The sequence below is a fragment of the Alcanivorax borkumensis SK2 genome (genome assembly GCF_000009365.1).
Classification (GTDB): Bacteria; Pseudomonadota; Gammaproteobacteria; order Pseudomonadales; family Alcanivoracaceae; genus Alcanivorax; species Alcanivorax borkumensis.
The window spans coordinates 464,358-522,028 of sequence record NC_008260.1 but is presented as its reverse complement, the minus strand read 5'-3'; the positions used below and the strand labels follow the sequence as shown (position 1 = coordinate 522,028).

The window sequence follows — 57,671 nt, the reverse complement described above, 5'->3', positions numbered from 1 at the left end:
GCCCCTCTTCCACATCCACGTGAATGGTATCGCCCTGAACGTACTCGCCTTTCAGCAGCGATTGAGCCAGCGGATTTTCCAACTGCTGCTGGATAGCCCGCTTAAGCGGACGAGCCCCGTAGACGGGATCAAAACCGGCATCCACCAGCTGATCAAGCGCCGCATCACTCAGCTCCAGGCTCATTTCCCGCTCCGCCAATCGCTTGCGCAAGAAACCCAACTGAATGGACGCAATGCCCTTGAGCTGATCTTTGGCCAGCGGATGGAACACCACGGTTTCATCTACTCGGTTGAGGAACTCCGGGCGGAAGTGGTTACCTACCACCTCCATCACCGCCGATTTCATCGTTTCATAATCACTAGCAGATTCGGCATCAGAACCTGCCAGCTTCTGAATCAGATCAGAACCCAGGTTGGATGTCATCACCACCACAGTATTGCGGAAGTCCACGGTACGGCCTTGGCCATCCGTCAGGCGACCATCATCGAGCACCTGCAACAGAATGTTGAACACATCCGGGTGGGCTTTTTCCACCTCGTCCAGCAACACCACCGAGTAAGGTTTACGTCGCACTAACTCGGTGAGGTAGCCGCCTTCCTCATAACCCACATAGCCCGGAGGGGCACCGACCAGCCGAGCCACGGAATGTTTTTCCATAAACTCAGACATGTCGATGCGAACCATGGCCTCTTCGGTGTCGAACAGGAAGTTGGCCAGCGCCTTACAAAGTTCCGTTTTACCCACCCCGGTGGGGCCCAGAAACAGGAAGCTGCCGTTGGGTCGATTCGGATCTGACAACCCTGCCCGGGAGCGGCGTACCGCATTAGCCACCGCCTCAACAGCCTCATTCTGGCCGACCACCCGATCATGCAAGGCATCTTCCATACGCAGCAACTTGTCTTTCTCACCTTCCAACATTTTCGATACAGGAATGCCGGTCCACTTGGCCACCACCTCAGCAATTTCCTCGTCGGTGACCTTGTTACGCAGCAGCTGCGTCTCAGTTTGGGCTTGTTCTTCCCGGTCCTGGGCATCCTGAACTTTCTTTTCCAGTTCCGGAATTTCGCCGTACTGCAGTTCGGACATACGGCTCAGGTCGCCGGCGCGACGGGCCTGCTCCAGCTCCACACGAGCCTGCTCCAGCTCCGCCTTATATTCGGCTGCGCCCTGCAACGCGGCTTTCTCCGCCTGCCAAATTTCCTCTAGATCCGCGTACTCTTTTTCCAGCTCATCAATCTCATCTTCCAGCTTTTCCAGCCGCTTGCGGCTGGCATCATCGTCTTCCTTGCGCAGCGCTTCACGCTCCATTTTCAGCTGGATCAAACGGCGATCTAGGCGGTCCATTTCCTCCGGCATAGAGTCGATTTCCATACGGATACGGCTGCCGGCCTCGTCGATCAGATCAATGGCCTTATCCGGCAGTTGTCGATCGGTAATGTAGCGATGACTCAAGCGAGCAGCGGCAATGATGGCGCCATCGGTGATGTCCACGCCATGGTGAACTTCGTAACGCTCTTTCAAGCCCCGCAGAATGGCAATGGTGTCTTCCACCGTGGGCTCATCCACCAGCACTTTCTGAAAACGACGCTCCAGCGCGGCATCTTTCTCAATGTACTGCCGGTATTCGTCCAGCGTGGTAGCACCCACACAGTGCAGCTCACCCCGAGCCAGTGCCGGCTTGAGCATATTGCCCGCATCCATGGACCCTTCACCCTTGCCGGCGCCGACCATGGTATGCAGCTCATCAATGAAAAGAATGATGCGCCCTTCCTGCTTAGCCAACTCGTTGAGTACCGCTTTCAAGCGCTCTTCGAACTCTCCTCGATATTTAGCACCCGCGATCAGCGCGGCCATATCCAGCGAGAGCACTTGCTTGTCCTTCAAGCCTTCAGGGACTTCGCCATTCACAATACGCTGAGCAAGGCCTTCGACAATGGCGGTCTTGCCCACCCCGGGCTCACCGATCAATACCGGGTTGTTCTTGGTGCGACGCTGCAAGACCTGAATAGTACGGCGAATTTCGTCGTCCCGGCCGATCACCGGGTCAAGCTTGCCGGATTCCGCTCGCTCGGTCAGGTTCACGGTGTACTTATCTAGCGCTTCACGTTTGTCTTCCGCGTTGGGATCGTTCACCGTTTCGCCCCCTCGTACTTCAGCAATTTTTTCAGCCAGCACCTTACGAGTGACGCCGGCATTCTTAAACAGCTTACCCAGCTCACCGCTATCGTCACAGGCCGCCAGCAACACCACTTCCGTAGAAAGATACTGGTCACCGCGCTGCTGAGCTTCCCGGTCGGCAATATTCAGCATCCGCCCGGTGGCTTGTCCCATCTGCACATCACCATTGAAGTTAGTCACCGTGGGCAGCTTGTCCACAGCCATGTTCAGGGCGGTAATCACATCGGCAACGTTGGCGCCTGCTTTTTCCAACAACGGCCGAGCGGCGCCTCCCTGCTGCTGCATCAACGCCAACATCAGATGAACTGGCTCAATGGTGCTATTACCCTGCCCCACGGCCAAGGATTGCGCGTCTGACAGCGCTTCCTGCAGGCGGGCAGTGAGTTTATCCATTCGCATTGTATCGCTCTCCTATCCGGTCGTGATCCACACAACGCCTCCCTGTCGGCAAGGCCAATGTGATCACCGGTTATCTATCAACTGAATCATAGATGGGTCCGATTGGGCCAGCTTCAAGGTTAATTGTTTTTTGGAAATAGCGAATTGATACCGCGCAATAACAAGCATGACCATAGCCTTAAAGCAAAGAGGCCGCGCCCAATCCTGGATCGCAGCCTCTTTGTTTTTGGATAAAAGAAAAAACAGCCCATATAGCGGAGTCCACTCACCCTCCCCGCTTAACAATCCCTGTTTTCATCCATCAAGCCAGATCAGTGAGGCGAACCGACCCGTTTGGCCTTCCTTACGATAGGAGTAAAAGCGGGACAAATCACAGGCCGTGCAAAGATCTCCACCATGAACATCGTCGATGCCCAACAGGGCCAGCTCAATAATGGCAGCGTGGGCCACAGAAAACCGCCAATGATTAGGGGTAGCATCTTTCTTGAAGGCAGGCTCAAAAGCCGGGCGACCCATGGTGAAAGCGCGATACACGTCATCCCCCACCTGATAACACTGCCCACAAATGGCCGGCCCTAGCCAAGCACTCACTGGCTCACCGCTGGGAGCAATACGAGCGACCCCTTCGGCGATAATGCCCGCTTGCAAGCCGCGCCAACCGGCATGCACCGCCGCCACCGCCGTGCCATCCTTGCGAGCGAGCAACACGGGCAAACAATCAGCCGTCAGCACGACACAAGGCCAACGCTGCTGATCGGTCCAAACACCGTCTGCCTCATTATTCTGCTCATCTGCCCGCATCACCCGTTTGCCATGGACCTGCCACAACCAGGCCGCAGGATGATCCGCCTGTAATTGTTTCTCCACATGGTGGCGCGCCCGCTCCACTCGCTCAGGCTGGTCACCACAATTCAGCCCCAAATTTAAACCGTTCCAAGGTTTAGGGGAGAGATCGCCAGCCCGGGTGGTCACACATACCCGCACTGCCGGGTGTGGATTCCAATCCGGGCACAACCACTCACTCTTGTCCGGTAGTGACATTTCCGGCTCCTTGATCATGAAGGGGCGCAGGCCCCCTTCCCCCGCTCATATTGAACAACACGCCTGATTGAGGCTAAGCGGGGGGTGACCTATTCGTCTTTGATGTCATTTTCCAACGCGACAATCAGGCTAGTCATATCCGCCGGCAATTCAGCTTGAAACTCACAATACTCTCCCCTAGCCGGGTGGATCAGCCCCAATTTCCGGGCATGTAGCGCTTGGCGGGGAAATTTATGCAGCGCCTGACGCAACGCTTCGGTGGCACCGGCTGGCTGCTTGAGGCGACCTCCGTAGAGCGGATCACCCACCAGCGGATAGTTGCGATGGGCCATATGAACGCGAATTTGATGGGTACGACCGGTTTCCAGTTGCACCTGAATCCGGGTGTGAGCCCGGTAACGATCAAGCACCCGGTAGTGAGTCACCGCATTTTTTCCGCCGGTTTTCACTACCGCCTGCTTCTTACGGTCCACCGGATGACGCCCCATGGGCGCATCCACCTTGCCACCGCCAGTCATCACCCCCACCGCAATGGCCTCGTATTGCCGAAACAGACTTTTATCTTGTAGTTGCGCCACCAGGCTCTGATGAGCTTCTAGAGAACGGGCCACCACCATTAACCCGGTAGTATCACGGTCCAAACGGTGAACAATACCCGCACGGGGCAGGCTGTTAAGGCGTTCGTCCAAGTGAAGCAACCCGTTAAGCAATGTGCCATCTGCGTGGCCTGCGGCCGGGTGAACCACTAGCCCGGTGGGCTTGTTAATCACGATCAGGTCGTCATCCTGATAGACCACATCCAGATCGATGGACTGAGGCTGATCATCCAATTCAGGCTCAATTTCCACCTCCAGAGTCAGCGATTCATTACCGGTCAGCTTCTCTTTGGGCTTGGTCTGGGCACCGTTGACCGTCAACACACCATTCTTGATCCAAGTCTGCAGGCGCGAGCGAGAAAAGCCCTCGAACAGCTCCGCCGCTACCTGATCTACCCGCTGCCCGGCGTGCTCCGGCTTCACCTGTTCGGTGCGCTGAATTTTTTCGCCGCCAAGATGTCCCATATAAAAGGTTCCTCAACCTGTGCTTAAATACCCAATTCGCGAATTGTAACCCGTTCAACGAGGAAAGAATGCCACGACTTTTATGGCCACTATTGTGTCTACTGATTCTGGCCGGCTGTGCCGCTAACCCTGAAGATCGCCCGGAGCTCACCGAGGCCGATCAATATCGGGAAGCCCGCGAGTCCATTGAATCGAAAAACTATCTGACGGCCATCGACCAGCTCAAAGAGCTGGAGGCGCGTTTTCCGTATGGAGATTATGCCGAACAGTCCGCACTGGACCTGATTTACGCCCAGTACAAATCTGTGGACTACCCAGCCACAGTGGTAGCGGCACAGCGTTTCATGCGCAACCATCCCGCCCATCCGCGCATGGATTATGCGCTCTACATGCGCGGGCTGGCCAACTTCAATATGGAGAAGGGCCTGTTTGACAATATGGTTGCCTCCGACCGCTCCAGCAAGGATATGGCTGCCGCAAAAGACGCCTTCCGCGACTTCGAGCGCTTGGTCAGCCGCTTTCCGGACAGCGAGTACGCCCCTGACGCTCGCGCCCGCATGGTACATATCCGCAATCAACTCGCCCGGCAGGAACTCCACGTGGCACGCTATTACGCGCGGCGCGGCGCCATCGTCGCCTCTCTTAACCGAGCGCAGTATGTGGTAAAACACTATCAGCATACCCCAGCCGTGGAAGAAAGCTTGGCCATTATGGTGAAAGGCTACCAACGGCTAGAGCTCCCCAAGCAGGCTGAAAAAAGCCGCGCGGTGCTGGCCCTGAACTGGCCCAACAGCACCTTTCTAGATGACGACAAACACGTAGACCTGGCTTGGTGGCCAGATGAGGATAACGGCTTACTCAGTTTGCTGACATTCGATTTGTTATAACATGCTGCACGCAAACAGAACGCCCGACGCCTAACGAAGAAAGCCCGCAATAGCGGGCTTTTGGGTGTTTACCTAGTAGCAAACATCTTGCGCCACAGCCACTTAATCTCCCGGCCGCCAACCGTTGGTTATTGGATAGCGCCGGTCCTTGCCGAAAGCCCGGCGGCTAACGCGCGGCCCCACGGCAGCCTGGCGACGCTTATACTCGTTGCGGTCCGTGAGTTTCACCACCCGATACACTGTTTCTCGATCAAAACCATCACGAATCACCGCTTCGGCGCTCATGTCCTGCTCCACGTAACGCTCCAGAATCGCGTCCAGCTCGTCGTAATCAGGCAGAGAATCACTGTCCACTTGGTCTGGAGCCAACTCTGCGGATGGAGGGCGCGTAATCACCCTGTCGGGAATAATTTCCGCCCCAGCCTGTTGGTTGCGCCAACGACACAGGTTAAACACTGACGTCTTGAAGACATCCTTGAGCACCGAGAAGCCTCCCGCCATATCGCCATACAGCGTGGCATACCCCACCGCCATTTCGCTCTTGTTACCCGTGGTCAACACGACTGAACCGTTCTTGTTGGAAAGCGCCATCAACAGCACCCCGCGACAGCGAGCCTGGAGGTTTTCTTCGGTTGTGTCCCGGGAGGTGCCTGCAAACGGCTCCCTGAGAATATCCATAAACCCATTAAACGCTGCCTCGATCGGCAATACCCGGTAATGGACGCGCAGGGTTCGAGCCTGTTTTTCTGCGTCTTCCAGACTCATGGCAGAGGTATACTGAAATGGCATCATCACCGCCTCCACCCGTTCCGGGCCAAGGGCATCCACCGCCACCGCCAGGGTCAGAGCAGAATCAATCCCCCCGGACAGTCCCAATAGAGCGCCCTTGAAACCGTTTTTGTTCACATAATCACGGGTTGCCAATACCAAAGCCTGGTACATACCCGCCTGCGGCCCTGGCAGCGGCAACACCTCACCACGGGGCTCACAGTGCCCGCCCTGGCATTGCACATCCACCGGCACCAGTGCTTCGGTAAAACTAGCAGCTTGCACACAGCGATTACCCTGGCTATCGCAGACAAATGAGGCCCCATCAAAAACCAGCTCATCCTGGCCACCCACAAGATTGCAATACAACACCGGCAAGCCAGTCTCCCGGCAACGGGCTTGTACCTGGTCGAAACGTTCGTCTGCCTTGTTGATGCGATAAGGAGAGGCATTCAAATTCAGAATCAGATCGGTGCCTGCCTTCTGTAACTGGGCCGCTGGGCCAGCGTGCCAAATGTCTTCACAAATGGTAATACCCAGCGTCCAGCCATCAATATCAAAGGTGCAAGCATCCTTGCCCGGCTGAAAATAACGTTTTTCATCAAACACCCGGTAATTGGGCAAGTGTTGCTTGAAATACTCATGACGGGGACCAGTCTCACCCGGGAACATCACCCCCGCCGCATTACGACGATGCCCGTTGCGTACCGCCGGATAGCCCAGCACTACGGGCACCGAAATCGCCGCACCGATATCTGCGAGGGCCGCATCGACCCGACTGTTCAGACTCGGGCGCAGCAGAAGATCTTCTGGCGGGTAGCCGGTAAGCATTAGTTCCGGGAACAGCACCAAATCTGCCCCTAATAATCGACGAGCTTCGTCTGACGCGGCAATAACGCGCTGGGCGTTGCCTTCGATATCGCCCACCAGCGCATTCTGCTGGGCCATAATAATTCGCATGATCAACCGGCCTTTCCTCAAGTGAGCGCTGATTGTACTCTTTAGCTGGCGATCGATGAATGCGCTAGAAACACGTAACCCGACCGCACCTGACAAAAACAGCAAACAATAAAGGGGGCTCCATGGGGCTAATTCGCCTGATTATTATCGCCGCGCTGATTTATCTAGCCTGGCGGGTTATGAAACAACTGCTGGCCCAGGCCCGGCCCACAGCGCCCGACAATAGCACCAGTAACCCGCAGATCATGGTGAAATGCGCACAATGTGGCGTTCATGTTCCAGCCCCCGACGCTTTTAGTCATGGCGGGCTGCATTTCTGCAGCCAAGAACATCAGCGCCAATATCTGGAACAGCATGATCGCTAGCCAAGGCTGGACACCGGCACGCATCTATAATGTTTACCGCATTGCCATAGCTTGCGTGCTGCTATTACTACACTACGGGTCAGATAAGGCTCTGCTCGGCACCCATTTCCCCGCCCTCTTCGAAACAACCCTTTTTGTCTACTTGGGCCTGACGCTGGCCTCCGCCACCCTGGACAATAACCGGCATAGACGAGCATTTCCTGCCTGGGCACAACCGGCCGCGCTCATCAGTGACCTCGGGATGCTAACACTGGTAGTGCATTCCAATGGCGGACTAGAAGGCGGTCTTGCGGTGCTTTTGTTGGTGACCGTTGCGGCTGGCAACATTCTTTTACGCGGTCGACAAGGCTTTCTTATCGCGGCACTGGCAACCCTGTCCGCCATGTTCGAGCAGTTCTATTTTTCCATCCATACACAGCACTCATCCCCGTTCGTGCTGACTGAATCGAGCCTGCTCGGCATTGCCTTCTTCATGGTATCGCTGATTATTCAGCAAATCGCGCATCGCCTAGAACAAAGCGAAAAAGTCACGCGGCAGCAACAGGTTGCTATTGAACGACTGGAAGCACTGAACCAACAAATTGTGCAACGTATGCGCACAGGCGTTTTGGTGTTCGACGACGGTTTTCAAGTTCTCATGTCCAACCAGTCCGCCAACAATCTGTTCGACAGCCCGATGCTAGGCAAGCACCTACCCGACGCATTAGCCTCCCGTTTTCATCGTTGGCAAGATAATCCCCTTCTGCCTTTACCTACCCTGCGCGTCTCGGAGCAGTCTCCCGTGCTGAGCCCACGGTTCGCACAGCTGGATACCGGACATGAAAACCTGACACTGCTTTTTCTAGAGAACACCGCACAAATCGCACAGGAAGCCCAGCAAATGAACCTAGCTTCTCTCGGGCGCCTATCTGCCACCCTAGCCCATGAAATCCGCAATCCTCTCAGTGCCATTAATCATGCCTCCGATCTCTTGCTTGATGGAGACCCAAGCCAGGAAGACCAGCACCTATTACAAATAATCCGCAACCATGTAACTCGGGTGAACGGCATTATTCATGATGTACTAGACCTTTCACGCAGACCGAAAGGGCAAGCTGAACGATTCATTCTGCCAACACTAATTCAGGAAGTAACTGAGCAATGGAAAATCAAAAACACCACCGGACGAATTGCTCTTCATTGCCAACCGGATATGGAAGTGCGCTTTGATCGCAGTCAGCTGATCCAGGTGCTGGATAACCTGATCGGCAATGCACTGCGCCATGGCGGCGATTTCTGCGAGGTGAGTCTGCATTGTGGCCACCATGATCGTACCGGTCTTCCTTGGCTAAGAGTTCAAGATAACGGCCAGGGTATCAGCTTTGAGGCCAGGGATTATCTCTTCGAGCCCTTTTACACCACCGCCAAAGACGGCAATGGCCTTGGCCTTTATCTGTGCCGCGAACTGTGCCATGCCAACCAAGCCACACTAGACCTGGAGGAAAGCTCGAAAGGAGCCAGCTTTGTGATAACCTTTGCTCACCCGCACCGACAATTTCAATAACAGAATCGCTTATGAGTGCAGAAGCCCCCCACGTATTGGTTGTTGACGATGAAGCTGACCTGCGCGAACTGCTGGTCATCACGCTCGGCCGCATGAAACTTCAGGCCACCGCCGCCGACTCTCTGTCCACTGCCAAACAGCGCCTTAAAGAGGCACACTACGATCTCTGCCTGACAGATATGAACCTGGGGGATGGTACCGGCCTAGAGCTTCTCCAATTCATTTCACAATATTGTCCGACTATGCCCACTGCCGTAATAACCGCCTACGGCAGCATGAAAACCGCCACCGATGCGATGAAATATGGCGCCTATGATTTTATTGCCAAGCCTGTCGCTCTTGACCGATTAAGGCAGTTAATTGAAGACGGGCTGGGCATCAACGAAGTCGAAGAACACCATGAAGAAGAAGATAATCTGATTGGTGACGCGCCCAGCATGGTCGCGCTAAAAAGCCAGGTTCGAAAGTTGGCGCGCAGCCAAGCGCCTATTTATATAAGTGGCGAATCAGGAAGCGGTAAAGAGCGTATCGCACGATTAATTCACACGTTAGGACCGCGCCGGGAAAAACCGTTTGTGGCAGTAAACTGCGGCGCCATACCGTCTGAACTAATGGAAAGTGAATTTTTTGGCCATCGCAAAGGCGCATTTACCGGCGCGGTGGAAGACCGAAAGGGACTGTTCCGCGAAGCTGATGGCGGCACCTTATTTCTCGATGAAGTGGCCGACCTTCCCTTACATATGCAGGTCAAACTGCTACGAGCCATTCAGGAAAAATCCGTTCGACCGGTAGGCGAAGCCAAGGAATTCCAAGTCAATCTACGGATTCTCTGCGCCACCCACAAGAACCTGGAAGACGAAATGGAAGAGGGGCGTTTTCGTCAGGATCTTTTCTATCGGCTTAATGTTATCGAGGCTCACGTTCCGCCGTTACGCGAGCGACGTGAAGATATTCCAAAGCTGGTTCGGCATATTCTCGACCGGCTCAGCCAAGCCTGGGAAATTCCGCCGCCCAGCGTTAGCTCTGACGCGGTGAATGCCATTGGCAACTACGCGTTTCCCGGCAATGTCAGGGAGTTGGAAAACACCCTGGAGCGGGCGCTAACATTGTGTGACGGCAACACTATTCTCCCCGAACACCTGCGCCTACCATCAAACCGTTCTGGGCTGGCCTCAAACCGTTCTAGCACTTCAACCTCGCCCCCCCCCATAAGACCCAGCGAACAGTCCCTGGAAGAGTTTCTTCAGGAAATCGAAAAACAGGAAATACTCAAGGCTCTGGATACAACTCACTGGAATCGTACCGCCGCCGCAAAAAAACTCGGCATGACCTTCCGCTCTTTGCGCTACCGATTGAAAAAGCTGGAGCTGGACCGTGATGACGACGAAACAGACGATAACGAATAAGGCTCGGGATCAACAAAGGTTTGCTCGCCAGTAATCAACTGGGCGAGCAACTCCGCACTGGCCGGCGCCGCCACCAGCCCGTTTCGATAATGGCCAACAGCCGCAAACACCCCATTGGTTCCTGGTACCGAACCAATAAACGGAATATCACGCTCACAGCCCGGTCGCACCCCTGCCCAATGAAAGGCTGGCGAACAGGATGCCAGCTCCGGCCATAATCTCGCCGCCAACCGCTCTAACTGATAACGCCCAGCTACGGTAGGGTATGTCGTATTATCGCCTCGCCTCAGCGTTGACCCCACCAGCACGGAGCCATCGTGCCGCGGAATCAGATATCCTCGCTCAGTCAACATAACCGCAGGCACCTGACCGGGCTGCATGTGATACAGCAACATCTCACCTTTTGCAGGAAAAAGCGGCAGTGTAACCCCCATGGAGAGCAAAAGGCCTGGGGCTGCATGCCCAGCACTGATCACAACGGCATCGCTGTGCCAGCGTCGTCCATCAGCAGCCCCAACTTCCCCACCCAGATTCAACGGCCGAACATGGCGAATAATGGCCGACTCAAAGCGCACGCCCAACCGCAGCAAATACGCACGCAACACTCTTAGTACACCCGGATTACGAATATTACCCAGTGACGGAAACAACAGCCCTCCGCCAGCAGCAGATTCTTCCATTTGCTCATGGGCCAAGACCGCTTGTACTGGAATATGCCAGCGTTGTGCCCATTCAAATGCTAGAGCAGCATCCTCTTCTGCCGTTTCAACCCACAAACCACCGCCATGCAACAGTGAGCCACAACCAGGTATACCTGCCGAATCACACTCTTCCAAAACTTTCTGATAACGGGAAAACGCATTTACCGACAAGAGCGTCATAGCATCGCAATAACGCCAAGCATATAAAGGGGAAAGAATGCCGCCACCGGCCCAAGAGGCCGGCGGATATTTATCTGGGGCATCAATGATCGTCACTTTCCTGCCTCGCTTTGTAAGCTCAAGCGCACAAAAAAGACCGATAATTCCACCACCTACAACGAGCACATCAGACATGGCAATATGAGGAAACAGCAGACATTAAGGATGGCAACAATAGCATAACCACCCAGCGCATTCTCCCGTAGGCTTTTATGCATTGCTATGGGAGCCCTAAAGATGGCCCGCCACTATCAACGCCCACAACAATACGGTTTAACGCTGATTGAAATATTGACAAGCATCACTATCATCGGTGTTCTTTCTGTCTGTGCTTCCTATGCGTGGAATGACATCATTCCTCGCTATCAAGTTCGCACAGCCACCATGACATTGCACAGCCTGATAAGACAGGCTCGTGCCGGGGCGATTACCGATGGTAACCGCATGATCTGCGATGGACAAAACGGTTGTAATAAATTCGAGGAAACACAACAAGTTTGGATGGGGTTCGATCGAAACAACGATGGAAATCTGAACGCATCCGAAATCATTGAGCACTACCAGCTCCCAGGGCAAACACGCCTAATCTGGAAACGTTTCAAAGGTAATGCGTTGGTCTTTCACAACAAGGGCAACAGCCATTTCCAAAATGGCAGCTTTTATCTATGCAACCCTGTCGCGGCAAGAAGAATTACCATGAACTGGATTGGCCGCCCTAGAGTGGAGACGGCCAAACCGGAAGACTGCGATTAATGTTCTTTCCAAGAATCGTCCGTGCCAATAGTGCAGCCAGAAACCTTCATACATGTCTGCCCTTCACTATTGATCTTCAACACTTCGGTGCCCGTCATTACGCCCGTTTTCGGCGTCACTGTAATTTCATACTGCTGACTCCCCGTTCCCGTCACGGAGATTGCAGTAGTGAAATAGTCACTATTGGCAAGCACTGGCGATAGAACTGCCAGCTTAGTGTTGGCACCTTTGTAGGAAAAGTTCTTTGCTCGGTACCGCTCAAGTGCACCAGCCAAGGCCATCATCTCACCCTGCGCTTCCGCCTGGCGAGTATCCTGCACATAACGGGTATAACTGGGGTAAGCAATAGAGGCGAGAATCGCCACTATCACCACCACAATCATCAGCTCAATCAGGGTAAAGCCTTGCTGATCACGGCCTTTACACACCGATTTTCCAGACATCATACACAACCTCGTCACTCGCTTAAGGCGCCTTAAATTCATTCGCTTTGGTTTTATCCATCTGATACCAGCGACGTTTTCTTAAGTGCGTATAACCCAAGTCTTCAGCACCAATTACTTCAGTACCCACGACCACATACACATTACCTTCACCATCGGTTACTAGTACTGGCGATGGGGGAGGAGTGGTTTGCTCAAGCTCTTCACTACGACTCGTTGGAACGTTACCGTCATTATTAAAACTGGCCGGCTCTGCCGTTTCAATATTTACCGTGTGTAAAAAAGACTTCCCAAAACTCACAGAACAAGCACTATCATCATCGCCAACGGCCTTCTCTGGTTTATACGTAGTGAAGCGTAAAATATTTTTGAAAACAACCGGCGAAGCCAATGATTTCTCACCCTTCTCAAGCAAGTAATACCACCCCATATCACTTTCTTCCGGCGTACCTGTAGCCACATCAGTAAGCTGCGACAGCATCACATCATCTGGCGCATCCATTGACGTTGATAAGGCGGTCTTGTCCTTTATAACAAAAATGCCATCACTGATATTTTCATCAAGAGGGTGAGAGCGATACCCTGTAGCAACAGCAACATACAAAGTATTCACACCGTTATCATTTAAATAAACAACCGAAGGTGCTTCATAAATACGGCGATTATCTGAGACACTAGAACCACTAACCCTTGCCAAGCGGTGCACTTTCATTTTCTTTCCTCCGGTCTGATCAATATCAACCCGGAATACTTGACCTCCCAGATCACCGAAATATAGATAATCTGCTATTCCATCAAACTCTTTATCAACAACAGCAATACTGCTCGGGATAGACCACTTCATACTCGCAACATTCGTACTGGCACCAGTATCACTGGCCGACCAGATTAATTCTCCTGTGCGGGCATCAACAATGTAGATCGCGTTACCCATCGAATCGCCGTTACCTCTGCTCTTCCCCTGCTTCTTATCATGAGCAGCAGAGTCATACCCTCCACCAAAAACCAGTACAGGCACATTCTCGCCCCCCACAGGAATCTGGGTAAGCGTTGGTGTTGACCACGTTTGCCCTAAATTGGAAAAGTCACCACTACCACCTTTAATCTGCCACATCATCGAAGGGCTACTAATATTACCGACATCCACTGCATAGTAGTCTCGCCCTCCCCGGCGCATTCCACCGTAGAGGAACACATCCGAAGGCTTGGCATCGACGGTATCACCCGGACGACGCCAAGCCACCCAGCTCCCGTCTAGCCCATAGCTTTGTCGTATATTTCTATCCTTAAGCGCTAAGCGTTCCGTTGTGTATTCATTCGCCCTAGAAAAAAATTCGTAAGGCATAAAAGCAAACTTTTCCTCCCCGTTTTTAGCATCGACGGCATGAAGCATGCCGCCATTGTTTGAAACGAAAACAATATTATTGTCACTATCACCTCCATAGTTGACCATTACCGGAACACTATGGAGCGGATCACCCCACATCACCTTCATTTCATCGAGAAGGTTTTCAAGCTCATCATCGTCAGCACCTGAATTGAGGCCAAAGCTTTCCTTTGTTAGATTATTGTTTGCTATATTTTCCCAGTCGATCTTACGGGTATCGCCTCCAGCAGTAGTATAGAAAAGTCGTCGCGACGAAACCTCCTCTCGAGCCCCGCCGATTTTAGCGTCATAGCCATCAACTTCATCACTCCAGAAACTCTGAGAAAACTCCTTAAAGAAACCGGTATCTTGGTCAACTGCTGGTCCGTTCTTACCCTTAATAACACCATCTTCAAGCTGGTAACGTTTCAAATTTCCTTGCCAATAACTATTTTCACTCGGCTCAAATACGGAATAATAGAGTTGATCTAGATGCTGAAATCGGTCCATCTGGTTAATTGCAACACCTGGAGCCGCAATAGAGCGAGATTCTTTTTCGATCAGATCAAAAATATCAAGGAACGCACTAGCAAGTGACTCCGCATCAGAGGCGGTATAGGTGCCATCAGCCCCATCGGAGGACACTGTTTCCATATCTGCTCGATTGTCCTCCATGTGCAAGCCTACGTTGTAGGTCTTTATTTCGAAATCGCGATCAAGATAATCAGAGATAGCACGCTGACAATCATAGGATGAACCGCCGCCACAGGGGAGATTCACATCATTAGCCTCTCCGTCTGTAAACAGAACAATATGATTACTCTCACATTCATTGGCAGTGTTTCTTGGTGAAACATAGTTGCCATTATCCACGATCTTTTTTTCGTCAACACAGATCTCTGTGGTTTCACACTCCTGCTCTTGGCCCACTATCTGATAGCGCTGGTAAACGTATTCTTGACAAAACACAAGCCACCGACTCACGCACTCCCGGCGACATGTAGACGAACTAGTATTACATGAATCGTTAGCCGGCAAATCCATCCACCCATAGACATTAACATTACTGCATGTCTGATTTTCTTCGTATTCGAGGCAAACTTCACTAGTGTTGTCATCATTAGAACTATCGCCGTAGGAAGTATAGCTTTGAGGGGAACTTCCAATCATGTAACGCCCCATCTCCCAGTAGGCTTCAGCGGTAGGCGTACTACCGTAAGGGGCTCCATCGCTAGGACCGCTTGGAGAGCCCCCTGCAGAATTCAGGGAAGAAACCGTATCCTTGAAGACTCTTTTAGTTTTTTCATCAATATCGGTTACCGGCAGAAGAACATGAGCTCCGCAAGTATTACGCCCGCTATTACAGTTATAGCCGGCATTAAATCGACCCAGTCCCATCTTTACATCTCCAGGAACGGAGTCGATCAATACATGCATTGCATCTTCCAGCATGTTGATGCGTCGCTCTTCAACATCACTGCACCAAGCAACATTGGCCTCGCTATTTTTACAAAAACGCATACTGCCAGAGGTATCCAAAAGAACCATTACATTGGCAGAAGGCTTATTCTCGCTCCCACCTGCAGCAGCCTGAGAATAATAAATCTCAGTGTCATCTGCATGAATTGCAACAGGAGCCATAAACACCATAAGCACCAGTAGATAAACCTTTTTTGAATAGCTCATTGTCCCCTCCTATTCAATTTCGGATCCTGGTTTTATACCCCGCTTCAAGGCCTCCTGAAGGTGGTGATTATCCAGGTTAAAACTACTCATTTCGCTCTCGCCTAACATCGCGATCTTATAATCTACAAAAATAGCCCCTCCACCCGTGGTGCTAATTTGCGATCCAGGCACAGGGTCATAGCCATTCAATTTTGAAAACGACTGAGCAACAATCAGCCCCCTAGAATCCAAGGCATCACCTTGACTGCAGGCCCCTTCTTTTGTGGTGTCTTCCTCCGTTACACAGCGGATGAGTAACTCGCCACCCGCCAACTTCGTATAGAGATCCGCACCCGACATGTTATTCAGTTCTTTATATGCTTCCGCCAAGGTGGTTTCTGCAGCCTCAAAAGTCATTGCATCTGCCTGGGTCCCCGTTGCAACCTTTGCTGAAAATACACTGGATTTCATAGCCGACACACCAAGTAAGGACACCACCACTAGAATCAACAGCGCAACGACCAGGGCTGCCCCCTGCTGACGTTTCCAGATAATCATATTGGTAGTCATACGGCATCCCACTTGTAATTACGCATTTTGACCGTCGACATAAAAATACGGCGAATAGAGCGATCTTCCGGTTCGCTCACTGTCTTAGTCAGCACATAGAACTTTCGGCTCCCATCACTTTGCGGTAAAGAGTTACTTTCTTCTTTAAGTAGGAGAGAAAAGCGAACAGCAACAACCGGAAAGCTGCCCTGATTCCCAGCTTCAACATAACGACTTACATTAGCGTAACCATCCTGATTCTCATCAATACCGTAGAGCAACTCAAAGGCCTCCACGCCATCTAATAGCACGACCCCATTGCCGCCAGTCAAGTTACCTTTACAGATAAGCTTCCCATCATTATTCACGAAGTAGGTATTCACTACTTCACTCAATATCGTTACTGCTGAACCTTCACAATCGGACATTCCATGGTAAGCCAACGTCAACCGATCATAATCGTTACCGTTTGCCGAGCCAGGAACGGTCCCTACCGTGGCGAAGCGAATCCCTTTCTCATCAGTTAACGCCGTAACACCGTCCATTTCCAAACCGGCTCTTCGCAAATCCTCCCTAAGATAACGAACGAAAAGCTGGCCATCTTCCTGGACCCGAGACAACGTTTGCTGCAAAGCAAAGGATTGTTGATTTGCAAGAAAAAGCTGCAAGGCCGCACCGGTGATAAGCAAACCGAGAAGCATCGCCACCATTAATTCGACAAGACTAAAACCTTTGCTTTTTTTCATCGCGCTACCTCCAGCACCACGCAAGAAGTACCTATACCTGTGTTAACGCCATCATTCGTCATGCAGTCATTAGGCTCATCATCGTTCCAGCTAACAACCACACAACTAATCCCGGTAGCATGCTGACATTCGTCAACCGCAATCATTCCCGCAGGCAACTGATTCGCCGCCTGCCACGCAAGCATGCTGATATCCCACGAGGCAAGATCATTCGCATTACAGGAGCTGGTAATACAATCATTCAGCACATCCGGCTTTTCCCCAGGGGGCGTACTCTCATCTGGCCATTGATCTACATCAGTGTAAGAAGCCATTGCGGTTTCATTGGCAAGAAAACGCTCAAGAGCATCCTGTCCGAGTAAAGTGGCTTGTGCTCGGTTGTTAGCATCCTCCGAGGCTTTCAGCGCGGTAAGCTGCATTCCCGCATAGCCAAGCACTCCAATTGCTAGCACTAACAAGGCAATCATCACCTCGATAAGCCCCACACCACGTTGTTGTTTTCCCGTGATCATCATCAGCTACAGCTCTTCACTTCGTTGGTGACCTTGCCAAAGGGCGAAACAGTAATTGCTCTTCCTTCCTCTGCACTACGGTCATCGCATAAAGAAAATTTAGCCTCACCCGCGTTCGACAAACCATTACTACGAAATTCAATTTTGCTCAGCCCGGTCTCGGAAATAATTTTACTGCTGCCTGTCGGCAAGAACTCCTGGTCATCCTCTGTGAGAACCGATGCGGGGTAATCAATTACCCAGCCCCCCCCCCAGTCCGAGCCTGAAATCGGCTTAAGCGTTACAGTTACTCTCAAATTGATCGCCTGAATGCGGGCAGTATTAATCGCAGTAATAAAGTCAGCCGCCGTAGAGCGCAGAGCGTTTCTTTTCTGGAAGTCATTAAACGCTGGTACGGCAACCACCAAAAGAATGCCCGCCACAGCAATCCCGATCATCAATTCGATGATGGTAAAGCCTGTCTGGGCGTGGCTTTTTGATGCTGTTTTCATCCCTGCCCCGGTCTATTGATCTTATTCGGACTATCACGATAGCAAGACCCGATCTGCCTTCAATTGAATGAAGACCAGTGGCCCCTTGCTGCCACTGAACGGTATAAGCCGCTGAAAAACAATGACTTTTGGCACTTTTCGCGTGAAAAACATCACACTTCAAGCGTAGACTGAAGCAAATTTTTGCTTATTGCTTATATTGAAGCGCTAAGAGATAAAGCCGAGGAGTTAACGGTACTAAAGGCAGGACAAGCGCTACGGGCGTAGCGCCTTGGGCATGGAGAAGCGGATATTTTCTTCGCGGCCGGGGATTTCTTCGGCATCCTCACCGCCTAGGTTTTTCAGGGTAGCGATAACCTGTTGTACTAGATCTTCAGGCGCACTAGCTCCGGCGGTGACGCCGACGGCGGCTTTGCCTTTCAGCCAGCTCGCTTCAATTTGGGACGGCTCATCAATCAGATAAGCCTCCGCACCACAGCGCTCGGCCAGCTCACGCAGGCGGTTGGAATTAGAGCTATTCACCGAACCAACCACCAACACCAGGCCGCATTCCAGCGCCAACTGCCGCACGGCATCCTGCCGGTTCGTCGTTGCGTAACAAATATCTTCGCGTTTGGGGCCGATAATGGCCGGGAACCGCTGGCGCAGAGCATCAATGACCCGGGCAGTATCGTCCACACTCAGTGTGGTTTGGGTCACGAAAGCCAATTTGCTTTCATCTCGCACCGTCAGGGCCACCACATCAGCTTCGTCTTCCACCAGATAGATATCACCGCCATAGGATTTATCATACTGCCCCATGGTGCCTTCCACTTCTGGGTGACCGGCATGGCCTATCAGGATGCTTTCGCGTCCCTCGCGGGCATAACGGATGACTTCCATATGCACCTTAGTGACCAGAGGGCAAGTGGCATCGAAAACCTGCAGCTGACGACGCTTGGCCTCTTCCTGCACCGCTTTGGAGACACCGTGGGCACTGAAAATGACAATGGCATCGTCCGGCACTTCGTGCAGCTCTTCCACGAACACAGCGCCGCGCTGGCGTAAATCCTCCACCACATAGCGGTTATGCACCACTTCGTGACGAACATGGATCGGCGGCCCAAACACTTCCAAGGCGCGATTGACGATGTCGATGGCACGATCCACGCCAGCACAGAAACCGCGGGGATTAGCGAGACGAATTTGCATAATTCAACTGATGGTTGACTGTGGATAATGGGCAGCGGAAAACCAGAATCATTCCGCCGGCCCGTTGTTTGTCCGCCTAACCATGAACGTTCCTCTTTTCACCGCCGGCTGTCCACCGGCAACGGTCAATTGAGCGTCACAGGCTGCTCGGGAGCATGGCGTTCAATACTAATGATTTCCACCTCGAAGGTGAGATCGCGGCCTGCCAAAGGGTGATTGAAATCCACCGTGACCCACTCCTCATCGACCTTACCGATGACGCCTGGCAATTCAGCGCCGCCCGCATCGGCAAAACTCAGCACCATACCCGGCTCAAGAGAGTCGTGCTCGGCAAAGGTGTCACGGGTGAAATGTTGCACATTCTGCTCGTTGTACTCACCGAAGGCCTTGGCCGCCTCAAGAAAAACACTGCGGCGATCGCCAGCTTTAAGCCCACGAATGGCATTTTCAAAACCCGGCAGCAGAGATTCATCTCCCCATACAAAAGAAGCAGGCTCGCCATCAAAGGTAGAATCCAGATCCGTGCCATCCATCAGACGCACGGCAAAATGCAGCGTAATCCGGGTTTCCGGGCCTACGCGAAGCAACTCACTCATTATTTTTACGCTCTCTTTTCGCTGACAGCAGCATTTCCAGCAGGATCAATGCGGCCCCAAGGGTAATGGCGGTGTCGGCAATATTGAAAGCGGGAAAATGATAATCGCCCCAGTAGAAGTCTAGAAAGTCGACCACATGCCCCAACACCAACCGATCGTAAAAATTGCCCAACGCACCGGCCAGAATCAGCGACAGCGCCACCCCTTGCAGCTTTTCCGCAGCCGTAAGCCGGGCCAGCCAGATCAAAATCATCACCGAGGCGCCCACCGCTATGGCAGTAAAGAACCAGCGCTGCCAGCCGCCTGCATCGGCCAGAAAGCTGAATGCGGCGCCGCTGTTATAGGCCAGGGTTAAATTAAAATGCGGAAACACTTCCAGCCGCTCATACAGGGTAAACACCGCCACCACTTCATGCTTGGTCCACTGATCCAGCACGATAATCAGCGTCGTCAGCCACAACCAGGACAGCTGACCGGGTAGCCATTTCTTGGCACTGCCTGGCATCTGGCGCCCGACGTCCGACTTGTGATCAGGCATAGTGTCGAACCTCGCCGTCACCCTCTACATTGGTAATGCAGCGCCCGCACAACTCAGGGTGCTCAGCGTGGCTCCCCACATCCGGCTGGTGATGCCAACAACGGGCGCACTTGGCGTGATCCGAAGCCAACACCTGCACTTTCAATCCCGCTACAGACGTGTCTTCCAGCTCCGCCGGTGCCTCTGCCAATGGCTTGAGTACTGCCGCGGAGGTAATAGTGACAAAGCGCAGCTCATCGCCAAGACGCTGCAACAATGCGTTCTGCTCCGCATCAACAAACAACACCACTTCGGCGCTCAGGCTACCCTTGATCAACTTGGCGGCACGGGCCCCTTCAATGGCCTTGTTCACCGCCTGCTTGGCGTCCTGCACTTTGTCCCAGAACGCCCGACCCATATCGGCATTGTCGGCCAGCGCAAACAGGCCGTCGTACCACTCTGCCAGGAATACGGAATCCAGCCGCTCACCGGGCAGGTTCTCGTAGATTTCCTCAGCAGTGAAGCTGAGCACCGGCGCCATCCAGCGCACCAGCGCTTGAGCAATATGGTACAAGGCGGTCTGGCAGGAACGCCGCGCCACGGAATCCGCTTGGGTGGTGTATTGGCGATCCTTGATGATATCCAGGTAAAAACCGCCCAGGTCCAGTGCGCAGAAGTTATGCAGCTTCTGATAGACCTGATGGAAATGATAACCGTCGTACAGGTCCTGAATCTCAGCCTGCACTTGCAGTGCACGATCCACAATATAGCGGTCCAGCGCCAGCATTTGTTCTGGCTGCAGAGCATCCGTAGCGGGCTCGAAACCACTCAGGTTGGACAACAGGAAACGGCTGGTATTACGAATACGGCGATAGCTGTCGCCCATTTGCTTGAGAATATCCTTGGAAACGGACATCTCACCACGGTAGTCAGTGGCGCACACCCAAAGACGCAGAATATCCGCACCCAGGTCGTTCCAGACTTCCTGTGGCGCGATCACGTTGCCGACGGACTTGGACATCTTGCGGCCGTGCTCGTCCACGGTAAAACCATGGGTCAACACCGTACTATAAGGAGCGGCATCACGAATCGCCAAGCTGGTTAGCAAAGACGACTGAAACCAGCCGCGATGCTGATCCGAACCTTCCAGATACAGGTCCGCCGGGGCGCGCAGCTGTTCACGCTGATCCAACACGCAATAATGAGTCACACCAGAATCGAACCATACGTCCAGCGTATCGGTGACCTTGCTGTACTGATCCGCTTCATCACCCAACAGCTCCGCCGGGTCCAGATCAAACCAGGCATCAACCCCCGCCTTCTCCACCCGCTGCGCTACCTGTTCGATCAAGGCAGGGGTTTGTGGATGCAGTTCGCTGGTTTCCTTATTCACGAACAAAGCAATAGGCACACCCCAGGTCCGCTGACGGGAAATACACCAGTCTGGACGATCGGTTAGCATGCCTTCGATACGCGCCTTACCCCACTCAGGCAGCCACTGCACCTTATCAATTTCCTGGCGAGCACGGGGCAACAGCCCCGCTTGATCCATGGATACAAACCACTGGGCTGTCGCCCTGAAAATGAGCGGTGTTTTATGGCGCCAGCAATGCGGGTAGCTGTGTTCAATTTTGGCCAGCTTGACCAAGTTACCGCTGTCTTTCAGGGCCTCAATCACCGGCTCGTTGGCCTTGCTCACATGCAGGCCACCTACCACGGGCAGGTCCTCACGGAACAGGCCGTTATCCAGCACCGGGCTAATCGGGTCTAGATCGTATTGCTTACCCACCATAAAATCGTCGACACCATGGCCCGGCGCCGTATGCACCAAGCCGGTACCGGCATCGGTGGTCACATGTTCACCGAATACCACCGGTACCTGCGCCTCGAGAAACGGGTGCTGCAGGGCCAGCATTTCCAGCTTGCTACCGGCAACCGCCGCCGAACGGGTTACATTCTCCAACCCCCAGCGCGTTACCAAATCATCCGCCAGCGCCTCGGCCACCAACAGTTCACGGGCCACACCGGACAACTCGCCAGACAACAACACATAATCCAGCTCAGGATGCACCGCCACCGCCCGGTTGGCCGGCAAAGTCCAGGGAGTCGTGGTCCAGATCACCAACGCCGGGGCGCTGGCCTCAATGCCCGAACGGGCAACAAAGTCCGCCACATCCACCACCGGAAACGCCACATCAATGGCCGGGGAGATTTTGTCCTCGTATTCAACTTCGGCTTCCGCCAGCGCAGAGCCGCAATCCAGACACCAGTGCACGGGTTTGAAGCCCTGCTGCAGGTGACCGTTATCCACAATCTTGCCCAGCGAGCGAATAATGTTCGCCTCGAAAGTAAAGTCCATGGTCAAGTAGGGGTTATCCCAGTCACCCAACACGCCCAGGCGCATAAAGTCAGACTTCTGCCCCGCCACCTGTTTGCTAGCGTATTCACGGCATTTCTTGCGGAAAGTCCCTGCATCGACTTTATGCCCGGCCTTACCCACCTTTTTTTCTACCATTAGCTCAATGGGCAGACCATGGCAGTCCCAACCGGGTACATAGGGGGCATCGAAACCCGCCAACGTACGAGACTTGACGATCATATCCTTGAGAATCTTGTTTACCGCATGGCCGATATGAATATCGCCATTGGCGTAAGGAGGGCCGTCATGAAGAATAAACTTGGGTCGGCCGGCAAACGCCTCACGAATCTTTTGGTACAGCTGCTTCTGCTGCCACTCTTTGAGCCGCGCAGGTTCACGCTGGGACAGGCCCGCTTTCATCGGAAAGCCGGTTTGGGGAAGGTTTAGCGTTGCCTTGTAGTCCGTCATGATTCCGCTTATTACACCGTAGGCATATCAAAAAAGGCCCGGACCGCGTTTATGTCCTGCCGGATGGCAGTTTTCAACAAGTCCAGATCCGCGAATTTTTCTTCCGGGCGCACATAATGGCGGAAGGCCACTGTCAGGTGCGCGCCGTACAGGCTATCTTGATGCGAGCACTGAGCATCGCCTGAGCTACCCGCCGGATCACCGTAATCCAGCAGATATACTTCCAAACGATTCTCCGTGCCATTCACCGTGGGACGGGTGCCCATATTGGCGGCCCCGGGCTGGTCGGTAAGCCCTGCGCCAGTAACCGCCACCGCAAAAACACCATGCAAGGGGGACTGTAAACGTTTTAACGCCAGATTCACCGTGGGCAGCCCCAAGGTCCGGCCAATTTTGTCGCCATGGCGTACCCGGCCACTAATAGCAAAAGGTCGCCCCAGCAAGCGCTCCGCTAACGCGAAGTCACCCTCCCTTAGCGCTGCTCGCACCCGGGTGCTGGACACCCGATCACCTTCAATTTCACAGGTGGCGGTATCGGTCACCGCAAAATCAAACTGTTTTCCGGCCTGCTGCAAATAGGAAAAATCACCATCTCGGCCACAACCAAAACGAAAATCATCCCCCACCACCAGATACTCCACCCCCAAACCATCTACTAATAAGCCCTTCACAAAGGCTTGCGCCGTCAGAGAGCGAAAACGCTCATCAAAGCGCAGACACAGCACCTGATCCACACCGGCCTCGCGCAGGGCGATCAACTTGTCGCGCAGCGACATCAGCCGCGGCGGCGCTGTCTGGGGGGAAAAAAACTCCTGGGGTTGCGGCTCGAATAACATCACGGTGGCTTTCAGGCCACGGCCACGGGCCTCTGCGATAACCTGATCCAGAATGCGCTGATGGCCCTGATGCACCCCATCGAAATTGCCGATGGTAGCCACACAGCCGCGATGCGTATCGCGCAGATTGTGAATGCCGCGAATCAGTCGCATCTCACCCTCATATCAAAAGACGCCCGATTATACAGAGTTGGGCAGGCCCACGACACACGCCCGAGCGCCACAATGCGAAATCACTAACGGCGCAAGTGCCGCACCCGCAAACCTAACACCACCAGTGACGACAAATAAATGGCCACGCCCGCAGCCACTATCAATGACAGCCAGCCGACTCGAGGCCACACTCCGGGCTCATTCCAGGCTGTGGTCTGCAGTGACAGCCAGTAACAAGCCGCCACCATGGACGCCCCGGCCAACAACATCCGCAACCATTGCAACCCCCAACCTGACAACGGCTGGTACACCCCACTACGGCGCAGGCCCAAATATAACAAACCAGCATTCAGCCAAGCCGATAACGCCATGGCCGAGGCCAAGCCAACATGACGCCACTCCCACACCAACAAGGCGCCCAACAGCATGTTAGCCAGCATGGCCAACACCCCGATGCGCACCGGGGTGCGTGTATCTTGGCGCGCATAGAACCCTGGCGCCAAAACCTTGATCAACATGGCGGCGAGCAAACCCGCGCTATACGCACGAAGCGATGCGGCGGTTTTCGTCACATCAAACGCCGAAAACTCACCGTATTGAAACAGGGTAGATAACAATGGCTCGGCCAAAGCAAACAACGCCAAAGCCGCAGGCAAGCCAACCAGCAACACCATCCGAATGGCCCAGTCCAAGGTCCTCGAGAACGCCTCAGCAGAGGCATCCGCATGTTTACTGGATAAGCTGGGCAGAATTACCGTACCAATGGCCACCGCAAAAATCCCTAAAGGCAATTCAATCAAGCGATCCGTGTAGTACAGCCAGGTCACCGATCCCGTTTCCAACATAGAGGCCAGAATCGTATTGACCAAAGAATTAAGCTGATAAACCGATGCCCCGAACAGGGCCGGCGCCATCAGCCTCATGATCTTACGGACACCGGGGTCACTCCAGCCCATGCGCGGGATCGGCATTAGGTTCAGCCGAGCCAAAAATGGCAATTGGAACAAAAGCTGGGCTATCCCGGCAATCAACACTCCCCAAGCCAGCGCCACCGCCATGCGCTCCTCGGCAAAATGTGGCGCCAGAAACAGGGCACAACCGATCAGGCTCAGATTGAGCAACACCGGCGTAAACGCCGGCACCGCAAAACGGTTCCAGCTATTGAGAATGCCACCGGCAAAGGCGGTAAGCGCAATGAAGAACAGGTAAGGAAAGGTGAGGCGCAACATCTCAACCGTCAGCGCCCGTTTTGCCGGATCATCCCCAAAACCCGGGGCGAATATCCAAATAATTCCCGGTGCCGCCAGCACCCCGACCAGGGTTACTAACATCAAAGTGCCGCCTAACGTGCCCGCCACTCGATCTACCAGCAACTTGGTCGCCGCCATACTACCCTTGCTGCGATATTCACTAAGCACAGGCACAAAGGCCTGATTAAAGGCCCCTTCGGCAAACAATCGACGCAGAAAATTAGGAATTTTCAATGCCACAAAAAAAGCATCCGCACCGGCGGAGGCGCCAAGCATTCTGGCGATAACCACATCACGCACCAACCCCAGCACCCGCGACAGCATAGTCATGGTCGCCACCACGGCGGTGGAGGCCAGCAAACCTGCCTTTTTCGGGGGTTGTTCGGGGATATCGGTCATTGTCGCTCCAAGAAACCGGTGAAGGTTAACGAAAGGCCACCCAAACCGCCAGAGAGCCACGTGCCAATCATCATTTCAACAGGCATTCACCATTGACACAGGCCGCCTTGATCGGCATAGTTGCGCGTCTTTAGACCGTGACCCGTGTATTTTTTAGCCACGATGTGGCTTCCGATACCCAGGTCAGCCCTTAGGGGCCAGTGTCACAAACCGAATTTGACCTCGAATTTTAGATAGGAGCAGGACCTTGGCTAACTCACCGCAAGCACGCAAGCGTGCGCGTCAGGCGGAAAATCGCCGTCAGCACAACGCAGCGATGCGCTCCATGGTGCGCACATACCTGAAGAAGGTGAACGCGGCTATTGCGTCCGGCGACCAAGGCAGCGCTCAGGAAGCTTACAACCAAGCGGTGTCTGTGCTGGACAAAGCCACCCGCAAGGGCAAGTTTCACCCAAACAAGGCCGCTCGCCACAAGAGTCGCCTGAACACCAAGATCAAGGCAATGGCAGCCTAAGCCTAAGCCAAAGCCTCTTGGTGTACATAAAAAAACCGGCCCTAAGCCGGTTTTTTTATGTCTGACACTTAAGGGCACCAGACGGCAAAGATTCCAGCTAGCCCCCACATCAAGCGCCCGAAACCCGGCTCCCGGCCTCCATCAACACCAGGTTATCCCGGTGGATCAGCTCTTCCTCGTTCATGAAACCCAGCACACCGGCGATTTCAGCACTTTTCTTACGACAAATCCGGCGCGCATCTGCCGCATCATAATTCACCAGGCCACAGCCAACCCGCTCGCCACGCTCATCTTCACAGGCCACCATTTCGCCACGGGAAAACTGGCCAAACACATCCACCACTCCTACCGGCAACAGGCTAGAGCCACCTTCACGCAAACGCACCACCGCCCCAGCATCCAGCACCAACCGCCCACGCATCTGCAAATGCCCTGCCAACCATTGCTTGCGTGCATTCATTGGCGTGGTATCCGGCAACAGCGTAGTCCCCGGCCCCTGTCCGTCAGCAAGCTCAATCAACACCTCCGGACTACGCCCTGACGCAATCGTTGTAATAGCACCAGAACGGGCCGCCAGCTTTCCAGCTCGTACCTTGGTGGCCATACCTCCGCGCCCCAACAAACCGCCGCCGCCAGCCACACGGACAATGGCCGGGTCCGAGGCACGCGCTTCGCGAATCAGATTAGCATCAGCATTGCTACGCGGGTCTGCATCGAACAACCCCTCCTGATCCGTCAGGATCAACAGCCGATCAGCCTCTACAAGATTGGCCACCAACGCCGCCAACGTGTCGTTATCGCCAAAGCGAATTTCATCGGTAACCACGGTATCGTTTTCGTTTACCACCGGCACCACACCAAAGCCCAGCAAGGTTAGCAGCGTGGAGCGCGCATTGAGATAGCGCTTACGGTCAGAAAGGTCATCATGGGTAAGTAGCACCTGGGCGGTATGCAGCTGGTGCTGCTGAAAACGGGTCTCCCAGGCCTGCACCAGCCCCATCTGCCCTACCGCAGCGGCAGCCTGCAACTCATGCACTGAATCCGGGCGAGCGGACCAACCCAGGCGGGTCATGCCTTCGGCCACTGCCCCGGATGAGACGATCACCACCTCAATGCCCCGCTCACGCAGAGCGACCATGCGATCCACCCAGGTTTGCATGAGCGCACAATCCAAGCCCTTGCCGTCATTGGTCAGCAAGGCACTGCCTATCTTGATTACCCAACGCTGGCGATCCGCCACGCTCACTCCTTATTACCTGAGACAAACATCCGACATTGATTCATTCACGCGCACCAGAACAAGTCCACTAGGGCTCGTAGACAACCTCCACATCATGATCATCATCGTCGTCATTTTGGCGAGCCTGCCGCGCCTCAGCCTTGAGCTCCTGAACCCGCTCCCGCGCCTCCTCTTCCAGGCGGGCTCGCAGGTCCTGCTGGGCGGCAGCATAGGCAGGATCTTCTCGCTCCAGCAGGCGACGGTCCTCAATGGCATTCATTAAAGCGTAAACCAAATCTTCACAGCCGACGCCCGCCGCAGCAGACACCTTGAACACCGGCCCCTGCCAGCCCAACTCATCGACAATAGCATCTACTTGAGCTTGAGCCTCATCATCGGCCAGCAAGTCAATTTTGTTAAACACCAGCCACCGCTCCTGCTCCGCAAGAGCCGGGGAAAAGCGATCCAGCTCATCGGCAATGGCATCAATATGATTGGCGGGGCTAGAGCCATCCATTGGCGCCAAATCCACCACATGGAGCAGCAAGCGGGTACGGGCCAAATGCTTAAGAAAGCGAATCCCCAAGCCGGCTCCCTCAGCCGCCCCCTCAATCAGACCCGGGATATCCGCCACTACAAAACTGCGATAGCGATCGGCTTTCACCACACCAAGATTGGGAATCAACGTTGTAAACGGGTAATCCGCCACTTTTGGCTTGGCCGCAGAAATGGCGCGAATCAAGGTGCTCTTGCCCGCATTGGGCATACCCAACAGCCCCACATCCGCCAACACCTTCAACTCCAGCCGCAAACGTCGGGATTCGCCCGGCTTGCCTTTGGTGGTTTTCCGCGGCGCCTGGTTCACGCTGCTCTTGAAGTGAATATTGCCCAAGCCACCGCGACCCGCCTGGGCCACCATCACCGGCTTATCCGTATCGGTTAGATCCGCCAGCACCTCATCCGTATCCAAGTCCACTACGGTGGTTCCTACCGGCACATACAGAATAATGTCTTCAGCGGACTTACCGGTCATTTGCCGACCCTTTCCCGGCTCACCGTTGCGCGCCTTGAAGATACGATCGTAGCGGTAATCCACCAGGGTGTTGATATTGGTGTCAGCCTGCACGAATACATGCCCACCGGCGCCGCCATCACCGCCATCAGGCCCACCAAACTCCACGTACTTTTCGCGACGAAAACTCAAACAGCCGTCGCCGCCTTTTCCGGCATGGACATCAATAGTGGCTTCATCGACAAATTGCATGGGAAACAGACTCTCAAGGGGATAGATGCCATTTTACGGTAAAGGGCATGAGTTGGAACACGAAAAACACGTACAAAAAAGCCCCGCGGGCGCGAGCCTCACGGGGCTTTTTAGGATCCGTCAGGATCAGGCCACAGGCTCGATTACCACATACTTGCGGTTCAGCGGACCTTTGACTTCAAACTTCACTCGACCGGTTTCTTTGGCAAAGATGGTGTGGTCTTTGCCCATACCAGCGTTTACACCAGCGTGGAATTTAGTGCCACGCTGACGAACAATGATCTCGCCAGCACTAACAACTTGGCCGCCATAACGCTTAACGCCAAGGCGTTTACTTTCCGAATCGCGACCGTTACGAGTACTACCACCGGCTTTTTTATGTGCCATGTCTCAATCCTCTCTACTCAATTTCTGAAAATCAGGTCTTAAGGATCAGCCCTGGATCCCGGTGATTTTCACCGCAGTGTACCACTGACGGTGACCCTGTTGCTTACGGGAATGCTTACGGCGACGGAACTTCACAATTTTAATCTTCTTGTGACGACCTTGCTCCAGCACTTCCGCGGTTACCTTGGCACCATCCAGCATGGGCTGGCCGACTTTCACGTCGTCGCCATTAGCAACCAGCAGCACCTGGTCGAAATCAACGGACTCGCCGGTGGCCACTTCAATTTTCTCGATGCGAACAACATCGCCTTCTTCAACGCGATACTGCTTACCACCGGTTTTGATTACTGCGTACATGTGTGTGCTCCAGCACAACTCCACTCAGGCGGGCGACTTTACCGTCTTACTAACGCGCTAGCAGCGCAGAAAACGGCCATCACCACTTGCAAGCCAGGCAGAGGATGAAATTGGGCCGCGAAGTGTACGCGAAACAAGCGGAACTCACAAGCCTTTCGCGCTGCTGTTGCCCCAGTCACTACGGGGGCTGTGGTTTCCTTGACTACCCGCCAGCCACTGCTAGCATTGCCCGCTGTCGCACCACCCTTTGTCTGGACCTGAACACATGGATTTCAAGGCTATTTATGCCGTCGTCGATGACGACTTCGAGGCGGTGAACCAGTTTATCAGTCACCACCTGGATTCCAACGTCCCCTTGATCCGTGAAGTGGGCGATTACATCATTCAATCTGGCGGCAAGCGGCTTCGCCCGTTAATCGCCGTACTCTGCGCTCGGGCCTCCGGCTATCAGGGGAGCCGCCACGTGGATGTGGCGGCGATTATCGAGTTTTTGCACACCGCCACCCTACTTCATGATGACGTAGTGGATGAGTCCAACCTACGACGCGGGCGTCCCACCGTGAATGCGGTATGGGGCAACGCTGCCAGCGTTCTGGTGGGAGACTTCCTGATTTCTCGTGCCCTGCAACTCATGGTTGCCCTGCGCCACCCACGGCTGCTGGATATTTTCTCGCAAAGCACCAACACGATCTCCGAAGGGGAGGTGTTGCAGCTGATCAACGTGCGCGACCCCAACACCAGCGAAGACAACTATATGCGGGTGATTCACCACAAAACCGCAAAGATGTTTGAGTCCGCCGCGGAAACCGGGGCCGTACTGGGAGCCAATGACGTCAGCGACCACGTGGACGCTTTTGCCACCTACGGCCGCCACCTGGGTATCGCCTTCCAGCTCATCGACGACGTGCTCGACTACCAGGGCGACGCCAGTGAACTAGGCAAGAACGTGGGCGACGACCTCGCCGAAGGTAAGCCCACCCTGCCCTTGATCCATACCATTGCCAATGGCTCTGCAGAACAGGCCACACTGATCAAGGATGCCATTCGCAGCGGAGGGCTAGAGCACCTAGAACAAATAGTTGAAACCGTTCGCGCCAGCGGCGGTCTTCAATATACGGTAGACAAGGCCGCAGAACAGACTCGCATTGCCTTGGACGCCATCGCTCAAGTACCGGCGTCTCCCTACAAGGACGCCCTGTTCCGCTTGGCAGAAGAATCACTAAAGCGCACCTACTGAGCGCACCCACGAATCAAGGAGTGACCATGCTGCGTGCAGCCCTGATTTTCACCGCAACCACGTTATTTGCCGGTTGCGCATTAAGCCCACAAATGATTACCGTGGCCCCGAAAGCGGATGTGGAAGCCGCCAATATCGGCCACAATGAGCCCGTCCAAGTGATCGCCGTAGATTCCCGCGAGCAGAGCGCTTTTGGCACTCGAGGCGGCGTCTATAAAGAAACCGCCCTAGTACAACCCGCCAATGACGTGAAAAACGCCATCGAAGACGCTGTACGCAAAGGCCTGCAAAACCAAGGGTTCAACGCCTTTAATGCCGGCGCCGACGCCACCCGCCTGGAAGTACGGCTGGAGCAGCTGGACTATGTGCCTGAAGAAGGTTCAGTGGTTAACGAAGTCACCCTATCGCTGACGCTGCTAGCCGAAGCAAGCCGTGCGGACGTGGTACACATCGGCACCTATAAGAGCAGCGTAGTCCACGACCTGCCGCTCACCCCCACCGCCAACCGTAACCAAACCATGATCAACGAGATACTCAGCAGCGCCATCACCCGCATGCTCACTGACCCTAAAATGCAGGCATTCTTGGCCGGCAACGACACCCCCTAATGCCCAGCAGCCGCGTTGTCATTCACTACTGCAGCCAATGCAACTGGCTGCTGCGTAGCGGTTGGTATGCCCAGGAATTACTAGCAACGTTCAGCGATGAACTGGATGAAGTGGCCTTGCGGCCCAGTACCGGTGGAATATTCTGGATTGAAGCTAACGGTCAACAAATTTGGGAACGTAAAAAAGATGGCGGCTTCCCGGAGATTACCGAGTTAAAACGGCGAGTACGGGACGCCCTATTCCCGGAAAGGGATTTAGGGCATATCGACCGAAAGGGGTGAGTTAAACGTTTAACCTTGAAAAGCACTGACAATACGCTTTCCAGCACCCACCCAAACCCGCGTTGCAACTTTAAGCTTCCAACTACTCATTCTCCGGCCGCACCTCTACTTGCGGCGAGTCACTGCCAAACGGTAACTGCACGGTGAATAGCAGCGGCTGGCAGCACACCTGACAATCTTCCACGTACTCCTGTTCCTCCACAGAGGGGTCCACCAAAACCTCGATGGACTCCCAGCAATGGGGACACTGCACGGTCGCTGGCAACAACTCAGCCATCAACAGCCTCCCGTGATTACACCGTCCGCCAACGCCAACTCAGCAATCCAAACCGGCACTTGACCGTCCGCCCAAGGTTGCGGCGTCCCTTGCCCCCATACCGGGCCAGGCCAGCAAGGGTCATCGACATAGCGGGCAATGATATGGATATGCAGCTGCGGCACCATGTTTCCCAACGCACCGATATTGATCTTATCCGCATCAGTAATACGCTCAAGCTGACCGGCCAAGTCATTCACCTGCGCCAACAGCGCCTGCTGTTCATCCATCGGCAAATGGTGCCACTCTCGTAGCCCGTCACGCTTGGGCACCACGATAATCCAAGCAAAACGCTGATCGTTCATCCAACGCAACCAGCACAAATCTGTTTCTCCCAAAGCACCGGTATCGGCAGCTAGGCGAGGATGAAGCATGGCCATAATATGTCCTTAACTGACTATTGCTGGCTACAGGAACGACCAACTAAGCCGTCATCCCACCGACATTGAAACAATCCCCCCCCCCGCCAGGGTTCAACCTCTAACCTCACGGGGCGATTCTATGGCCGGTAATCCGACGGGCTACGGGCCGTCCAGCGCCGAAAAGCACGTGCAAAGTTGGAGGCATCGGAATAGCCCAGCGTCATCGCTATTTCATCTACGGTTTTCTCGGACTGAGTCAGATATTCCACCGCCAGACCTTTACGTAACCCATCCAGCACCTCTTGGTAACTGGTACCTAATTGCTGCAGCTTGCGTTTCAAGGTGCGTGACGACATATGCAGCTCACCAGCTACCTCTTCCACCCCAGGGAAGCGGCCACCGCCACCCAGAATGATCCGCCGCACCTGCCCCAACAAAGGCGGCGGCAACTTGATCGTCGCCATTTCCTGCTCACATTGATCTGCCGCCATTCTGGCCAGACGCGGATCCGCAAACTGTAAAGTGTATTTCATGCGCTCCACCGGAAAGCGCATTTGATTGTAGGCACAATCGAAATACACTGGCACCGGCATCACCGGCCGCAAGCGAGCAAAATAGTCAGGCTCTGGATAAGAGAAACGCAGCTCACCAATCACTTCCTGCCCCGGAACCAGCTTTTCACCCATAAAATGGAAGCTTGAAAACAGGCTTTCCATAATCAGCGGAGCCAGCTCTCCCAGCGCCAGCAATTCATTAATCTGCATGACCGCCATGTCGCCATCAGTAAAGGTTTCCAGCTGCACCAAGGTGCTGCGGGTGCGGAAATATTTAACCGCCAACTCCAGTGCCTCACCCAGGGTAGCGCTGCTCATGGCGGCGTAACCAAGAAAACCGTGAGAAGATAGCGTCATCGACGCACCAAGCTCCCAACCCAGCCAGGGCTCCCCGGACAGCTCGATGGCGCGGATGGCGACCCTTTCAAAATCCTGCGCGGTGATCCGCGCCTGCGGATTACGCCAACAGCCGGGCTCGATTCGAGTGCCTTCAAGCAAAGTCTCAGTGGCAACACCACGGCGGGATAAGACCGCCAACAACAAGGCTAGATATTCCGCCGACACGGAGTATTCCTCCGGATCCATTTTTAGAATTGTCATGACTGCATTCCGATTACACTGCGCTGGCCCAAAATGACCGAATAGACAACCATAACCTCACCACGCAACGGTGACAAGTAACTCCTGTTCACTTGCCAACAAACCAAGTCCTCGCCAAGTTATACCTCACAGGAACGCCCCTCCGAGCGCGCAACATCGGGGCGAAAGGACAATCAACTACTGGCCAGGATTTCCCACGACCAAGAAGGTGTAACAGAGCCAGCTCGCGCGAATAGTTACCAACATCATCACTTGCAACCACCGCCGCCGTCCTGAGCATGCAGCGCCATACTTCAATTGCTTAAGAGTTTGTTGTTAAAGGAAAATAAAACAGCTTGCTGGCACACTCCTCGCCACATGGGCCATGGGCGGATCCGCCAGATGCAACGATATCTGCACCTGCTTCACGTCGGAGCTCAGCTTAAAGCAAATCGCCCCCGACAACAGAACAGAGCCTTCTTCGTCCTCCTCCGCACGGGAAGCAACTCCGGCTACGCCAGCTTGGCCTACTAACATTGCTGGGCACACACCTTGGAGCTTCGCCGCTCACCACTTATCGTCCAATTGTTGGACGATTTGTAGCTGCTTCGCCTACAGTAATCCCTACTATTTATCCACGCAACGCAACAAACGTTGCACCGAAGTTTTTCTTTTTTAACACCGGACAACGTAAAGGATTGATCAACATGGGCGAGCTGAAAGATCTCCGCGAACAAAGCGAATCTCTGGTAAACCGTGCCAAGCAGCTAGGTAACAAGCTGTACTTGGCAGGCTTGGGCGCCTACGAAAAAGCCGAAGAAGGCTCTGAAGAGCTATTCAACAAATACGTTGAAACCGGCTCTAAAGCATTTGGCGAAGAAGCTGAGAGCAAACCCAAGGCCCTGCTAGCAAGCCGTGGCGCACTGGTCGCTGCCCGCGAGTTGCTCGACAGCGCCCCGGAAAAGCGCCTGGCCTTGTACCAAAAGTTGCTTGAAGCTGGCAAGAAAGAACGCGGTGAAAAAGCCGAAGAAACCAATGAATATCTGCTGGCAAGTCTTGGCGCCGTTGCCACTGCCCGCGAAGAAGGTGAGAAACTGTTCAATGAGCTGGTTTCCACTGGCGAAAAACGCGACTGATCCTGTTTTGCTGTGAAAATGTAGTACGTGTTGTTTTAAAACTCTGTCTTACTCTCCCTTTGGGGCCCCGTTTGGGCCCCTTTTCTTTATCTAGCCTATCAATAAGACCCCGCCCTCCCGTCGCCTTATGGCACTATCGCACCTTGTGCATACGTTATGCATGGCGCTAGCCTTAACGCAGCCGTAAACACAGCCGCAGAAATAACAAGAAAACCCGCGAGGTTTTACCATGGCCGACAATCGTCGCCGAAAACGCCCCACCACTGCCACCGGCCGATTGTTTCGGCTCACCGGCATGACCACCTCAATCGCCACTCGGGTGGCCGGCCATCAGGTCAAAGGGCTGTTCCAGTCTGACCAATCCAAAGCCGCTGACCGGGAAAAACTGCTGCAATATATTGGTAAGGAGGTGGCTGCCACGCTGGGGGAGATGAAAGGCGCGGTCATGAAAGTCGGCCAGATTGCATCGCAGATGCAGGATATCCTGCCCGCGGAAATCAGTGATCAACTGAAAATTCTGCAGAATGCTTCCGCCCCCATGCCCTTCCATGTGATTCGACGGCAACTGGAGCGCGAACTTGGCGCCCCGCTGGATGAATTATTTGCCCGTTTCGAAGACCAGCCTTTTGCCGCAGCATCCATTGGTCAGGTACACCATGCCCTGACTCCGGCAGGCGACGAAGTAGTGGTAAAAGTACAGTACCCTGCGGTCAAGGAATCCATTGATTCAGATATGAAGCACTTACGCCGTATTCTGCGCCTCGGCAGCTTACTGAAAGTGGATGAAACAGCACTGAATGCCGTATTCAGGGAAATTCGCAGCCAGCTCCACGAGGAGCTGGATTACCTTCAGGAAGCCTCCAACCTGGAACATTTTCAGGCATTTCATCAGCAACAGCCATGGCTGGTCATTCCCCAGGTTTTTCCAGCTTTATCCAGTGAAAAGGTGCTGACCCTGAGTTACGAAACCGGCATCCCCCTAGACCAGGTCGACGACGAACATGGTTTCGACCAGGCCACTCGCAACCTGCTCGGGGAGCGACTATTCGATGCCATCGGCCAACAAATTTTTCAGTTACGTGCCGTCCATTGCGACCCCCACCCCGGTAATTTTGCATTTCGCCCCGATGGCTCCATCGTGATCTATGACTTTGGCGCAGTGAAGCGACTCCCCCCGCAAGATGCTGATTTACTAAAACGGCTCGTGCGCGCGGCGATGAACAAGGAATGGGCAACTCTGGACACAATGCTAATGGAACTGGGGGCACGCAAAAAGGACACCCAGGTCAGTAGCGATTTTTATGCGGTCTGGATCGAATTGCTGCTGCGAGCCTTTGATGACGAGCCCTACGACTTCGGGCACTCACAACTCCATACCGACATCATGCGTCAGGTAAAACGCACCCCTTTAGAACAAATTCTCAAGTTCCAGCCCTCCTCGCGCAGCCTACTGGTTGAGCGGGTCATCAGCGGGCACTACTGGACCATGATGAAACTGGGCGTAAACACGGCCTTTCGACCGAACCTGGAAAAAGCGATCAACATCGCCGGGGACTAAGCATCACGGACTGCTCAATTACATGCAGCACACAACGTGTAACCTCTGCAAAGCGACACAAAAAACCCCTCACTTGGAGGGGTTTTTTTATCTCAGTGTGATCTGCCGACATTAGAACGCAGAACGCAGACCAACACTGATACCGGAGATTTCTTCCTCATCGGTATCCACATAACGCATGTATTCCAAGTTGGCTCCAACCGTATCAGTGATATTAAAGTCCAAACCGGCGCCATAGGATTCATCTTCAAAGGTTTCAGTATCACTGTAGGAGTAATCCACTCCCGCTAGCGTGCCATTGGCTGATACTTCACCCTTCACTTTTGTATACCCGCCGATAACATAAGGGCGAATTTTCTCACCGATAGGGGCGCTCAGCTTCACATACCCACCGTACAGATGGTCCATGTCGAAATCGACAATACCTTGGGAATCCTCATCAAAACCCAAACCACCCCGAGCTTCCAGTGCCAGAAAATCCGTAAACTCATACCCGGCATTGATCGTGGCCGAGTCGATTTTCAGGGTATCCGTGTCATACTCTTCGTTATCGTACTGAATTTGGCTGTAGTTACCGCCAATGTACGGGCCGACCGCAAAGGCACCGGGTGCCACGATCAATGAACAAGACAAAACCAGCGCATTACGCATAATGACTTTCATACAGGACTCCTTTTCCGTTAAGTCACCCATTTCGAGGCCGTATATGTCGCACAGTTCCAGAGACTACGGTAAATTCTGTAAAATGAATCGCGCACACTAACGCCGTATCCACATAACAGCGATAACAGGGTCGGGAATGACACAGGGGCTTCTCATCTTCAAGCAGGGAATTGCTACCGTCTTCCTGCTCATGCTGGCGATCTCAGGTCATAGCCTGACGCTTAGCGATGAGCAGGACAGTTACCAAGCGGCCCACGGCATGCAATGGCTGGCAGGCCCCAAGCAAGCCTACAGTCCGGAAATGGCTCTGCAGGCTTTTCTCGATGACCAGGGCGAGAAAATTCATGATAAGTACCCTTCTCTAGGTTTTCGTAAAGGCTTGCAATGGTTTCTCATCCCCATCGAAAACCAGAGTGGCCAGTCTTTATGGTTTGCCCGCATGGGCCGCCCCCATCTAGACTATCTCGACATCTACCTTTTCGACCAACAAGGTAAGCGGCTATGGCACAATCGCCTCGGCGACCGTGTTCCTTTCCATACTCGGGCATTCGCTCATAGTCACCTAGTCTCCACGCTCAACCTTCCGATAAATACGCGGCGCTACCTGTTGCTACGTGCCCAAGGCGACAATGTGATTGATTTGCCGGTCTCCGTTATGTCAGCAACGGCGTTCAATCAACAGGACACCCAAGTCACTATTTTTTATGGCCTATATTTCGGAGCGATGGTTGCCATATTTTTGTTTAACCTGCTGATATTTATCTCCATCCGGGATCGCAGCTATCTACTATATGTTCTTTACTTAGGCACCTTCACCCTCAACATTTTCACTCGCGAAGGACTAAGCTATCAATGGCTTTGGCCACAAGCCACGCAGTGGAATCATTATTCTATACCTATCTTAAATCTACTCACCCTCGCGTTTTCTATCCTCTTTACTTGCCAGTTTCTCGAGCTAAAAAAACGCGCACCGACCATCAACCGCGGACTGGTCGCAACCGCCAGCGTGCTGATTCTCTTTGCCCCACTCACGTTGATTGATTTCCATTTTTTCATTCAGGCCAGCACCGCCATTATCCTGCCCTGGCTGCTTGTTGCCATCGCCCTATCCATCTGGCTAATTCGGCAAGGCTACAGCCCCGCACGCTATTTCCTGCTAGCCTTCACCGCTGTCGCTCTAGCCACCATGGCCTATATTCTGAAGACATTTCAGCTTATCAATGGCGGCTGGTTGCTGGAAAACATCATGCCGATGGGGACGTTTATCGAAGCACTCCTTCTATCGTTTGCTCTAGCCCACCGTATGACCATACTGAAAAGTGAAAATGCCCGAATTCAGAATGAAGCAAACGAGATTCTTGAACAGCGTGTTAGCGAGCGCACCAGCGAACTTAATGCCGCACTCAATGCCCGCAGTGAATTTCTAGCCGTCATGAGTCACGAAATCCGCACCCCATTGAACGGCATTATCGGCACAGTGGACATGCTCAAGGGCTCCCCCCTAAACGATGAACAACGCCACAACCTGAATGTAATCGAGCAATCGGGCAATAGCCTGCTGAATCTCATCAATGACATCCTAGATTACTCTCGCATCGAAGCGGGCAAGATGCCCATCGAGCAAACCAGCTTCAACCTGTTCAACCTTCTCAATGAATCCCTCACCCTGTTTCAGCACAAAGCCCAGATTCACTCCAACGCCTTGACCCTCGACGTTGCTCCTAACGTAAGCGAACGCTGCTTAGGCGACCCAGTAAGACTTCGGCAAATCTTGGTTAACCTGATCAGCAACGCAGTGAAATTCACCGACAATGGCACCATCACCGTACGCGCACAGCGCGACCCCGCTAACAGCGACTACCTATACTTTGAAGTGCAAGACAGCGGCACGGGTATTTCCGAAGAACAACAAAGGCGACTCTTCGATCACTTCCAGCAAGGCGACAGCTCCACCAGCCGACGCTATGGTGGCACCGGCCTGGGGCTAGCGATTTGTCGACAACTAGTGGAAATTATGGGGGGAGAAATCGGGGTAGACAGCAAGCCCAAACAAGGCTCTCGTTTTTGGTTCAGGCTGCCCATTCCTTGCACCGAACGCGCGGACACTTGTACAACAGCACCTGCCATCGACAACCAATCGGTGCTATTCGAAGGACGACTACTGATCGTCGACGACAACCATATCAACTTGATGGTCGCCGAGGGGCTATGTCAGAAACTTGGCTACGAGACAGAAGTGGCGGAGAGCGGATTGGAGGCCATCGCCGTACTCATGTCCACCACGCAACCATTCGATCTAATACTAATGGATTGTGAAATGCCGGACATGGACGGCTTTGAAACCTCCAGGGCGATCATCAAACTGCAACAAGAAAACCGTCTACCCTGGGTACCTATCATCGCACTCACCGCCCATGCGATACCGGACAAAATCCGCGCTTGCCGCGACGCGGGCATGATCGGTCATCTGGCCAAGCCAGTGAACCTTGCGCGCCTACAAACCACATTGCGGCAGGCCCTTCGCAGCACAGGGCCTCGCCCATCAAAAGCCAGGAATCATTCAGACTCTCAAAGGTAACGCTTGCGCACAAAGCGTGCTAATTTAGCCCCTTGAGCAGCGAATCCACAATCCGTTCAAGGTCATCCAGTGAAGCGCATTGGCGAGCCATCCGACAATGGGGCAAATAGCGGTCCATCACCGCATCCCCGCTATTCCAGCGAGAACGAGCCTCGGGGTTGAGCCACCATACCTGTTTCACCCGCCGACGGATTTGCTGTAACACCTCGGCACCCTCAGGAAGATAGTTATTTCGTGCATCACCCAAAATAATAACCGTGGTATGACTATCCAACTCCCGTTCACAACGACGCCAGAAATCCGCAAACATTTCCGCATAATCCGTACCGCTGCCAGACAGACGATCCAAAACCCTACCCACAGCCACATCCGGGCTGTAGCGCTGAAAATCCTCCGTAATTTCATCAAAGCGTGACGCAAACGCAAAACTGCGTACCCGCGGTAACACATCATTCATTGCGTACAGAAACTGCAGCAGAAAACGAGCGGCATCACTCACCGAACTGGACACATCACAAATCACCATGACTCGGCTTTTCTGAACTGGCCGCTGGCGCCAATGCAATCGCATAGGTATGCCATCGTGACGAATACCGGCCACCAAAGTGCGTCGCGCGTCCAACATGCCTCGTCGACTTTTTTTCATGCGCCGCTGATGCAGACTAGCCAGGCGCCGCGCCATGCGTCGCACCAATGTTTTTACTTCTTGAAATTCGCGCAGGTGCCGGAAGGGCACCGCACGCATGGTTTGCTCGCGCAGCGCCCGCCCCTTACCGGCACCGTGCAGAAGAAATTGCCGTCGCACATGGTCGGCTGCTTGCTCACGAACCTCCTGCCTCCATTGCCGCAGTGTTTCCGCCCGAGCCAGACAAAGATCTCCCCCTTTATCCAGCTCTAGAATACGATCATCCACAGCCCCCATGCCCATGTTCATCAGTAATCGACGGGTATACAGTCCTTGCTGGGTAATCACTTCCATCTGAGTGAAATCCATTCGCGCCGCAGCTTCGGCAAGGCGTTGATCCAATTGGGCAGGGGTTTGGGTGGTCAGATCAGCAAATACCTCCTCTGTCCGACCCTTCTCGCTCGTTTCGCCAGCCTCGTTCACCGCAGCCGGCATGGCACGCGGTGCGCTCTGCGATGATAAGCCAGAGCGAACATCAGACGTCACCGCAAAAAAACGCGCAAAGGTCTCCTCGAAGGCCGAGCGGTCCTCTTCCTGCTTCACCAACGTCATCGCCAGGGCATCATGAAAACGTTGTCGGCCCTGGTAGCCCACCAACGCAGCGGCATCCATAGCCTGGGTCGCTTCATCCGGCGAAATCCGTAACCCTGCACCACGCAGGGCCTGCACAAATTCAGAAAGGCGACGGGTTGGCATTAACGTTTGTCCAGCTTACGCAGCCAAGCCGGTAACAGCTCCCGCGCCAAAGTCACATCCTGTTCGGTCTTCAACACGAGGTTAAGTGTATCCGCAACCTGCTGCTGCTCCAGTGAATCCGCGTGCAGCAAGACCAGCGCTCGCGCCCAGTCCAGAGTTTCGGAAATCGCCGGCAGCTTCTTCATATCCTGCTCTCGCAGGTACTGAATAAACGCTACCAACTGCTCACGTAATCTAACATCCAGATCCGGTACCCGCGCCGCCACAATGTTCGCTTCCAGCTCAGCTTCCGGGTAAGGAATATAAAGGTGCAAGCAGCGCCGCTTTAACGCATCAGACAATTCACGCTGATCATTACTGGTCAACAATACCAATGGCTGGTGCTTCGCCTTCACTGTGCCTAGCTCGGGGATGGAAATTTGGAAATCAGAAAGCAGCTCCAGCAGAAATGCCTCAAATTCCTGATCAGCCTTGTCGATTTCATCAATCAACAACACCGCGGGCTCATCGCTGCGCAACGCATGCAGTAGAGGGCGAGGCTCTAGAAACGTTTCACTGTAAAAAGCTTCGCCCAAGTCACCCAGGCGATCCATACTGGCTTCCAGGCTGTCAGTGTCCGCCAGCATACCGCCCAGCTTGTCACGCAAAAGCTGCGTGTACAGCAACTGCTTGCCATACTTCCACTCGTACAAGGCACGGCTCTCATCCAGCCCCTCATAACACTGCAAGCGAATGAGCGGTGCTTCCAAAAACGCCGCCGCGGCTTTAGCCAGTTCGGTTTTTCCCACCCCGGGCGGACCCTCTACCAGTACCGGCTTGTGCAACTGCGCCGCCAGATACACCGCCAACGCAATACGCTCGCTACAAATGTATCCCTGTTCGGAGAAACTGCGAATAATATCTTCGACGGAGTCGATACGGGTTTTCATGGTTACTCCTACTCAGCCTTGCCAGGGCACAGCCGACGCTGAACCTTGCCTAAGCCAAACAGAGTAACCCAGAGTGAGGCGGGAGACATTGACCAACCACGACACAACACCGATGGGAAACTGCGAACCGTATAAACGGGAAGTAACGATAAGCGAGAAGGGCCAGCGCAGGGCCAAGGGGAAAACGCGGAGTCAGTGCAAAATAATATTGTCCGCCAGCACCATGGGCACAATCTCGCCCACCTCTTCTACAATGGGGTCGCCATCCATGCTGGACACATCAAACCGAGCAGAAGTGACATCACCATCAATCATGTCGGGAATGGCATCCAGGAAGGCGCCCACATGCTCGGAGCCAAAGTGGATTTCCAGCGCATCAAGGTTCGACCACTGCTGCCACACCATAATTACTCGTGGCGCATCGGCCTGCAGATACACTTCATAGGCCAAACATCCCCGCTCCCCCCGCGACGCACTAGCAAGCGCTTGCACCAGCGCCAACGCATCGGGCTGTTCGTCTTCTTTTATGGGAAAGGAGCCTTTCACTATAATCATGGAGGAGGGTTCGCTACGCTGGTGAGAACCCCTATCCTAACACAATTGCGCCACCGCTGCCTGAGAGCCCTTGTTACACAGTCAGTGGAACAAGCCCTCAGATCACACGCTATCGCAAAACTGCACCGAGTCGGAAAGCGGCACGCGACCAACCCGAGCCTTGTTGGCGGCCACTTCCGGATCTTCGTAACCAAAACTGATGCCCAACACGATAGCCGTGGAAGAAGGAATCCCTAGCATGTCCCGTACATCATCCGGATAGTAACGCATGCTGCCTTGGGCACACGCTCCCAGTCCATAGGCACTCATGGACAGCAACAACGACTGCACATACATTCCCACATCCAACCCTACGGTGACGCCAAAGTTGCGCTCCATGCCAATAAAAGCCACATGGGGAGCATCAAACAGTTCGAAGTTACGCAGCTCTGCTCGCTGCCGGCCAGGACGATCTTCACGGGCAATACCCATGCTGCCATATAACGCCATGGCACAATCGACTTGGCGCTCCCGGTATACCCCTTCAAACCTAGGCGGGCCATCATAATCTGGAGCAAAGGGCACACCATTGGTGACCTTCTCGATCATCCGCTCGCGCAGCGCATCACGTACGGCTCCGGAGGCAACCCACACTTTCCAGGGCTGAATATTGCAGTTGGATGGCGAGTGCTGCGCAAGAGAGAACACCTCATCCATCACCGCCTTGGGCACTGGCTTATCAGTAAAACCGCGAACTGAGCGGCGCTGGATCATGGCGTCAGCCAAGGAAATATCATAGGCGGTCATGAATGGCTCCTGTCAAAACTCGCCTCGAGTCTAACCGGGCAAGAGGGCAGAAACGATGACCTTAACGACCAGGCTATTTATGCGACACGCACCACCCGTGTTGCATAATCAATGAAAGGCTGCAGAGAAGAAAAAAAGGCCCCGAAAACGGGGCCTAATGGTTTCCAGGGACAACTGGAAACATACGCAGCGGGATCAAATCCCGCAGTTATAGTGCTACCCATCGCGCCATTTCGTCTTGATATGAATCAGATTTTCACCACTTTAATCTCCACGATAAATACAACCCCACTAGCCACTTGCCGCTATTCGGCACCGCCGGCCTGGTTTGCCAATACCTGGGCCAGCGATGGAGGCGAATACGCAGGGCCTTTCAGCACCTTGCCTCGTTCATCTTTCACCGGTTGACCGTCGGCACCCAGCTTGCTCATATTGCTGCGATGCACTTCCTTGCAGCAGGCATTCAGATCGATACCAAAAGTGTGGCCTGCGCCGTAAGTAACATAATTAATGTCAGTGAGCGCGTCCGCCACCTCCACCAAATCCACCTGAAAACCCTCTAACTCTTCCAGTTGTTCGCGAGCCTGAGCAAGGGTCATGAGAAATTTTCGTTGTCCCTCGCTCACCTCCTGGCAAGTGGCTTCGACCAGCTCGTAAAATTCTTCCAGCAGTAAAGCCAACCGCAACCGCACAGTGGCATCGTCTGGCACTACTGGCTGCGGCTCCACCGGCAAAGAAAAAGCGCGATGAAATTCGGCTACCCTGTGAAAGTTACTGTTATTCGATTTTATCGCCATCGACTTCTTCCAAAAACGCCAAGATCTCTCGATTAACTTCAGAGGCCTGCTCCATCTGAATCCAATGACCACACTGATCCAGCATCACCGTGCGCAGGTCCGGCATATAGTCAGGCATACGCTGTAGCGCTTTCTGGCTAAACATGAGGACCGGGTCCTGCAAGCCTCCTATAAATAATATCGGCATGGGAATTTGCCAATTGCTGGCATTGCGACTTTCCTCCCAGGAGGCATCCATGGACCGGTACCAATTGATTGCGCCGGTAAAACCACTGTGCTCAAAACGCTCCACGTAGTAAGCCAGATCTTCCTCTCGCATCCAACGCGGTTGGGCTTCAGGAACGGGCATGGACTGAAGAAAGCCGGTATCGTCCGGCTTCACATTGAAGTCCGCAATGCCGTCAGCGGATAAGGCATGAAAAATACAACGCAAGCTGTGCGATACATCCGCCTCAAGTTCCTGCTCCGGCAAACCTGTTTGCTGGAAATACAGCATGTAGAAAAATCGATCTTCAAACAGCTTACGCATGGCTGCCGTGGGCGGCACCGGTGCTGGGCCGCCATAGGGAACCGACATACCGATAACTGCCTTAATCGATTTCGGGTAACAACGGGCGACCTGCCAAGCCAGCGCACACCCCCAGTCATGTCCTATTAGGATGGCACTGTCGTAGCCCAGCACCCGAATCAATGCCATCACATCCTCAACCAACTTACTTTGCCGGTAAGCCTCGACGTCTTTAGGGGCATCGGTAAAACCATAACCACGCAAATCCGGTGCCACCGCGTAATAACCAGACTGAGCTAGCACCGGTAGCTGATACCGCCAAGAGGCCCAACACTCCGGAAAACCATGCAAGCACAACACCAGCGGCAAACCGGCCACACCGGCCTCCGCCACAAAGAAATCCAACCCATTTGCACTGACTTGTCGCTCTCGCGTGAAGGCCATACTCATATCCTAATTCAAGGCCGGGAAACAAACAGTCAAGCGGCTACTTACCCGACATCACTAAAATGCTATTGTTGGCATAACACATACTTGAATTTGACAGCAAGGAACACCGCTGACAAGCGTAGACCAAGCCTGTAGTAGGCGGTCTGACGGACACAGAGACACACAGGATTACTCGCATAGCCACATCAGGGACGAAACGTGAGCACGCCAAAGGGAACCGAACAATCCGCCCCCCCGCCGCACCCGCCTTCGCGAGTGGCTGGCGCCCTATATCCCGGCGTATTTCCCGGTAGCCTGGAAGCTTGGGCTATCCATCTCTCTGTTGATTCTCTGCGGCATGACCATCCTCGGCACCCTGTTACTCAATAACCAACTCAGTCGCATGCGCGACCAAGCTGATAGCTTCGGCACCGCGATTGCCCAACAGCTGGCTAATACCGTCCGTGAACCCCTATTAGCTGACGATACCTTTTTCCTCAAAGTGCAACTCAACAACCTGACCCGAAGTGAAAGCGTGCGTGGCGCCGCCCTGTTTGGCCGCGACGGCAACCTGACCGATAAAGCGGGCATTCTGCCGCTGGCCGCCTCACCTCTGCACGAGCAGGTAAAACGCTGGGACCTGGAAGACGAACCCATCACAACATACTACGCCCCCATCAAGATCAGCGATGTGGTCGCCGGCCATACCGCCATTTCCCTCTCGGACCGCCCCATTATGGCCGCCCGCCAAGCGGTGCGGGACACCATGATCACCGCCACGCTCATCATGAGCGTGATCGCCATTGTCGTCGCCTTCCTGATTAGCCGCCGGCTGGCCCAACCCATTCATGACCTGCTGGCCGCCACCAGTGCCATGCGCAAGGGCGACCTGAACTATCGCATTCAGGACCGCCGCAACGATGAAATCGGCGGCCTGATTGAGGCTTACAACACCATGGCTCATGGCATGCTAGAAAAGGACCAAGTAGAGCGTGTGTTGCAACGCTTCGTCAGCCCATCCGTGGCCCGTAACATGATGGCCGATTTGGATCAGGTGCAACTAGGTGGTCGTGACGTTTCTGCAACCGTGATCTTTGCGGACATCGTCGGCTTTACCCGTCTATCCGAGAACTTGGCACCAGACGCAATCGCCGACATGCTCAATGTCTATTTCGATGCTATCACCACAGCTACCAGCTTTTACCGAGGGACCATTGACAAGTACATGGGCGATTGCGCCATGATCGTGTTCGGGGTGCCAGAAAAAGATGACGAGCACCTATTCCATGCGCTGTGTTGTGCTGTAATGATTCAGCGGCTAGTAAAACGCCTGAATGAATACCGCAATGCCCGAGGCGAGACCACCGTTACATTCCGCATCGGCATCAATTCCGGCGCTATGCTGGCTGGCAACTTGGGCTCGCGCGATCGCATGCAATACACCGTAGTCGGCGACGCAGTAAATCTGGCCTCCCGACTGTCAAATATGGCTGGAGGCAACGAGATCATTGCCGCAGCACCGCTACTGTCCAATCCCAACATTGCCTCACGGGTACGCGCCACGGAATGCGGAGCCATGCGCATTCGCGGCAAAGAGCAACCAGTGAGCACTCACCGCATTGATGGTGTTCACGCCTTGTCCGAAACCCTAATGGAACAGCGTATTGCCCAGTTTCTGGCAAAACTGAATACGGAGCATGAACGTGTACAAGGCGAGTAGCCTAACCCTAGCCACGGTACTGGCCGGCTGCACCACCTTCGCCAACCCCCACCCAGAAAACGATGTCAGTGCGGCGCTGGAGCAACACGACTACGCCAAAGCCGCGCAGATCATCGAACAGACAGATCCTAAACACCCGCAGTATGCCATCCTTCAAGAACAGTACGCTGGCGTTCGCCTGGCCAGCCAAGAGTATCGGCTCCACGTCGTTCAGCAGGCAGAAGAACTGGCCCGAAAACAACAATGGGACGCTGCCTTTACCCTGCTGGAAACCAACCGCGACAAGGTACTGGACTCTTCCGCCATTGATGAACTCCGCAATACTCTGGTCCCGATGGAAGCCCGTCAGCTTAATCCGTTGCTAGCCGAGCGACGCCAGGCCCAAGCGCAAGCCTTGTTGAGTAACAAGGATCTGGCACTTCATCTTGCCGACTTTCACGCTTTAGCGGCAAAGCAGGAGCGTCAGGCACTGGCCGAAGAGCGAGAACTACTGATCGCAGACCTTACCACTCTGGGCAACTATTTCGCGGATCAGGAGCAATGGGTTCAGGCCCGCAACCTGCTCCGCTACGCCCATCAGTTGGCACCAGAGGCCGAACCAGCACCCAAACTGGCTCAGGCGCAGCAAGTGCTCAACAATGAACAACGGCGAGCCCGCGCCAAGCGTAACCGGGCTCTGCAGGCTGAGGCCGAACAGTTAATGACCCGCTATCAGCGCAATGGCCAACTGCAATCATTACTGGCCGCACGGGCCTTCCTAAACCAACAGAAAAACAACCCTGCACTGGCTTCACACCGCAAACGCCTTGAACAATGGTGCCGACGGCGCTTTGCCGAAGAAATAAATACTGGCGAAGCCCTCTATGCCCACGGACAGTATCGCGAGGCCTACCGAATCTGGAAACAGATAGCTCCGCTGTACCCAGATAACGAAGAGCTGAACAAGAAACTCGAACGCAGTGAGCGGGTGTTGAACAACCTACGCGACCTGGAACAACCCTGACCGTTTCCAAATGCTGCATCCCTTTCCTAACAGGCTACTTTTAAGTCGAATTCATAGCATGCTGCATAAATCGTAAGTCGTTTTTCAAGCGCAGAGTGGCGCATAAAAAAACGCGCCGAAGCGCGTTTTTTTAGCCACAGAAAACCCTATGCCGCCCTACAGATCAGAATCTCCTTCTGCTTGGCGATCAACTCCGGGTACCGTTTTCGGTCGCTTATCTTCAATGTCTTTTTTGGTGGCCGGTACCGGTCTATTCTGCTGGTTGAAGTAGGCATCACGGAAATCCTGTGGCACCGGAGTCCGCCCCTCAAAGATATGATCCAAACTCTGCGGAATAGGGTTTTTCTCAACCTGCTCCAACTCTCCGTCATCATTAAGCCGGAATTGAAGGGCCGTCAGCCCCATGTATTTATCACGGCTCATTTCTACCAATCGATCATTATTGCCTAGAATCGTCGGCTTTAGGAAAACCATCAGATTACTCTTCACCCTGTCCTTGCTGGTTGAGCGAAATAAAAAGCCCAATACCGGAATATCGCCTAGAAACGGCACTTTTCGAACCGTCACCCGGATATCATCTTTGATCAGCCCACCCAGAGCGATGGTTTCTGCATCATCAGCCAATACGGTGCTTTGCAGCTTACGAGTGGTCGTCACGATATCAACGGCATCACCCGCCGAGTCCTTCACTGCAGAGCTTTCCTGCTCCAACTCCAAGCGAATGGTAGAGAGTCCGGCCACGTGAGGAGTAACTTTTAACGTCAGGCCCACGTCCTCACGTTGAATCGTGGTAAATGGGTTGGACACCCCCGAACCGGTATTGGTGCTCTGCCCGGTCACAAACGGGACATTCTCGCCAACGATGATGGACGCTTCTTCATTATCCAGGGTTAGAATGCTCGGGGTGGAAAGGAGATTCACATCTGATGAGGTGGATAGAGCTTGAATCAATGCCCCCCATTTCAAGTCCCCGTCGGAATCGGTTTCCCCTAACCCAGCAGTAATCCCATCGCCTAGGCTCAGTCCAGACGGATCATCCGAGGCCAGCGCCTGGACGACAGAGTTGACGCTTAATCCATTACCACCGAAGTTAACGGCGCCAACGCCATCTTCATTGCTACCGCCTACATACTGGAAGCCCAGGTTTTTCCCTTGCTCCCCAGAAATTTCCACAATGGCCGCCTCAATCAGGATTTGTGCCCGGCGCACATCCAGCTTGCTGATTACCGATTGTATTTGTTTCATCATTGCTGGTTTGGCACGAACTACCAGCGCATTCAACGATTCATCCGCCTGAATCGACACCTCGTTGTTATTCAACGCAACGGAGGTCGTCTTGCCATCGCCCCCAGCCCTGTTCACCGAGGCACCATCAACAAAGTTCTTCAACAACTCGGCCATGCTCTTGGCATCACCATGGCTTAGGCGAATAACCTTCGCACCACTATTGTTCGTTTCCTCGGTGTCTAGGCTGCGAACCATCTGTAGCATTCGCTGGCGGGTAACACGGTCACCTTTAATGATCAGTCGATTGGTCCGCTCATCTGCCACGACGATAACACCACCTTCAGCGGATTTACCCCCGCGCCCACCGGTCTGTGGTGTCAGGCTTTCCAGCATTTTCACCATGTCACCGGCAAATGCATGTTTCAACTTCAGCACCTGAACATCTTCCGATTCCGCGCTATCAAGGCTGGAGATAATCGCCTCCATACGACGAATGTTATCCAGATGGTCGCTGATAATCAGTGCATTGGCGGACCCGACAGCAGCCAAATGGCCATATTGAGGGACCAATGGGCGCAGCACAGGAACCAATTCTTCCACCGGCGTGCTCTCAACCGCAATGACCCGGGTGACGAGCTCCTCACCGGAAGAGCTCCCCTTCTCGACTAACGGAAGATTACTTTGTTTAGCTGTGGTATTAGGCACAATCTTGGTAATGTCACCGACCGACACGGCCGCATAACCATGGACCTGCAATACGGACAAAAATAATTCATACACCTCATTAGAGGTCAGGGATTTAGTAGATACCACTGTGACATCCCGCGCACGAACCCGCGGATCCACCACAAAGTTCTTGCCGGTCATCTGGGCCACCTGGCTGATAAACGCCTGAATGTCCGCATTGCGAATATTTACCGTCCAGCTCTCACCGTCATCGCTGGCCTGTACTTGGTTCGTTGTCTGCGCGTGAAGCGAGGTCACCATGACAGCGGACAGCGCTAGCAGCAGCATTATTTTTGATAAAGACGTTCTGAAAAAAGGCGTCATAAAACCACTCATTAAGGCGGATAGTTCACGGTAAATTGTTGGTCACCCCGTTGCACCACAATGGATGCTTTCTGGGTGTCCTGATACGAACGCAGAGCCGCCACGTCGTTGCTTTCTGTTCCTAGCGGATGCCCGTTAACCGAGAGAATTACGTCATCGCTTCGTAGACCAACCTGCGCAAGCAATTGTTTTGGTGCACCTTTACCCAACCGATAACCAGCACTGCCACTCTTATCAATAGGGTCCAGCCCCAGCTGGCCAATAATCGTTTTGCGCTGGCGCGCCAAATCCGCGGGGCTGCCTTGTGCTACAGTGCGGTTACGACTCGGCGGCGGTGTAGGCTTTTGCTTGACTTGAGCGACTCCTCCCAACACAGAATCACTCCAGCGCAGTGTTTCCAGCCGACCTGCTCGACGCAAGATAACCCGATCTGGATACACTTCTTCTAACTTGGCATTACCGGGAATGCTATCCCCAATATGGTATAGCTCACCTTCTTTGCCCTTCTCAGCAATAATCGCCGTAGCCCGTTTGGTATCGGCATTCTGAAAAACACCTAACAGTTCCAGGCGCAACCGGGTATCAGGGGCATCTGTCGGCCGGTCTTTATCGATACTGGCTGCCGCCTCATACTGGCCAAACAACTGCCAGCCATCCACCTGGGACTGAGATAGAATCGGCGCGTCGCCAGACGACGATACATCCAAACGCGTCTTGCTATTGCTCTGCACTCGCTCACTGGGACCATACCACAGTAGCCATACGGTCTGCGCCAGCACATAGGCCATCGCGACCACCAGCAATACAGCAATCACCCACCGAAGCGGCGCCCCCCATTGCTGTTGTTTTACCCAACTCGCCAGTTGCGACATAACCGTCCCGCGACTTCCTTATCGTTATTACCGATGCAAGGCTACAAACCTGCCGAATTCTACTGTTTATTATTGCAGTATAGTGTTACTGACCACCGAACAAGACAAGAGGTTGCGACATCTGGAATACCACATCGTCCGGGTCGCCGCCCTGACTCACGCCCAATAGCATAGGCCAAGCTCGCCGAACCTCTAGCTCAAAACGCCCATTAGCTAACCTAGCATCCAATAGCGAATTATTATCCGGGTCCTCCACCTGCAGTGTGGGTTGTTCATTATTCATGCTTAAACGACCCTGCAATACCGGCACCAACGCCGAGCCATTACGCCCCCAACTCACGGTGCCGCCACTGTATTGGAGCGTGCCTTGCAACTGCTTGACCCTACTATCGCCAAAGGAAAGCTGCATCAACGTCGCGTCCACGCGCCCACTCGCACTACCCTGGGGAATGTGCTCTGTCACCAGTGCCATAGGCAAGGAAAGCCGCGCATGCTGCAGTTGCCAATCCCCCCAGTCCGCGCCCAACCAAGTCGACAGGCGCGCTGCATCATCGGTGGTACGCATTTTCAATGTCAACCCTGGCACTAATCCGTGCCAGTCTAGCGACCATTGCACAGTGCCCTGGCGGCGTTGCCATTGCCAATTGGCTTGCCCGTTCCACCAAACCCCCTGGGGGTTGGTCAGAACCAACGGTGCACCACCCGGCCGCAGCGCCGGAACACGCTCTACCAACACAGCCGCAGGCATTAGTAGCAGTAAAAACAGCAGCAGACTAACGCCAAAAAGCAGCGCTAGTGTTATTTTTCGAGGCATAACGGGGCCGGTTTCCTGTCCGTCATTCAGAACGGAATATCGTCGTCAAAGTCATCCGCTGGGCCGCTGAAACCACCGCCCTGATTGGTGTTTTGGTTCTGTGCTGGCTGGCCACTACCGGCTCCAGGCTGACCATCATTACCGTAGCCACCCTGATTGCCTTGAGGGGCAGCGGACTGGGAATAACCACCCTGACCACCACCATCACCACGGCCATCTAACATCTGCATCTCGTTGGCCACAATCTCGGTAGTATAACGGTCTTGACCATCCTGCCCTTGCCATTTGCGGGTACGGATAGAGCCTTCAATGTAAACTTTGGAGCCCTTTTTCAGATACTCACCGGCAATCTCGCCTAGTTTGTTGAAGAGCACCACCCGATGCCACTCAGTGCGTTCCTGCATTTGGCCGCTCTGGCGGTCTTTCCAGCTCTCGCTGGTGGCCAAGCGCACATTCGTGACCGCGCCACCGCTGGGCATAAAGCGGGTTTCCGGATCCGCACCCAGATTACCGATCAAAATTACCTTATTAACGCCGCGCGCCATGTTTCTCTCCGTGACTTCTTATGGTCTAGCTACTGTCTGAAATCCTACCATCATTGATGGACGACAAATTCGTGAAGCCGTCCATTGTGTCAGCTTTGCCCGGTCCCCGCGACACCCTGTAACTGCTGCTCGTCCAACAGACTGGAGTCCACTTTCAGCAAGGCCAGTGCTTGCTCTTCCACGACCACTGTTTCCACCACCCCGGGGACAGAACTCAGTCGCTCAGCCAAAGCAGCCCAATCATTCCCAGGGGCCAATGACAGCACCCGATTATCCAGCCGGGGCAACTCTTTCATTCCTACCAGCACCAGCAACCAGATCAGAGCCAACACACCACAGCTGTAAAAGACCGCTTCTGCCCCAACCCATTGATAAAGGGCTCCGCCCATCTGTCCGCCGACAAAGACGCCCAGGAACTGACTGGTTGAGTACACCCCCATAGCCGTTCCCCGCGTACCCGCCGGCGCCGCGCGCCCGACTAAAGAGGGCAGCAAGGCCTCTAGTAGATTAAAAGCGGTAAAGAAAACCAATAATGCCAAAACGAAATGCCACAATTGCGCCCCAGCTAACGCCAACACCAGCTGAGAGAGCGCCAGCAACACCACCGCCAATCGCTTCATGGGAACCGCCCCTCGGCGCTCCGCGCGGATAATTAATGGCACCATAGCCACAAACCCAGCCACCAGAACCGCCAGATACAGCAGGCTGTGACTTTGCAATGTCAGCCCCAATCGATCGCTGAGCAACGCCGGCACCACCACAAAAGATGCGGTCATAATCAAGTGCAGGCTGAAAATACCCACATCAAAACGCAGCAAGGTCTTGCTACCCAACACCCGACGGAACCGTTCTGACACAGGCAGCGCCTCACCCTGCAAGGCTTTTGGCGCCGGCACCACAAACGCCACCAGCAAAGCGAAACCACCCAACACTGACGTCATCCAGAATAGGCCAGACAAACCTAGCCACCCAGCCAGCAAGGGCCCCAAAATCAGTGCAAGAACAAAAGAGCCGCCCACCGACATACCAATCAAAGCCATAGCCCGGGTGCGATGCTTTTCAGTCACAACATCCCCAATCAGTGCCATAATGACACTGGCAATCGCCCCTGCGCCTTGCAAAGCACGCCCGGCAATGACCCCGTAAATGTGGTCACTCATCGCGGCTACCGCGCCGCCAGCAATAAACAGCAATAGGCCGATAAGCAATAGCGGCCGGCGCCCAAAGCGATCCGACAACATACCAAAAGGGATCTGTAACAATGCCTGCATCAAGCCGTAGGCACCAATAGCAGTACCAATTAATAGCGGTGAAGCCCCTTCAAGAGCTTGCCCGTAAACGGCAAAAATAGGCAGAATCATGAACAGACCGAACATTCGCAACGCAAAAATCGTTGCCAGATAGCCAGTGGCCTTCAGTTCTGTCCGTTGCAGAGCATGGGAAGATGATGCCGTCATGAACCGTTATCGCTCCTAACCCGGAGAGGTCCGGACGCCGCAACGAATGGCTACCGCAGACCTGACCGATACAAAAGGGCACGCAGTGTAGCAGATTCCGGCTCCATCAGAACCCGAGCGACGCCCTCACTGCAGGCAACTTTTAATCGTGAAAACCGCAAAACTCCAATGCTTCAAATTGAACCCCCGTCAAAGCGGTGATAAATTGACAGGCTGATCAGTTTTTTTTCTTAGGTTTTAAGCCTAAGCAATCACGGACGAGAGCAATGAATAGCCAAGAACATATCCAACAAGTTTACGTAGTAGGCAGCCAACAACTGCAAAACGCCCTGCTTACCGAATTCCTCGTCAAGAAAGACATGGCAGCCAAAAGTATTCCCACTGCCCTGGATATTACCATTGATGCCCTGCGCGAAAACGGTCAGAACCTATTCCTGGTGGACTACCACTCCGTAGACGTTAACGAAGTCATCGCCCACCTACTAGAAGCAGACCAAGAAGTGGAGAGCGATGTCTTGATCGCGGTTTTCAACGTTGACAGCGATGAGTCACTCTCCAAGCTCGCCGGGCTTCCCATGGTCAACGGCGGCTTCCAGCACGACTGTCCCCAGGCCCTTCTAAGCAAAGGCCTCAAGGCAATTCTCGATGGTGAACTATGGTTCCCTCGCGCCGTGCTGCAAACCTACCTAATGAAAAGCCGCACTTTCAACAAGACGTTTTCACGCAGCGAGGTCAGCCTAACCGACCGGGAAGTTGAGGTGCTGAAGGTGATGGCCACAGGCGCAAAGAACTCCGACATCGCCTGCAGCCTGAACCTGAGCCCACACACCATCAAGACCCACATCTACAATATTTTCAAGAAAATCAACGCCTCCAACAGACTACAAGCGGTGAACTGGGCCCAGGAAAACCTATAGTCACCCAAGTCTCACCATGCATGATGCCAGACACCAGCTTTTCACGTTCTGCGGCTGGCATCATGCGCCCGGCGTCCCTTATACTGCCCTGTTCATTTTGACAGTAGTCTGAAACGGGCGTTTTACTCTATGGATACCATCGTAGTACGCGGTGCACGCACCCATAATCTGAAGAACGTGGACCTGGATATTCCCCGGGACAAACTGGTGGTTATTACCGGTCTGTCAGGCTCCGGCAAATCTTCCCTCGCCTTCGACACCCTTTACGCAGAAGGGCAGCGCCGATATGTGGAGTCACTATCCACCTACGCCCGCCAGTTTCTATCAATGATGGAAAAGCCCGATGTAGATCACATCGAGGGGCTGAGTCCAGCGATTTCCATTGAACAAAAGTCTACTAGTCATAACCCTCGCTCCACTGTGGGCACCATTACCGAAATCTACGACTACCTGCGTCTACTCTTCGCCCGAGTTGGAGAGCCCCGCTGCCCCGAACATGGCGCCCCGCTAGCCGCGCAGACCATCAGCCAGATGGTAGACCAAGTACTGGCCATGGAAGAAGGCAGCAAACTCATGCTGCTGGCTCCAGTAATCCGCGAAAAGAAGGGTGAACACGCCCATCTATTCGAAGAGCTACGCGCCCAAGGCTTTATCAGGGCTCGCATTGATGGCCGCATCTACGACATGGATGATACGCCGGACCTAGACAAAAACAAAAAGCACACTATCGAAGTGGTGGTGGATCGCTTCAAAGTCCGCAGCGACCTACAGAACCGGCTGGCAGAGTCATTCGAGACGGCGCTAAATCTGGCCGACAATATCGCCGTAATAGCCCCCATGGAAGGGGAAGGGGAAGAAACCACATTCTCTGCCAAATTCGCCTGCCCTACCTGTGGTTACTCGATCCCCGAACTAGAACCGCGCCTGTTTTCCTTCAATAACCCAGCTGGTGCCTGCCCCAGTTGCGATGGCCTGGGCATAAAACAGTTCTTCGATGAAGGCAAAGTGATCAACTCCGATGAACTTTCTCTTTCCGAAGGCGCCATCCGCGGCTGGGACCGCCGCAACGTTTATTACTTCCAGATGCTCAACTCGCTGTCCCAGAGCATTGGTTTCGACATGGATACGGCGTTTAAAGATCTCCCCAAAGAGATCCGCAGCAAGGTGCTGCATGGTACTGGTAAGGAAAGTATCGAATTCCGCTACCTAAACGACCGTGGTGACATCATCAAACGCAACCATCCATTCGAAGGGATCATCCCGAACATGGAGCGCCGCTACCGGGAAACCGAATCTGATGCAGTTAGAGAAGATTTGCTCGGCTACATGTCCACCTCTAGTTGCCCAAGCTGCAACGGCTCACGCCTTCGTGAAGCTGCCCGTCATGTTTTCATTGAGCAAACCACTCTCCCCGAAGTGGTTCGACTTCCCGTTGGTAAAGCCCATGCCTATTTTAGCAACCTGAAATTGCCCGGCAGCCGTGGCGAAATCGCCGGCAAAATCCTCAAGGAAATTAGTGACCGGCTGCAATTTCTGGTCAATGTAGGACTGGAATACCTAACCCTTGAACGCAGCGCAGAGACCCTGTCCGGCGGCGAAGCTCAACGTATTCGCCTCGCAAGCCAAATAGGCGCGGGTCTAGTGGGTGTCATGTATGTACTGGACGAACCCTCAATCGGTTTGCACCAGCGCGACAACGAGCGCCTGCTCAATACTCTGACTCGACTTCGCGACTTGGGTAATAGCGTACTGGTTGTAGAGCACGATGAAGACGCCATCCGACTGGCCGACCACGTTATTGATATTGGCCCAGGAGCGGGCGTTCACGGTGGCAAGGTCATCGCCCAAGGCAGCGCCCAAGATGTAGCCGACAACCCAGATTCATTAACTGGCGATTACCTATCCGGCCGCAAAAAAATAGCGGTCCCCACTCAACACCGTCCACACAATGATGACCGATGGTTAACCTTGCTCGGAGCCACAGGGAACAACCTCAAAGGCCAGCCATTGAACATTCCCGTAGGCTTACTGACCTGTATCACCGGCGTATCGGGCTCCGGAAAGTCCACGTTGATCAACGGCACGCTCTACCCCCTGGCCGCGACCAAACTCAATAAGGCTACAACTCTGACGCCATCCCCTCACGAATCCATTGAAGGGCTTGAGCATTTCGACAAGGTGGTGGATATCGATCAAAGTCCCATCGGTCGCACCCCGCGCTCCAACCCGGCCACCTACACCGGTATTTTCACCCCGGTGCGGGAATTGTTCGCGGGCACCCAGGAAGCACGCGCCCGCGGCTACAAGCCAGGGCGCTTCAGCTTCAATGTTAAAGGGGGACGCTGTGAAGCCTGTCAGGGCGACGGGGTTATCAAAGTCGAGATGCACTTCCTCCCAGATATCTATGTTCCATGCGAAGTCTGCAATGGCCAGCGCTATAATCGGGAAACGTTGGAGATCACCTACAAGGGTAAGAACATTTTCGAGGTGCTGGATCTGACCATTGAAGATGCTCGCGAATTTTTCGATGCCGTACCTTCGCTGGCACGCAAACTCCAGACCCTCATAGATGTGGGCCTCAGCTATGTAAAACTCGGCCAGGCAGCAACCACACTATCCGGTGGCGAAGCCCAGCGGGTCAAACTGGCCAAGGAATTGTCACGCAGGGATACCGGCAACACCCTGTACATCCTCGATGAGCCTACCACCGGCCTGCACTTCCATGACATCCAGCTCCTGCTGGACGTGCTCAATCGCCTGGCCGACCACGGCAACTCCGTGGTGGTGATCGAACACAACCTGGATGTAATCAAGACCGCTGACTGGATCGTGGATCTGGGGCCCGAGGGCGGTGACGGTGGCGGTGAGATCATCGCCGAAGGCACTCCAGAAGAGGTCGCCAAGGTTAAAGGCAGCCATACTGGGCGCTTTCTCAAACCCATGCTGAAATAATGCAGCGGGTCTGGTACCGGCATAGCAGACGACGGGGCGGCAAGGACGCCAAGCCCCTATCCGCCTCTTTCTTAAAGGGCACCGCGAGAGTTACGCCGTGACGAATAGCACATTCCCACGCCCTGTCACGCAGCCGCAGCCTGCCCCTCACCAGCCCGTCATATTTCGCCTGCAGACTCCCCCCAATCACCATCATTGAGGCGAGTCATGAAACGGATTAACGCATTGAAAGGCTGCATCGCAGCACTGGCCATGGGCGCTGCCGCTACAGCCTGTGCCGCTCAGACACCGGA

The 57,671-nt window shown here is 54.0% G+C and carries 54 protein-coding genes (2 of these 54 cut by a window edge); 17 read left to right on the top strand and 37 right to left on the bottom strand.

Annotated elements, in window-relative coordinates; translation table 11 throughout:
* The 3 genes from clpB to rluD form a co-directional block, all read right to left on the bottom strand.
* A protein-coding gene (clpB, locus tag ABO_RS02480) for an ATP-dependent chaperone ClpB (RefSeq protein WP_011587765.1) crosses the window boundary here: on the bottom strand, positions 1-2,578 show its 5' portion. The gene continues 20 nt to the left of window position 1, outside the view; only the first 2,578 of its 2,598 coding nucleotides appear in the window; its start codon is at positions 2,576-2,578; its stop codon lies off the left edge, out of view.
* Between the two features lie 294 nt (positions 2,579-2,872).
* Complete coding sequence (pgeF, locus tag ABO_RS02470) at positions 2,873-3,619, bottom strand: peptidoglycan editing factor PgeF (protein WP_011587763.1); 747 nt, start codon at positions 3,617-3,619, stop codon at positions 2,873-2,875.
* A gap of 89 nt (positions 3,620-3,708) precedes the next feature.
* A complete protein-coding gene (gene rluD, locus ABO_RS02465; protein WP_011587762.1) occupies positions 3,709-4,680 on the bottom strand; it encodes a 23S rRNA pseudouridine(1911/1915/1917) synthase RluD in 972 nt (323 codons plus the stop codon).
* Between the two features lie 68 nt (positions 4,681-4,748).
* Between rluD and ABO_RS02460 the strand changes: the two genes are divergently transcribed.
* Positions 4,749-5,567 carry an outer membrane protein assembly factor BamD gene (locus tag ABO_RS02460; protein WP_011587761.1) on the top strand — a complete coding sequence of 273 codons (819 nt, stop codon included), beginning with the start codon at positions 4,749-4,751 and terminating at the stop codon, positions 5,565-5,567.
* Positions 5,568-5,669: 102 nt separating this feature from the next.
* Here the strand turns inward: ABO_RS02460 and ABO_RS02455 are convergent, their stop codons facing one another.
* Positions 5,670-7,295, bottom strand: a complete 1,626-nt coding sequence (locus ABO_RS02455) for an NAD+ synthase (RefSeq protein ID WP_011587760.1) — start codon at positions 7,293-7,295, stop codon at positions 5,670-5,672.
* A gap of 122 nt (positions 7,296-7,417) precedes the next feature.
* Between ABO_RS02455 and ABO_RS02450 the strand changes: the two genes are divergently transcribed.
* From ABO_RS02450 to ABO_RS02440, 3 genes are read left to right on the top strand one after another with little or no spacing between them, the layout of a single operon-like run.
* Complete coding sequence (locus ABO_RS02450; protein ID WP_011587759.1) at positions 7,418-7,660, top strand: PP0621 family protein; 243 nt, start codon at positions 7,418-7,420, stop codon at positions 7,658-7,660.
* A complete protein-coding gene (locus ABO_RS02445; RefSeq protein ID WP_041704824.1) occupies positions 7,650-9,203 on the top strand; it encodes a sensor histidine kinase in 1,554 nt (517 codons plus the stop codon). Before ABO_RS02450 ends, ABO_RS02445 begins: the two co-directional genes overlap by 11 nt.
* An 11-nt stretch (positions 9,204-9,214) precedes the next feature.
* Positions 9,215-10,609, top strand: a complete 1,395-nt coding sequence (locus ABO_RS02440; protein WP_011587757.1) for a sigma-54-dependent transcriptional regulator — start codon at positions 9,215-9,217, stop codon at positions 10,607-10,609.
* Here ABO_RS02440 and ABO_RS02435 read toward each other — a convergent pair.
* On the bottom strand, positions 10,549-11,664 hold the full coding sequence (locus tag ABO_RS02435) for an NAD(P)/FAD-dependent oxidoreductase (RefSeq protein WP_046961665.1): 1,116 nt from the start codon (positions 11,662-11,664) through the stop codon (positions 10,549-10,551). The genes ABO_RS02440 and ABO_RS02435 overlap by 61 nt on opposite strands.
* Before the next feature lie 102 nt (positions 11,665-11,766).
* On the opposite strand from ABO_RS02435, the gene ABO_RS02430 reads away from it, so the two are divergent.
* Positions 11,767-12,282: a GspH/FimT family pseudopilin gene (locus tag ABO_RS02430; protein ID WP_041704821.1), complete on the top strand. Its 516-nt coding sequence runs from the start codon at positions 11,767-11,769 to the stop codon at positions 12,280-12,282.
* On the opposite strand, the gene ABO_RS02425 is transcribed toward ABO_RS02430, so the two are convergent.
* The 12 genes from ABO_RS02425 to murJ form a co-directional block, all read right to left on the bottom strand.
* Positions 12,279-12,728: a type IV pilin protein gene (locus ABO_RS02425; protein WP_011587754.1), complete on the bottom strand. Its 450-nt coding sequence runs from the start codon at positions 12,726-12,728 to the stop codon at positions 12,279-12,281. The genes ABO_RS02430 and ABO_RS02425 overlap by 4 nt on opposite strands.
* A gap of 19 nt (positions 12,729-12,747) precedes the next feature.
* The gene (locus tag ABO_RS02420; protein ID WP_011587753.1) at positions 12,748-15,777 is read right to left on the bottom strand and encodes a PilC/PilY family type IV pilus protein; all 3,030 of its coding nucleotides are present in this window, start codon (positions 15,775-15,777) and stop codon (positions 12,748-12,750) included.
* A 9-nt stretch (positions 15,778-15,786) separates the two neighbouring features.
* Positions 15,787-16,326 carry a PilX N-terminal domain-containing pilus assembly protein gene (locus ABO_RS02415; RefSeq protein ID WP_035459259.1) on the bottom strand — a complete coding sequence of 180 codons (540 nt, stop codon included), beginning with the start codon at positions 16,324-16,326 and terminating at the stop codon, positions 15,787-15,789.
* Positions 16,323-17,051, bottom strand: a complete 729-nt coding sequence (locus ABO_RS02410; RefSeq protein ID WP_041704818.1) for a PilW family protein — start codon at positions 17,049-17,051, stop codon at positions 16,323-16,325. The genes ABO_RS02415 and ABO_RS02410 overlap by 4 nt, the downstream gene beginning before the upstream one ends.
* A complete protein-coding gene (pilV, locus tag ABO_RS02405; RefSeq protein WP_011587750.1) occupies positions 17,048-17,566 on the bottom strand; it encodes a type IV pilus modification protein PilV in 519 nt (172 codons plus the stop codon). Before pilV ends, ABO_RS02410 begins: the two co-directional genes overlap by 4 nt.
* On the bottom strand, positions 17,566-18,054 hold the full coding sequence (locus ABO_RS02400; RefSeq protein ID WP_011587749.1) for a GspH/FimT family pseudopilin: 489 nt from the start codon (positions 18,052-18,054) through the stop codon (positions 17,566-17,568). Before ABO_RS02400 ends, pilV begins: the two co-directional genes overlap by 1 nt.
* 255 nt (positions 18,055-18,309) lie before the next feature.
* The gene (ispH, locus tag ABO_RS02395; protein WP_011587748.1) at positions 18,310-19,245 is read right to left on the bottom strand and encodes a 4-hydroxy-3-methylbut-2-enyl diphosphate reductase; all 936 of its coding nucleotides are present in this window, start codon (positions 19,243-19,245) and stop codon (positions 18,310-18,312) included.
* Positions 19,246-19,370: 125 nt separating this feature from the next.
* Positions 19,371-19,841, bottom strand: coding sequence for an FKBP-type peptidyl-prolyl cis-trans isomerase (gene fkpB, locus ABO_RS02390; RefSeq protein WP_011587747.1), 471 nt, complete (start codon positions 19,839-19,841; stop codon positions 19,371-19,373).
* A complete protein-coding gene (gene lspA, locus ABO_RS02385; protein ID WP_144412618.1) occupies positions 19,834-20,379 on the bottom strand; it encodes a signal peptidase II in 546 nt (181 codons plus the stop codon). Before lspA ends, fkpB begins: the two co-directional genes overlap by 8 nt.
* Entirely contained in the window at positions 20,372-23,185 is a 2,814-nt protein-coding gene (gene ileS, locus ABO_RS02380) for an isoleucine--tRNA ligase (protein WP_011587745.1), read from the bottom strand. Before ileS ends, lspA begins: the two co-directional genes overlap by 8 nt.
* 11 nt (positions 23,186-23,196) lie before the next feature.
* Complete coding sequence (ribF, locus tag ABO_RS02375) at positions 23,197-24,174, bottom strand: bifunctional riboflavin kinase/FAD synthetase (RefSeq protein WP_011587744.1); 978 nt, start codon at positions 24,172-24,174, stop codon at positions 23,197-23,199.
* Positions 24,175-24,257: 83 nt separating this feature from the next.
* Positions 24,258-25,823, bottom strand: a complete 1,566-nt coding sequence (murJ, locus tag ABO_RS02370; RefSeq protein WP_011587743.1) for a murein biosynthesis integral membrane protein MurJ — start codon at positions 25,821-25,823, stop codon at positions 24,258-24,260.
* Positions 25,824-26,070: 247 nt separating this feature from the next.
* Between murJ and rpsT the strand changes: the two genes are divergently transcribed.
* Positions 26,071-26,337, top strand: a complete 267-nt coding sequence (gene rpsT / locus ABO_RS02365; RefSeq protein ID WP_011587742.1) for a 30S ribosomal protein S20 — start codon at positions 26,071-26,073, stop codon at positions 26,335-26,337.
* Positions 26,338-26,446: 109 nt separating this feature from the next.
* Here the strand turns inward: rpsT and proB are convergent, their stop codons facing one another.
* The 4 genes from proB to rplU form a co-directional block, all read right to left on the bottom strand.
* Complete coding sequence (gene proB, locus ABO_RS02360) at positions 26,447-27,577, bottom strand: glutamate 5-kinase (protein ID WP_011587741.1); 1,131 nt, start codon at positions 27,575-27,577, stop codon at positions 26,447-26,449.
* A gap of 67 nt (positions 27,578-27,644) precedes the next feature.
* Positions 27,645-28,820, bottom strand: coding sequence for an Obg family GTPase CgtA (gene cgtA, locus ABO_RS02355; RefSeq protein WP_011587740.1), 1,176 nt, complete (start codon positions 28,818-28,820; stop codon positions 27,645-27,647).
* A 126-nt stretch (positions 28,821-28,946) separates the two neighbouring features.
* Positions 28,947-29,207 carry a 50S ribosomal protein L27 gene (gene rpmA / locus ABO_RS02350; RefSeq protein WP_011587739.1) on the bottom strand — a complete coding sequence of 87 codons (261 nt, stop codon included), beginning with the start codon at positions 29,205-29,207 and terminating at the stop codon, positions 28,947-28,949.
* Positions 29,208-29,252: 45 nt separating this feature from the next.
* Complete coding sequence (gene rplU, locus ABO_RS02345; RefSeq protein ID WP_007148862.1) at positions 29,253-29,564, bottom strand: 50S ribosomal protein L21; 312 nt, start codon at positions 29,562-29,564, stop codon at positions 29,253-29,255.
* A 265-nt stretch (positions 29,565-29,829) separates the two neighbouring features.
* Here rplU and ABO_RS02340 point away from each other — a divergent pair, with 265 nt between their 5' ends.
* The 3 genes from ABO_RS02340 to ABO_RS02330 are packed head-to-tail and all read left to right on the top strand — an operon-like array spanning position 29,830 to position 31,690.
* Positions 29,830-30,801, top strand: a complete 972-nt coding sequence (locus ABO_RS02340) for a polyprenyl synthetase family protein (protein WP_041704811.1) — start codon at positions 29,830-29,832, stop codon at positions 30,799-30,801.
* Positions 30,802-30,827: 26 nt separating this feature from the next.
* Positions 30,828-31,409 carry a YajG family lipoprotein gene (locus ABO_RS02335; protein ID WP_035459278.1) on the top strand — a complete coding sequence of 194 codons (582 nt, stop codon included), beginning with the start codon at positions 30,828-30,830 and terminating at the stop codon, positions 31,407-31,409.
* Positions 31,409-31,690, top strand: coding sequence for a SelT/SelW/SelH family protein (locus tag ABO_RS02330; protein WP_011587735.1), 282 nt, complete (start codon positions 31,409-31,411; stop codon positions 31,688-31,690). Before ABO_RS02335 ends, ABO_RS02330 begins: the two co-directional genes overlap by 1 nt.
* 82 nt (positions 31,691-31,772) lie before the next feature.
* On the opposite strand, the gene ABO_RS02325 is transcribed toward ABO_RS02330, so the two are convergent.
* The 4 genes from ABO_RS02325 to ABO_RS02310 form a co-directional block, all read right to left on the bottom strand.
* On the bottom strand, positions 31,773-31,967 hold the full coding sequence (locus ABO_RS02325; RefSeq protein WP_041704806.1) for a CPXCG motif-containing cysteine-rich protein: 195 nt from the start codon (positions 31,965-31,967) through the stop codon (positions 31,773-31,775).
* Positions 31,967-32,386 carry an HIT domain-containing protein gene (locus ABO_RS02320; protein ID WP_011587733.1) on the bottom strand — a complete coding sequence of 140 codons (420 nt, stop codon included), beginning with the start codon at positions 32,384-32,386 and terminating at the stop codon, positions 31,967-31,969. The genes ABO_RS02325 and ABO_RS02320 overlap by 1 nt, the downstream gene beginning before the upstream one ends.
* A gap of 119 nt (positions 32,387-32,505) precedes the next feature.
* Positions 32,506-33,522: an AraC family transcriptional regulator gene (locus ABO_RS02315; RefSeq protein WP_011587732.1), complete on the bottom strand. Its 1,017-nt coding sequence runs from the start codon at positions 33,520-33,522 to the stop codon at positions 32,506-32,508.
* A gap of 315 nt (positions 33,523-33,837) precedes the next feature.
* The gene (locus tag ABO_RS02310; protein ID WP_041704802.1) at positions 33,838-34,038 is read right to left on the bottom strand and encodes a hypothetical protein; all 201 of its coding nucleotides are present in this window, start codon (positions 34,036-34,038) and stop codon (positions 33,838-33,840) included.
* Between the two features lie 170 nt (positions 34,039-34,208).
* Here ABO_RS02310 and ABO_RS02305 point away from each other — a divergent pair, with 170 nt between their 5' ends.
* Complete coding sequence (locus tag ABO_RS02305) at positions 34,209-34,637, top strand: phasin family protein (RefSeq protein WP_011587731.1); 429 nt, start codon at positions 34,209-34,211, stop codon at positions 34,635-34,637.
* Between the two features lie 229 nt (positions 34,638-34,866).
* Entirely contained in the window at positions 34,867-36,195 is a 1,329-nt protein-coding gene (locus ABO_RS02300) for an ABC1 kinase family protein (protein WP_011587730.1), read from the top strand.
* Between the two features lie 111 nt (positions 36,196-36,306).
* On the opposite strand, the gene ABO_RS02295 is transcribed toward ABO_RS02300, so the two are convergent.
* On the bottom strand, positions 36,307-36,858 hold the full coding sequence (locus tag ABO_RS02295; RefSeq protein WP_011587729.1) for a porin family protein: 552 nt from the start codon (positions 36,856-36,858) through the stop codon (positions 36,307-36,309).
* A 136-nt stretch (positions 36,859-36,994) separates the two neighbouring features.
* Here ABO_RS02295 and ABO_RS02290 point away from each other — a divergent pair, with 136 nt between their 5' ends.
* Positions 36,995-39,436, top strand: coding sequence for a hybrid sensor histidine kinase/response regulator (locus ABO_RS02290; RefSeq protein WP_011587728.1), 2,442 nt, complete (start codon positions 36,995-36,997; stop codon positions 39,434-39,436).
* A 19-nt stretch (positions 39,437-39,455) separates the two neighbouring features.
* Here the strand turns inward: ABO_RS02290 and ABO_RS02285 are convergent, their stop codons facing one another.
* The 6 genes from ABO_RS02285 to ABO_RS02260 form a co-directional block, all read right to left on the bottom strand.
* Positions 39,456-40,817, bottom strand: coding sequence for a vWA domain-containing protein (locus ABO_RS02285; protein ID WP_011587727.1), 1,362 nt, complete (start codon positions 40,815-40,817; stop codon positions 39,456-39,458).
* On the bottom strand, positions 40,817-41,746 hold the full coding sequence (locus tag ABO_RS02280; RefSeq protein WP_011587726.1) for an AAA family ATPase: 930 nt from the start codon (positions 41,744-41,746) through the stop codon (positions 40,817-40,819). Before ABO_RS02280 ends, ABO_RS02285 begins: the two co-directional genes overlap by 1 nt.
* Positions 41,747-41,938: 192 nt before the next feature.
* The gene (locus tag ABO_RS02275) at positions 41,939-42,301 is read right to left on the bottom strand and encodes a putative quinol monooxygenase (protein WP_011587725.1); all 363 of its coding nucleotides are present in this window, start codon (positions 42,299-42,301) and stop codon (positions 41,939-41,941) included.
* 102 nt (positions 42,302-42,403) lie between these two features.
* Positions 42,404-43,087 (bottom strand): nitroreductase, encoded by a 684-nt coding sequence (locus tag ABO_RS02270; RefSeq protein WP_011587724.1) that lies wholly within the window; start codon positions 43,085-43,087, stop codon positions 42,404-42,406.
* Positions 43,088-43,392: 305 nt separating this feature from the next.
* Positions 43,393-43,884: a nucleoside triphosphate pyrophosphohydrolase family protein gene (locus tag ABO_RS02265; protein ID WP_011587723.1), complete on the bottom strand. Its 492-nt coding sequence runs from the start codon at positions 43,882-43,884 to the stop codon at positions 43,393-43,395.
* Complete coding sequence (locus ABO_RS02260; protein ID WP_011587722.1) at positions 43,865-44,836, bottom strand: alpha/beta fold hydrolase; 972 nt, start codon at positions 44,834-44,836, stop codon at positions 43,865-43,867. Before ABO_RS02260 ends, ABO_RS02265 begins: the two co-directional genes overlap by 20 nt.
* 343 nt (positions 44,837-45,179) lie before the next feature.
* Here ABO_RS02260 and ABO_RS02255 point away from each other — a divergent pair, with 343 nt between their 5' ends.
* Together ABO_RS02255 and ABO_RS02250 are read left to right on the top strand one after the other, a co-directional pair.
* Entirely contained in the window at positions 45,180-46,541 is a 1,362-nt protein-coding gene (locus ABO_RS02255; RefSeq protein ID WP_011587721.1) for an adenylate/guanylate cyclase domain-containing protein, read from the top strand.
* Positions 46,519-47,544: a hypothetical protein gene (locus ABO_RS02250; protein WP_011587720.1), complete on the top strand. Its 1,026-nt coding sequence runs from the start codon at positions 46,519-46,521 to the stop codon at positions 47,542-47,544. The genes ABO_RS02255 and ABO_RS02250 overlap by 23 nt, the downstream gene beginning before the upstream one ends.
* A gap of 156 nt (positions 47,545-47,700) precedes the next feature.
* On the opposite strand, the gene gspD is transcribed toward ABO_RS02250, so the two are convergent.
* The 5 genes from gspD to ABO_RS02225 form a co-directional block, all read right to left on the bottom strand.
* Entirely contained in the window at positions 47,701-49,821 is a 2,121-nt protein-coding gene (gene gspD / locus ABO_RS02245; protein ID WP_232501281.1) for a type II secretion system secretin GspD, read from the bottom strand.
* An 11-nt stretch (positions 49,822-49,832) separates the two neighbouring features.
* Positions 49,833-50,693 carry a type II secretion system protein N gene (locus ABO_RS02240; protein WP_011587718.1) on the bottom strand — a complete coding sequence of 287 codons (861 nt, stop codon included), beginning with the start codon at positions 50,691-50,693 and terminating at the stop codon, positions 49,833-49,835.
* An 85-nt stretch (positions 50,694-50,778) separates the two neighbouring features.
* Positions 50,779-51,507, bottom strand: a complete 729-nt coding sequence (locus ABO_RS02235; RefSeq protein WP_011587717.1) for a type II secretion system protein N — start codon at positions 51,505-51,507, stop codon at positions 50,779-50,781.
* A 26-nt stretch (positions 51,508-51,533) separates the two neighbouring features.
* A complete protein-coding gene (gene ssb / locus ABO_RS02230) occupies positions 51,534-52,052 on the bottom strand; it encodes a single-stranded DNA-binding protein (protein ID WP_011587716.1) in 519 nt (172 codons plus the stop codon).
* An 89-nt stretch (positions 52,053-52,141) separates the two neighbouring features.
* Positions 52,142-53,509, bottom strand: coding sequence for an MFS transporter (locus ABO_RS02225; protein WP_011587715.1), 1,368 nt, complete (start codon positions 53,507-53,509; stop codon positions 52,142-52,144).
* A gap of 266 nt (positions 53,510-53,775) precedes the next feature.
* Between ABO_RS02225 and ABO_RS02220 the strand changes: the two genes are divergently transcribed.
* The 3 genes from ABO_RS02220 to ABO_RS02210 all read left to right on the top strand — a co-directional run.
* The gene (locus tag ABO_RS02220) at positions 53,776-54,426 is read left to right on the top strand and encodes a response regulator transcription factor (protein ID WP_011587714.1); all 651 of its coding nucleotides are present in this window, start codon (positions 53,776-53,778) and stop codon (positions 54,424-54,426) included.
* 129 nt (positions 54,427-54,555) lie between these two features.
* Positions 54,556-57,378 carry an excinuclease ABC subunit UvrA gene (uvrA, locus tag ABO_RS02215; RefSeq protein ID WP_011587713.1) on the top strand — a complete coding sequence of 941 codons (2,823 nt, stop codon included), beginning with the start codon at positions 54,556-54,558 and terminating at the stop codon, positions 57,376-57,378.
* Between the two features lie 207 nt (positions 57,379-57,585).
* A protein-coding gene (locus tag ABO_RS02210; RefSeq protein WP_011587712.1) for a glycerophosphodiester phosphodiesterase family protein crosses the window boundary here: on the top strand, positions 57,586-57,671 show its beginning. The gene runs 1,240 nt beyond the window's last position; only the first 86 of its 1,326 coding nucleotides appear in the window; it begins with the start codon at positions 57,586-57,588; its stop codon lies beyond the right edge, outside the window.

Bases quoted from the DNA above. Each gene is read 5' to 3' on its own strand.
- ABO_RS02290 (WP_011587728.1), top strand. From the start codon at position 36,995: ATGACACAGGGGCTTCTCATCTTCAAGCAGGGAATTGCTACCGTCTTC.
- ABO_RS02295 (WP_011587729.1), bottom strand. From the start codon at position 36,858: ATGAAAGTCATTATGCGTAATGCGCTGGTTTTGTCTTGTTCATTGATC.
- ABO_RS02400 (WP_011587749.1), bottom strand. From the start codon at position 18,054: ATGAAAACAGCATCAAAAAGCCACGCCCAGACAGGCTTTACCATCATC.
- ABO_RS02450 (WP_011587759.1), top strand. From the start codon at position 7,418: ATGGGGCTAATTCGCCTGATTATTATCGCCGCGCTGATTTATCTAGCC.
- cgtA (WP_011587740.1), bottom strand. From the start codon at position 28,820: ATGCAATTTGTCGATGAAGCCACTATTGATGTCCATGCCGGAAAAGGC.
- ABO_RS02285 (WP_011587727.1), bottom strand. From the start codon at position 40,817: ATGCCAACCCGTCGCCTTTCTGAATTTGTGCAGGCCCTGCGTGGTGCA.
- ABO_RS02315 (WP_011587732.1), bottom strand. From the start codon at position 33,522: ATGACAATTCTAAAAATGGATCCGGAGGAATACTCCGTGTCGGCGGAA.
- ABO_RS02235 (WP_011587717.1), bottom strand. From the start codon at position 51,507: ATGCCTCGAAAAATAACACTAGCGCTGCTTTTTGGCGTTAGTCTGCTG.
- ABO_RS02340 (WP_041704811.1), top strand. From the start codon at position 29,830: ATGGATTTCAAGGCTATTTATGCCGTCGTCGATGACGACTTCGAGGCG.
- fkpB (WP_011587747.1), bottom strand. From the start codon at position 19,841: ATGAGTGAGTTGCTTCGCGTAGGCCCGGAAACCCGGATTACGCTGCAT.
- ABO_RS02420 (WP_011587753.1), bottom strand. From the start codon at position 15,777: ATGAGCTATTCAAAAAAGGTTTATCTACTGGTGCTTATGGTGTTTATG.
- ABO_RS02325 (WP_041704806.1), bottom strand. From the start codon at position 31,967: ATGGCTGAGTTGTTGCCAGCGACCGTGCAGTGTCCCCATTGCTGGGAG.
- ileS (WP_011587745.1), bottom strand. From the start codon at position 23,185: ATGACGGACTACAAGGCAACGCTAAACCTTCCCCAAACCGGCTTTCCG.
- ABO_RS02275 (WP_011587725.1), bottom strand. From the start codon at position 42,301: ATGATTATAGTGAAAGGCTCCTTTCCCATAAAAGAAGACGAACAGCCC.
- ssb (WP_011587716.1), bottom strand. From the start codon at position 52,052: ATGGCGCGCGGCGTTAATAAGGTAATTTTGATCGGTAATCTGGGTGCG.
- ABO_RS02220 (WP_011587714.1), top strand. From the start codon at position 53,776: ATGAATAGCCAAGAACATATCCAACAAGTTTACGTAGTAGGCAGCCAA.
- ABO_RS02410 (WP_041704818.1), bottom strand. From the start codon at position 17,051: ATGAAAAAAAGCAAAGGTTTTAGTCTTGTCGAATTAATGGTGGCGATG.
- ABO_RS02455 (WP_011587760.1), bottom strand. From the start codon at position 7,295: ATGCGAATTATTATGGCCCAGCAGAATGCGCTGGTGGGCGATATCGAA.
- ABO_RS02270 (WP_011587724.1), bottom strand. From the start codon at position 43,087: ATGACCGCCTATGATATTTCCTTGGCTGACGCCATGATCCAGCGCCGC.
- ABO_RS02250 (WP_011587720.1), top strand. From the start codon at position 46,519: ATGAACGTGTACAAGGCGAGTAGCCTAACCCTAGCCACGGTACTGGCC.
- ABO_RS02330 (WP_011587735.1), top strand. From the start codon at position 31,409: ATGCCCAGCAGCCGCGTTGTCATTCACTACTGCAGCCAATGCAACTGG.
- uvrA (WP_011587713.1), top strand. From the start codon at position 54,556: ATGGATACCATCGTAGTACGCGGTGCACGCACCCATAATCTGAAGAAC.
- ABO_RS02260 (WP_011587722.1), bottom strand. From the start codon at position 44,836: ATGGCCTTCACGCGAGAGCGACAAGTCAGTGCAAATGGGTTGGATTTC.
- murJ (WP_011587743.1), bottom strand. From the start codon at position 25,823: ATGACCGATATCCCCGAACAACCCCCGAAAAAGGCAGGTTTGCTGGCC.
- ispH (WP_011587748.1), bottom strand. From the start codon at position 19,245: ATGCAAATTCGTCTCGCTAATCCCCGCGGTTTCTGTGCTGGCGTGGAT.
- lspA (WP_144412618.1), bottom strand. From the start codon at position 20,379: ATGCCTGATCACAAGTCGGACGTCGGGCGCCAGATGCCAGGCAGTGCC.
- ABO_RS02320 (WP_011587733.1), bottom strand. From the start codon at position 32,386: ATGGCCATGCTTCATCCTCGCCTAGCTGCCGATACCGGTGCTTTGGGA.
- ABO_RS02240 (WP_011587718.1), bottom strand. From the start codon at position 50,693: ATGTCGCAACTGGCGAGTTGGGTAAAACAACAGCAATGGGGGGCGCCG.
- pilV (WP_011587750.1), bottom strand. From the start codon at position 17,566: ATGATGATCACGGGAAAACAACAACGTGGTGTGGGGCTTATCGAGGTG.
- ABO_RS02225 (WP_011587715.1), bottom strand. From the start codon at position 53,509: ATGACGGCATCATCTTCCCATGCTCTGCAACGGACAGAACTGAAGGCC.
- ABO_RS02300 (WP_011587730.1), top strand. From the start codon at position 34,867: ATGGCCGACAATCGTCGCCGAAAACGCCCCACCACTGCCACCGGCCGA.
- ABO_RS02265 (WP_011587723.1), bottom strand. From the start codon at position 43,884: ATGGCGATAAAATCGAATAACAGTAACTTTCACAGGGTAGCCGAATTT.
- rpmA (WP_011587739.1), bottom strand. From the start codon at position 29,207: ATGGCACATAAAAAAGCCGGTGGTAGTACTCGTAACGGTCGCGATTCG.
- ABO_RS02415 (WP_035459259.1), bottom strand. From the start codon at position 16,326: ATGACTACCAATATGATTATCTGGAAACGTCAGCAGGGGGCAGCCCTG.
- ABO_RS02335 (WP_035459278.1), top strand. From the start codon at position 30,828: ATGCTGCGTGCAGCCCTGATTTTCACCGCAACCACGTTATTTGCCGGT.
- ABO_RS02255 (WP_011587721.1), top strand. From the start codon at position 45,180: ATGACCATCCTCGGCACCCTGTTACTCAATAACCAACTCAGTCGCATG.
- ABO_RS02460 (WP_011587761.1), top strand. From the start codon at position 4,749: ATGCCACGACTTTTATGGCCACTATTGTGTCTACTGATTCTGGCCGGC.
- gspD (WP_232501281.1), bottom strand. From the start codon at position 49,821: ATGACGCCTTTTTTCAGAACGTCTTTATCAAAAATAATGCTGCTGCTA.
- ABO_RS02305 (WP_011587731.1), top strand. From the start codon at position 34,209: ATGGGCGAGCTGAAAGATCTCCGCGAACAAAGCGAATCTCTGGTAAAC.
- ABO_RS02440 (WP_011587757.1), top strand. From the start codon at position 9,215: ATGAGTGCAGAAGCCCCCCACGTATTGGTTGTTGACGATGAAGCTGAC.
- ABO_RS02445 (WP_041704824.1), top strand. From the start codon at position 7,650: ATGATCGCTAGCCAAGGCTGGACACCGGCACGCATCTATAATGTTTAC.
- ABO_RS02425 (WP_011587754.1), bottom strand. From the start codon at position 12,728: ATGATGTCTGGAAAATCGGTGTGTAAAGGCCGTGATCAGCAAGGCTTT.
- ABO_RS02310 (WP_041704802.1), bottom strand. From the start codon at position 34,038: ATGTTAGTAGGCCAAGCTGGCGTAGCCGGAGTTGCTTCCCGTGCGGAG.
- ABO_RS02435 (WP_046961665.1), bottom strand. From the start codon at position 11,664: ATGTCTGATGTGCTCGTTGTAGGTGGTGGAATTATCGGTCTTTTTTGT.
- ABO_RS02280 (WP_011587726.1), bottom strand. From the start codon at position 41,746: ATGAAAACCCGTATCGACTCCGTCGAAGATATTATTCGCAGTTTCTCC.
- ribF (WP_011587744.1), bottom strand. From the start codon at position 24,174: ATGCGACTGATTCGCGGCATTCACAATCTGCGCGATACGCATCGCGGC.
- pgeF (WP_011587763.1), bottom strand. From the start codon at position 3,619: ATGTCACTACCGGACAAGAGTGAGTGGTTGTGCCCGGATTGGAATCCA.
- rluD (WP_011587762.1), bottom strand. From the start codon at position 4,680: ATGGGACATCTTGGCGGCGAAAAAATTCAGCGCACCGAACAGGTGAAG.
- rplU (WP_007148862.1), bottom strand. From the start codon at position 29,564: ATGTACGCAGTAATCAAAACCGGTGGTAAGCAGTATCGCGTTGAAGAA.
- ABO_RS02430 (WP_041704821.1), top strand. From the start codon at position 11,767: ATGGCCCGCCACTATCAACGCCCACAACAATACGGTTTAACGCTGATT.